This window comes from Halorubrum aethiopicum, assembly GCF_001542905.1.
Classification (GTDB): Archaea; Halobacteriota; Halobacteria; order Halobacteriales; family Haloferacaceae; genus Halorubrum; species Halorubrum aethiopicum.
Window position 1 is genome coordinate 1 of record NZ_LOAJ01000002.1, and the last position, 56,931, is coordinate 56,931.

The window sequence follows — 56,931 nt, forward strand, 5'->3', positions numbered from 1 at the left end:
CCAGCTACTATAGACAGAGATACATCGTTCAGTTATCCAACTCTGGACTTGTGTGTATTTTGCTTTGTTGAATCCGATGATGGCGTGGGGTCACTGTTTGAGAGCCTGTTCGAGGTAGGGACCCCCGAAGACGTAGCCCAACGCTAACGAGACCACGACAGCGGCCGCAGAAAGTCCAAGCATTCCTGTCCCGACGAGTGACCATATTTCACCGTGATAAACAACCAGTAACAGAACGATCAAACTGACGAATGAAATGTCCGACAGTCGTTGAATCGGCGTGTGGAGACGGTTACCTATCGACGTGTACACGTACGATAGTGCCAATCCCGCTAGGAGTGGGACGAGCTGGATACGAAGCACCATCCGCCCGATTGCGACGGCGTCGACGATCACGCCACCGGAAACGAGCGCGACCAGCGAGACGTGGATTGTAACGACCGATAGTAGACAGAGGATCACCATCAGACTGCTCGTGAACGCGATATCGCTGTCTGAAATCTCGGCGAACTTCGGACCGAACGGGGCACCGGGAGAGACAGCAAGCAACAAGAACCCGGTCGCATACGCCGGTCCGACTGGAACCGTTCGAATAAGGAGATACGCGACCAACGGCACGGCCACGAGATTCACTACTAAAGATTTCGTCAGGAGTTGTCGGTCTCGAAGTACACTGACAAGCTCGGTGACAGAAAGTTTCAGTCCCATCGAGAACATCGTCGAAAGGACGAAGACTGCCGTCACAGTCTCGACAATCGTATCACCTGATATCGCCTCTATCTTGAAGATATACGGGTGTTGGAATTCAGCGCATTTGTCTGCTGTTATATTGGAATAAGAACGCTGCTGAAGGGTACGATTTCAACAGAGGTGAAGAGATCTATTGCGTGGAGAAGGCCGGTACCTGGCTACGGCCACAGCCCTCGCGTTTCGTGTGCTTCGGCGATGCGAGACAGAGCAACGATATAGGCTGCCTCACGCCAAGTGACATCGCGTTGTTCGAATTCTGATCGAACCGCATCCCAAGCAGCCTCCATCTCGGTTTCAAGCTCATCATTTACCCGTTCGAGTGACCACTTTCGCCGATTGATGTCCTGGAGCCACTCGAAGTAGCTTACAGTGACTCCACCAGCGTTGGCGAGAATATCGGGGATCACTGCGATATCTCGTTCTACAAGAATAGAATCGCCTGTCGAGGTGATTGGGCCGTTCGCACCTTCGACAACGAAATCTGCTGTAATTGTCTTGGCATTTTCCTTGGTGATCACGTTCCCCAATGCTGCTGGAATGAGCACATCGACATCGAGCGTGAGCAGTTTGTCGTTCGAAATGACTGTATCAGCGTATTTAGTAACGGCTTCCGGCTCTTCGTCATGTGACGGGACTGAGCTTGTATCGATCCCTTCTGGTTCGTACATCGCCCCATTCACGTCGCTGATCGCGACGATTGTGGCACCCCAGTCGTCAAGAAGTCGGGCAGCATTTGCTCCGACGCTCCCATATCCTTGAACAGCAACCGTTGTCTCCTTGAGATCGCGGTCGTAGTATTCACAGACCAATTGCGTGACAATCGCAACGCTGCGTCCGGGAGCTTCTTCACGGCCTTCACTTCCACCAACTACGGGTGGTTTTCCGGTGACGACGCCCGGCGTAGTCTCACCTTCCTGCATCGAGTACGCATCCATCAACCACGCCATCGTCTGGGGATCAGTACCCATATCAGGAGCTGGGATATCCTGGTTCGGGCCGATAACGTCGCGGATCTCTTGTGCGAACCGTCGGGTTAGTCGTTCCTTCTCAGCTGAACTCAGTTCCTTCGGATTGACCGCAATTCCACCCTTGGCCCCGCCAAACGGGAGGTCCATGACGGCGCACTTCCAGGTCATCCACATGCCAAGTCCGACACACTCGTCTCTACTCACCGCGGGGTGGAATCGAAGTCCTCCTTTAAACGGGCCTCTGACACTGTCGTGTTGGGCCCGGTAGCCAGTGAACACCTCAACCGTGCCGTCGTCTCGTTCGATCGGGACCGTTACTTCGTGGACCTTCTTTGGATGTTTGAGCCGTTCAACGATACTGGAATCGAGATCCAAGTGACTAGCAGCATGGTACAGCTGGCGACGAGCGGTTTCAAGTGCCGATTCAGATTCCGTTGATTCTGCCGCCTCATCGCCCGGTTCGTTGTGGGTACTCTTGGATTTCGATGCCATGATTATTCGAGTGACATGCGTCGGTTTCGCATCGAGCCGCTACAATCGGGGCACTGACCGGGGCTGTTTTCTGCGATAATGATGGTTCCACACTCGAAGCACTCGTATGGAGTTTCTTCGTCGGATTCAGGGTCGATATCTATCATAGTGTGTTCACGAGTGCCTGCCTGGAATCCACGGCACTCTATGTGGGTGTAATAAGTGTATTAGGGAATATCAAGTCGTTAACCACCAAACATTCATAGAAATTTAAGGTTAGTTATTGAACCCCAGAAATCCCCGGAATTGAGAAGTCATTCTCCTCGAAGAGCGTCTCAAACAGTTTGCGCTGGACTGTCCGAGAGTGCTTATAAAACGCAGGCGGGGAAATTCCGAGTGTCTCCGCAACATCTTCGCCCGTGCTCTCGCGTGGTGACTCGAAAAACCCACTGTAGTATGCCGTCTGGATCACCTCCAGTTGCCGTTCAGTCAGCTTTTCGAGGAATTTTGAATATAAGTCGGGTTCCATGGACTGATCCAGTGTCTGCTTCGAACGGAGGTCGACAGCAGAGAATGTCTCTCGAACGAGTTGGGTTATTGTCCGGACATCGATACTGTCTGGGATGTCTATGACGAGAGTTGTAGATGTTGGGTCAGCAATTGCCTCACGGAAGACGGCACCGTGATCTGCCAGTTCTAAGGCGAGAAACGGCTGTGTGAGCCGAAGACGAAGAATACCACCCTCCCCATCGACGCTAATTTGTTGGATATCGTCAATTCCAACCAACTGTGAGGCAGCGTCTACAACGTCAGGTACTGCTCCGTCGTCGACAGTCACAAACACGTAGCTACCCTCTGTGGATTGCTGAACACCCCCCTGATACGAGAGCGTACATGCTGCGTCTTGAGCGAGTCGCGAAAGAATGAACGTCGAATCATCGATGACAAATTCTACACGTGTCATCGATGTCGTGAGCAGTGCATTCTTTCGCTCGATAGCACTAAGAGCAGACGCGATGGTCTCACCAAGTTCAGCGAGGACAGCTTTCGTTGTGTCATCAAACGCGCCTTGATTCGGTGCGTAGACTGTCAGCACCCCGTGTGTGAGGTCATTGTAGACGAGAGGGATACTCAATACAGAAAGATAGTCACGAGCGAGTGCAGCCTTCCGCCACGGATCTTTACGGAGTCTAGCCGCGACGTTTGTCACCATCGTCACATCGCCAGTAGCGGCAGTCTGGCCGGCTGGCTCTACATCTGCCGCGTCGATAGCGAACGATTGGCTATCCAGATACCCCTGCTCCCTACCTGCCCAAGCCCGTGGCTCGATGGTGTCGGCTGTCCGGTCAATCGCACCGATCCAAGCGAACCGGAATCGGTCCTCGCTGGTTAACAGCTCACAGACAGTATGATCGATTTCCTCTCTCGTTTCCGCTTGAACGAGGGCCTGATCGATTTCCCTGATCGTCTCGTTGATACGATTCAACGCCGTGAGTTGTTCGTTTTGCTCTTGGAGTGTGCGGTCTTGCTTTCGAAGTTGTGACTCTCGTGTGACGCGGTCAAGCGCTGCCTCAGCGGTTGCGGCGAGAAGATCAGTCAGTTCCCGGCTTACGTCATCGAAGAAGCTGATTCGGTCCGAGCCAGCGACGAACACGCCGTGGTTACCGAGTGGAATGTACGCTACACTGCGAAGATCAGTTGCTCGGTTTTCGAGTCGATCCGCCTCGTGAACGTCATCGAAGAATAGCGCTTCGTCCTCAACGAAACTATAACTCGGTAACGTTTCACCATCGGCGTGTATGGTGGGGAGTGGACCATTGAGTTCTTTCATTATCGCCGAGTGGGCCGCAGGTCGAAGTTCGTTACCATCAACATCGAAGAGATAGACCGCACTTGCATCCAAATTAAGGACACTGGGAGTGTCGTCGACGACATGCTGGGCAATTTCCTGATGCGTTTCGGCGTATAGGAAATCGCGGGCAGTCTCTTGGAGGGTCGCCAGCGCTTCCTCGCGCTGCTTGCGTTTCGTGATATCCCGACAGCTAAAGAGGAACGTTCCGTCCTGAATCGAGACTTCACGGATATTGACTAAGAGCGTGTGCTTGCGGCCTGCCTTATCCGTCGCAGTCGTTTCGATATTCTTGAGCACGCCGTCCTCTGCGAGCTCCTCACGGTCGAAAAGATCCGTGCCGAGGAGATCGTCGATTGTCCCTTGCTCGTGAATTTCGTCGGCCGTGTAGCCGAAGATGAAGTGGACGTTGGGACAGACATAGGTGTACTCACCAGCTTCGTTCGTGATGAGTACCGTATCAGTCATATTATTGAGCGTGACGCGGTGGAGTTCTTCTGATTGTCGGAGATCGCGTTCGAGATCGACGCGCTCGGTAATGTCGACGCCCTCAACGACGATTGAAACGAGGTCCCCGCGCTCGTTCTCGACTGGGCGCACAGAGAGATCGATGACCTGTGGGTTCTCGATGTGTGACGGCTGTTGGACGACCGCGTTACTGAATTTCCCATCGAGCGCGTTCTCCACGATCTGTTGTATGTCCGCGTTCTTCGTATCAGTCTCTGCCCACCACGGGAGCATCCAGAACGGTTCACCGACAATCGTTTCAACATCCACATCGACCATTTCCCGTGCTGTCTCGTTCACCCGAGCAAGTGAGCCATCCGGATTAAGCACCCATGTTGCGGTCCGTGAATCGTTGAATATAGCGTCGAATTGTCTCGCGCGATCCCGTTCTGTGGCCGACCGTCGTGCGGATCTGACGGCACGCTCGGTTCGTTCGATGAGTTCGTCAGTCATCCCTTCTATCGGCTCCGTGAGCGTGATGTAATCCATGACCCCGGCCTCGATGGCGTTGCTGGCGATGGCTTCACTCCCATCGGCGGTACAGAACACGACTGGAAGCGTCGTGGTTTCGGTGCGGATCTCCCTGATGAATTCCAGCCCTGTTGTCCCTTCGAGCGTGTCTCCGCTAATGAGACAGTCGGTGGTACGCTTCTGGACGACATCACTCGCTTCCGCTTTGGTTACAACTGTATGTACAGTCGCGTCAGTCTGTGTCTCAAGCGTTGTAGCGAATTGCGTGAGCCAGTCATTTGTTCCGGCGAGCAGTATCGTCGATGAATTGAGGACGGATTGAGAAGTGGCCATTATTCGATCACGTGAACGAGAGACGGCTCCTCTGGATAGCCATTCGAGTTTGTCTACGATTCTGCTGCTGGCCTGGGCTGGAATACACGCACATAGACAGTTAACTATCAAACCAGTAGAGAACAAAAGAATTTGCTATCTAACCCTCAGAAGTATCCGGAGCGATACGTAATATGGAAGCACCATCACCGGAACTCGTTACAGGCACCTGTCGATTTCCGATTTCCGTGGTTCGGCGTCCGTTCACATTATCGAGTAATGACTACCCAACCTTCCGATCATCACAAAGAGACCACTAGCACCGAAGCGCGACAGATACATCAGTCGACATGGGGTATCGTCGCTGGAGCAAGCCTTATTTCGACTGGATTAGCTGCCTACGAGATCGTTCCTGCGAGCGTCACCCCGCTCATCCGTGACTCTCTGGGTATCGGTCCAACAATCGCAGGCTTCCTTGTCGGAATCATGTTCGGTACTGCAGTGATCGCAAGCCTCCCAGCTGGTGCGGTGCTCGATCGAACAGATTCTAGAAACGTGATGGCACTCGCCGTTCTCACACTACTTATCGCTGGAGCGTGGGGATGGATCGCTGGATGGCAAGAGGACTACAGATCAGTAATCGCCTCCCGAGCACTTGGAGGGATCGCCTACGTTGTCGTCTGGAATGCTGGTATCGATATCGTGAGTCGAGCAACGACCAGCAAGAACCGGGCAACGGCTGTCGGCATTTTCACCGCAAGTGGACCGATCGGGTTTGCTCTTGGACAGGGGACTGGGCCACTGATTGCACGTGAATTCGGATGGCCTACGATCTTTATTGCGTTCACGGCACTCACAGTCGTCGGTCTTGGCGTTTTCTGGCCAGCCAGTCGGGGGATCGGGACGAGCGAGGGGGAGGCTCCCTCGGTTCAGGAGTTCGGAGCGGTTCTCCGGAACCGAAAAGTCTGGTCAGTTGGATTGCTCGGCTTCCTCGGCTATTCAGTATACCTATTCGTGAATAGCTGGGGTGCATCGTACCTTACGGCCGAACTTGGACTGTCACTTACAGTGAGTGGGCTCTTGGTGGCAGTCTTTCCCGCAATCGGTGTTATCTCCAGAATCAGTAGCGGACTCCTGTCTGACCGAGTCTTCGAGGGTCGCCGCCAACCCATCGTTTTCGGATCCTTCGCAACTGCGGCTCCACTCATACTGGTGTTCACGCAAGTCCAGTCACTTCCACTGCTCATTACGCTCCTACTGCTCACTGGATTTGCGGTTCAGCTTACACTGGGTCTGTCCTTCACGTATGTTCGGGAAGTCGTCGATTCGCGAGTCGCTGCGACAGCTGTCGCGTTCCAGACGAGTGTTGGGCTAGCGGGGGCGTTTCTTGCACCGATCGTAGGCGGTGTTGTGATCGATCTGGCAGGATTCGATATGGCATTTCTACTCGTTGGTTTTCTCTCCATCTGCGGAATCGCGGTCGCATGGCGAGCACCAGAGCCTAGCTACCCATAACTACAGGCTCAAATTTTTGGAAGCAGATAGGATAGTTGTATTGAAGACACTCTCTATTCAGGCGCTGTTAAAATTCTTAGAGCCTGACAGGATCAGCGTGCGAGATACAGAGGATACAGTCAGCACAAGAGCCTCGTTATTTCGTCATACAGCTTGAATTAGCCGATAGATATGCCTACCAGCTTATTAGGAAAAGGTAACGTTTCTAAATTCAAATCTCGCACCACCGTCCTTCCCTTCCGCAACATTCAGTGTCCAGTTGTGGTTCTCAGCGATCTCGTTCACAATACTGAGACCGAAACCAGTCCCGTTCCTTTTTGTTGAAAATCCGAATTGAAGAAGAGAGTCACGGGCGTCCTCGGAAATACCTCGACCATCATCCTCGACGTAGAATCCATCACTTAGCGCATTTATCGTGATTCTCACGTCATTCCCTCCGTGTTCAATCGCATTATGAAATAGGTTTTCAAGTACCTGCTTGAATTGACTATCATCTGCGAGGATCGTTCGCGCTGTCTCAACATTGAGGGTCGCCCCCTCCGTCTCAATATTCTGCCAGCATTTCTCACTTAGTTCCTGAATGTTCACAGCGTCTAATTCTGGATCTGTTTCCCCTTCTCGTGCTAATGTCAAGAGATCATCGATTAGCTCATTCACTCTATCGATGGATCCTTCCATCGCATCAAGATGCTCGCTTTTACACTCCTCTTTGGCGAGTTCTAAACGTCCTTGTATCACAGTCAGCGGATTGCGGAGGTCATGAGAGATGACGCTGGCAAATCGGTCAAGCCGATCTCGTTCTTGCTTCAGTTGCTGTTCGTACTTCTTGCGGGCAGAAATGTCACGCGAAGAAACCACATACCCATCAAGCGCAGTGGTCGTTTGATTACTCCCGCGAGTCTCAAGCCAGATCCACGATCCGTCCTTGTGTTGGAATCGCAATTCGACAGCCGCAGTGGTGTGGTCCACGTCTGCCTCAATAACCTCATAAAACGCTTCAAGAGCCTGCTGTCGGTCGTCCGGATGAATATACTCGAATACATTTTTGCCCTCAAGCTCGTCGGGTTCGTAACCGAGAACACGCTCGATTGACGGGCTTTCATACCGGATGGTCCCATCTTCATCCAGTACTGTTAGTGTATCGACAGTATGTATAATGAGTTCTTCAAAAGCCTCTACCGTCAGATCCGTAACCATTACCAAAAAATCGTCAGGGGCGCTATTTAACAATAACTGTTGGATAATCAATTAACATGATCTCGGATCAGCACGGTTATAGCCCAGTATTTGCTGTATAGACCGATCCAATCTGATCGTATCTGTAACTGATCCATACAAGATACGTGACCTCTATTCAGCACGGCCCCGACGAACTATCAGCAGGTGAGGATTTCGATAGAGCTGATTCATTCTAACGCTTCGGCAGATACCACTTCCACTTTCACTCCACGTCCATGGCTCACCCCTTTTACGAGCCTGTCCATCGTGGCTACCATGTCCACCCGTTCCCGACGACCGACCGCGGATCTTCCGGATCTCACGCCAGGCGTCACCCTCGTCGATGTCGACGACGATCTCGGCGTCACCCCCGTCCAGGCGCTCCTCCTCGATCGAGTGCTCGCCGGCGACGGCCGAGCCTTCTGGGTCGATGGCGCAAACAGGGCGAACACGACACGCCTCCGCGACCTCGCGCCGGCCGACCGCGTGCTCAACCGGATCGAGGTGGCCCGCGGGTTCACCGCACATCAGCACACGTCGCTGCTCGACCGACTCGCGGGCCGGCTCACCGCCCGAGAATCGCCGTCAGTCGTCGTCGCGACCGGCCTCGACGGGATGTACCGCACAGCCGACATCAGCGCCGAGCTCGCAGAACAGCTGTTCATTCGCGCGATCGCGTCGGTCGCCCGTATCGCTCGTGTCCATGACGTGCCGGTGCTCGTGACGCGGTGTCGCAAGGATGACTTCTCGCGGCCGCTGCGCCGCGCTGCGGCGACGCACCTCCAGTGCCGGGCGACGCCGTTCGGACCACGCTTCAAGGACACAGCAGGCGGCGAGGAGACGCTCGTGTATCACACGGGAGACGGCTGGATGCAAACGACACTCGCATACTGGCAGGAAGTGCTCGAACACCGCGCCCGGATACACGAAGCGTCGACGCTCGAACTCGCCGCCGGACCCGTGGGTGTCCAGTAATGGGTCGGACGAATCCGACGTATCGAGACCAGTTGAGCGCGATCGAAGACGAGTGGGACGACTACCGCCGCGCACTCCGGCGACGGGACCAACCCCGATTCGACCGGCTGTTCGTGTACGCTCGCGATCACGCCGACGCTGCGGGGAATCTCAACCATCCGGACCCGCTTGCGCCCGTGTGGATGGCGATCGCGCTCGAACAGGAGCGACGAATACGGGAGTTAGAAGAAACAATTCAAGGATTAGAACAAGGAGATGAACGAAGAGAAGGGTGACAATCTGGTACACGCACTGAGACAAACTCCTCTGTATCCGGAGACCATAGAGTGGTCAATTATTTCGTTCTTCAATTACGAGCTCTCGGGCCTCAGAAACGAGACCTTGACTCTCGGCAAATGCTTCTGCGTCTAAAGCGACAGCTGCCCCGACACCATCTTCTAGTACGAAGTTCATCTCGATCACGTTCTTGAAGCACTGGACGAGACACGTCAACTCGCCGTGATCCTCAGAAAACGTATTCTTGTAAATCGGAGCGGTAAGCGAGTCCATCCGTGAATCATCAATTACATTCGTGATTTCGTCTTCGGTGTACTGGGCCGCCACATCATCTCGCAAATAGACGATGTCGTGACTTACATGATCGTACTTCACGATGCTTCGAAGGTTGTCATCTGTCCTGTGCTTGAAAAAATCCTCCAACCGCGAGGCCATTTTAACAGCCATAAGTTTCGCTATCGCCGTATCGATAAATAACCAAAGGTTGATTCATTCCGCAGTAGAATGAATGAATGATCGAATGCCGGATTATCCGTTTAGAGTTACTCAGCGGGTCGCTCTCTGGCACTTTATCCGGAGTCTGACGGCAGTGAGTTCAATCGCTACAGTGATCTTTTTGATGGGGTTCTATCCGAATGGCGAAGCAGTACTCCCCGAAGGTGATTATTTTATCGTATACCTCCTCATCGGCTTCGCAATTATCACAGGATATCGGCCTCTATTTTTGTCATATAAAATTCAACGACAGCGTTGGTGAGGCATTCTACATGTTCTCCGTCAACGTCCGACGCTCAGCGGAGAGCTAGCCGTGATTGATATCCAACTCTACTCCTGCCGTACACACATGGCTCAATCCTTTTACTGGATCATTTTCGTGCCGAGTATACACGCTGTACGTCCCACGATTATCTTAACACCATTCTGAGGTGGTAGAAATTTTATCGTTCAATACGCAGTCTTCAGTGATCGGCTGTTTCAGGCGAGAATATAACTGGAGAATAGGATCCAACAAAGCCGATAGTGTTCTCAATTCTGTTTATAGTTCAGTTCCACTTCCACTATACACCCATGGCTGACTGCTTTTACACTGGGTTCGAATTCTAATTGAAATGGTCTTCACGCTGGACTATCTCGGAGGCGGTCGCGTTGCCGCGTGGACGCTCACACCGAACGGAGTGGCTCGCGAGGTCCACGAGGACCACCGGCCGACGCTGTTCGTCGGTGACGCGCCGAGCGACCTCTACGGACGGACCGGTGGTTCCAACCCAACACCGCCGGCTCGGGACGGACTCTCGGAACCGCTGGCCGACCTCCGTTCGTTCCTCGATGGACAGGCAGCCGTCGCCGACCTCAGCGTCGAATCCCACCGACAGACGTTCCGGACGGACGCCCGGCCACTCCTCCGCGTCGACGCCACATCGATCGACGCCGTCCGGGCGATCGCAAAGCGTGTCCGGCAGTTCGACCAGCCGGATACGTACACCTGCTACAACGTCGATTTCACGCGGCAACTGCGCTTCTGTCTCGAAACAGACACGCCGGCCAGTCCCGATCGGTCGGTGCGTAACCTTCGGACGCTTCATCTAGGGTTTCCGAGTCACGAATCCGGCATCGATTCACTCCCCCAACTCGCCGTCGAGGGCGACCGGATAGGGGCGACACCACCGGCGGTGGTCGCCGGCGTCCAGGCGATCCTCGACGAGCGCGACCCCGACGTGCTGGTCGTCTCGACTGCCGACCTCGTCCCGCTGCTGTTCGAGGCGGCCGACGCGTACGGGGTTGCCCTCGAACTCGGTCGGCTGCCGGGGTACACGAAGCTCGCCGGCGAGTCGACGTACACTTCCTACGGGAACGTGGGCCACTCCCCGGCTCGGTATGCGGTTCCCGGTCGCGCCATCATCGACGAATCCAACTCGTTCTTCTATCACGAGTCGGGGCTAGAGGGCTGTCTCGATCTCGTTGACCGGTCCGGGTTGCCGCTACAAGAACTCGGGTGGGCATCCATCGGGCGGGTCTTGACGGCGATGCAAATTCGAGAGGCCCGGAGTCGTGACGTGCTCGTCCCGTGGCGGGCGTGGCGGCCGGAACTGTTCAAGACGGCCTCGACGCTCGATGACGCCGACCGCGGTGGGACGACCTTTGCCCCCGATGTCGGTGTCCACGAGGATGTTCACGAACTCGATTTCGCGTCGCTCTATCCGAACATCATCCGGACGCGCAACATCTCGCCCGAGACCGTCCGGTGCGGCTGTTGTGAGACCGACGACGTGCCGGGGCTTGACTACTCCATCTGCGAGCGCGACGGCTACCTGCCTGACGTGCTCGGCCCGCTCATCGACGCCCGGAGCGAGATTAAATCAGAGATTCCCGATGCCGACGGCGACGAGCGCGAGCGGCTAGAGGCTGCCTCCTCAGCGATCAAGTGGATCCTCGTGTCCTGCTTCGGGTATCAGGGCTTCTCGAACGCGAAGTTCGGGCGCATCGAGTGTCACGAAGCGATCAACGCCTTTGCTCGTGAGCTCCTTCTCGATGCGAAGACGGCGCTGGAAGAAGCGGGGTGGCGTGTCGTTCACGGCATCGTCGACTCGATCTGGGTGACGCCCGCTGACGGTCGCGAGCAGCGTCCGTTAGCAGAGGTCGCAAGGGAAGTAAGCGAGGAGGCCGGCATCGAGTTGGAGTACGAGTGTGCGTTCGACTGGGTGGCATTCTGTCCGATGCGGAACTCGGAGTCGGGTGCGCTAACTCGGTATTTCGGGAAACGACGCGGTGAGGAGTACCCCGATGTGGGGCTCGGCGACGCGATCAAGACCCGCGGTATCGAGGGGCGACAGCGATCGACGCCGGCGTGGGTCGAAGACGTCCAGCGCGAGGCACTTCGCGTGTTCGACGAGACGCGATCGCCAGAGGCGGTCTGTGACGTGCTCCGGCGTCGCCTCCGAAAGCTACGGGATGGTGAGGTGGATGCCGCCGGGCTCGTCGTCGACAATCGTGTGTCGAAGGACGTGGACGACTACTCGATGGAGACGCTCACCGTGGCGGCGTTGAAGCGAGCGCGGATCGAGGGGACCGGGTTGTCACCGGGGCAAGCGATCCGGTACGTCGTCGTCGACACGGACGCACGCGGCGCTGCGCGGGTTCGGTTGGAGTTCGAGGACCTGGGGCGGTATGACACCGAATGGTACGAGGAGGCCGCCGTACGCGCCGTCGAGAGCGTGCTGGCTCCAGTCGGGTGGCGTGAGGGGGAGATTAAGCAGTACCTCAGCGGGACGAGCGACGAGACGCTAGCGAGCTACTGAGAACGTATCGGATGTATCGGTGGATCAATAGTCGCGTGTGTATTCGAACAATCTGTAGGGCACTTCGGTTTGCCATCCGGTATGGATATCAATCGTCTCGGTGGCTTCGAAGCCAACGTCTTCATACAGGCTAATTGCTGCTTCCAGTTCGTCGACGGTCCAGAGAAACACGCGTTCATATGCGTGCTCGTGACAGAACTCCATCGCTCGGTTGAGTAATTCGCGTCCCAACCCCTGCCCCTGGAATTCCGGATCGAGAATGAAGTATCGAAGTTGTGCGCCCTCGGTCTGAATGTCCCGACTATCGATGATGATCCCACCTCGAACCTGATCTGTGTCGTCAAGAACGAGCCAGAGCCCATCCTTCGACGGGTCATATCGATCGACGAATTCGGCGATTCCTTCGGCGATTTCAGCCTCGAATGCTGTATCGAGCTCCCAGAGATCGCCATAATACGTCGCGTGAAGTGCCGTGAGTCGTCCGACAGCACCAGGCGCATAGCCGTCGTGAATTGTCGCGCTGTCCATCGGACTTCGATAGGATGTGCGCTCACATAGTTGTCCGTATCTGGAAGAAGGCGTCGCGGTGAAAGCCCGACGACGCCGTTGCCGGCGTTCGTGCGGATAGGACCGGGCGTAGCGGGCAGTCGCGGTCGTGCGGTCGAATCGGATGTTTCAGAACCAGCGAGGACGACGTAGACAGCACTTCAGCGGGACGAGCGACGAGACGTTAGCGGGATTCGTGGACGGGTGAGGTAGAGTCACGAATCCGGCGTGATTCTATTGAACGTCTCGGAGGCACAGGAGACGGATATTGAATACAAAAGGTGGCCATCCAATTCGGCGTATTTTTGCCCTCATGGATGGAACGAGGACCTATGACAGAGAGTATCTCACTCGATGGTCGGACGCTTGCTGGCGTTACAAACAGCGATACTGGAGAAGTGAGTGAGGATACTCGCTTCGAGTTTGAGCAAGAGGGTGACCGGATTTACGCACACTATACAGGTGGGGACATCGTCGATGGACATCTCGTTGGAACGTTCGATGGTCGTGAATTGGATATCAGGTATTCACAGATCAATTCAGAGAATGAAACGGCGAGTGGCCACTCCGTGGGCACCGTCGAACTGCTTGACGACGGTCGCGTGCGTATCGAAGACGAGTGGGAATGGGAATCACAGGATGGCAGTGGCGAGTCAGTGCTCGAAGAGATCGCCTGATACGAGTCTCGACTCTGACCGAAACGCACCCCGTGTTGCGCAATCTTCCATTCTGCGACCATCAACTGGGGATTCAACAGAGCGACACAGCAGTCGATCTGAGTTGTCACTGACCCCCTTTACATGAGTTCCAGAGTTCGGTTGAGACGCGCCCGCAGTAGGCCAGCACGACCAACACGACCCGCAATCAGCCAGCAGTTCGGTGCGTCCGTCGGTCACCCGAGATCGCGGGGGAGGTACCGAAGACGACTCGCTCAGTAGTCCCGAAATCCTGTCGTCGCAACGAGACGCCGCGTTTTGGACACGCGGTCGTCGGTGACCGCGACCGGGGCGACCGGAACAACGTCGAGGGAAAACCTGCGGTCGACGGTGGCGGCGTGAGGCCCGGAACGCTGTCACGAGTGGCGGTCCACGATCTACAGCGAGCCCCTCTTACCCGGCAGAAAGCGTCGCGGTGAAAGCCCGACGACGCCGTTGCCGGCGTTCGTGCGGATAGGATCGGACATGGCGGGCAGTCGCAGTCGTGCGGTCGATCCGGGTGTTTCAGAACCAGCGAGGACGACGTAGGCCGTATCGAGCGTGTCGTCGACGGAGGCTGCCTGATAGTCGTAGGTTGGGACGCTCCGTTCCTCGCAAGAAGGGCTACAGGAGTATCCGAAAAGCACCCACTCCGGTCACTACAAGACAAGAATACTCACCTAGGCAACCCTGTTGAAATCCTCCTCTTCAGACAAACTCTCGATTGAAACAGTCAATTAATGAGAGGTGTGTATTGAACATCACTCTGTTTCCTGTTCATGGTAGCGCGGGTGAGAGTCGCCGACAAGTCGCTTGAAGATGAGGATCACGATGTTGTGGAACAGAACTAGAATAGTGACGCTCCCAACGATGATGCCAACACGAAGAGGCGTTGAAAGCAATCCAAGTGAGACGATAAGTGTAGTCGCACAGGCCGGTGGATGAATGGTATCGGTGGTAATCATCGCCCAACTCGTCAGTATAATAGAGACGGTCGCGCTTGCGGCCAGTCGAAAGCCATCACCTGAAAATGGCAGTGGTGTCGCCGTAATCGAAACGCCAGACGCTACAACAGTCCATGCGAACAGGCCAGCGAGACCGCCGATGAGATGACTCCCAATAATGAGGCGAGTCTGTGTTCGGTCGCTTTGGCGATCAAATGCGAGAACAAACGCCGTCGGCCCGAGACTTGGAAAAATAAACGGTTGCCCACTTCCCCACGCAGTTACGCCGAGGACAGTAAACAAGAGGCCGGCATATAGGCTTGTACCGACGCGCCGTCGCATAGCGGGTGGTTCAGGCCTGCGATATAAACCAACCCCGTTCTCTATTGATTGTGGTGGCTGCTACGTCTCTCCCCTGGTCTGACCACAAGTCGTCCTAGTGTATCAGCTACCGAGAGATCAACAGAGCCACTTGGCCTAATTGGACCCAATGAAATCCGCCTATCTCTCCGTCATCTATTTGTGGGCAGTGAAATGTGGAGATAGTATCACATGAGCCAAGCCACACTCGGCAGTGGCCCCTATCGAAACTCCAACCTCTTTTCCGGGTACTACCTCGACGAGCGCGTCGACGACCTCGACGACTGGGAGTCCGACGACGAGGCCGAAGCCGTGTTCGAGGATCTTCGCGAGTTGTGGGAACTGGAGGGCGATCTCGTCAGCTCCTACGGCGAGGACGAATTGCTTGACCAGTGGATAAGCAAGGTCCTCGGTTCTCTCGGTTTTGACACGATCTCCGAGGGAACGCTTCCCGATGGTGGCGGGTACGTCGACCGACTCCTCTACGAGTCCAGTGAAGCGAGACGCGGTGCGGCAGAGCGGAAGCTCCAGCACGATCAAGAGGGGATGTTCTCACGGGCGTCCGCACTGCTCGAAGCTAAACAGTGGGGGCACGATTTCGAGAAGCGATTCAGCGAGGAACGCTCCTACCGCGACGCCTCCCATCAGGTGAAGTACTACCTCGAACGGACGCCGGGCGATCTCCAGTGGGGGATCCTCACCGACGGGCGAAAGTGGCGGCTCTACGGCACCAAAGACTACGAGACGCAGACCTACTACGAGGTCGACTTGCCAGAGCTATTGGAATCCGGCGACCTCCAGCAGTTCAAGTACTTCTACTGTTTCTTCCGGCCGGAGGCGTTCGTCGAGGTGGCTGGCACGTCCTTCCTCGAAACCGTATGGTCGGAGTCCGAGACCGCCGCACAGGAACTCGGTGAGGATCTCCAAGACAACGTGTTCACCGCGCTGCGGGTGCTCGGCAAGGGATTCGTCGAGAGCAACGACCTCAACATCGATCCCGAAGACGAGACCGAGCGCGAGGAACTGAAAGAGCAGTCGCTCGTGCTGCTCTACCGGCTGATGTTCGTCCTGTACGCGGAATCGCGCGGGCTCATCGATCCCGAAGCCCCGAGCGCGAACGTAGAGTACCACGAGAATTTCAGCCTCGAAGAGGTCCGAGGCGACATTATCGACGCGGTCGAGGGCGGTGATGTCGAGTCGGGGGCGGCGTTCCACGAGGAGTACAGTGAGTTCTCGACGACGATTTGGAACCGGCTCTCGCGGCTGTTCGAGTTGATCGACGAGGGAGAGGAGGCGCTCGACATCCCGCCGTACAACGGGGGGCTGTTCGATCACGATGACCACGAGTTCCTGGCCGAGAACGAGGTGTCGGACCCGGCGATCGCGGAGGTGATCTTCCGGCTATCAACGACGCAGAATGAGGCAGGGGAGTACGTTCCGGCGGACTACGCCGACCTCGACACGCGGCACCTCGGGTCAATCTATGAGGGCCTGCTCGAACACGAGTTCCGGATCGCCCCGGAAGAGGGCATGGCCGCGGTCGCGGAGGACGGCGGACAGGTGTGGAAGCCGGCGAGCGAGGTGTCGGTCGCGGACGCGGTCGAGACGGTCGAAAGCGGCGGGCTATATGTCGTGAACGACGAGGGCGAGCGTAAGGCCACGGGGGCGTACTACACGCCGGATTACGTGGTGACATACATCGTCGAGGAGACGGTCGATCCGCTGGTCGACGAGATCCACGCGGACCTGGAGGCAGACGGGCTCTCCCGCAGCGACGGGGAGTACTTCCGGCGTTTCTACGACCGGGTGACGGACCTAACGATCCTCGACCCGGCGATGGGGTCGGGTCACTTCCTTACGAAGGCGACGGGGTATCTCACCGAGCAGGTGATGGAGGTCGTTCGTGAACAGGAGATCCAGTCGTACGACGAGCAGGACATCCGCCGCGAAATCTCCAAAGAGGCGATCTACGGGGTCGACCTGAACGGGATGGCGGTCGAACTCGCGAAGCTGTCGATGTGGCTCGAAACACTCGCGGCTGACCAGCCACTCGCGTTCTTAGATCACCACCTGAAAGCGGGGAACTCGCTCGTCGGGAGCGACATCACGGAGGTCCTAAGCGAAGACGGCCCGGACGGTGACGACGGACAGATCACGCTGACACAGGCGTTCGCAAGGGTTCGCCAGGACACGCTCGAACACGTGATGGAGTTGATGGCGGATTTGCTGGCGTACGACAACGAGACGCTAGAGGACGTGAAATCGATGGAGGAGCTGTACGACGAGATCCGCGAGGACCCGCTGTACACGCGGCTGTTCGAACTCGCGAACGTCCACACTGCCGAGGAGTTCGGTGTCGACGTGCCCGAGGGTTCCTATGAGCAGATGGCAGGCGCGATCGACGACGAAGACGACTGGGCGGAGGTTCGTGGAGAGGATTGGTTCACGGCGGCACAGGCGACCGCCGAAGAGCAGGATTTCTTCCACTGGGAACTGGAGTTCCCCGAGGTGTTCTTCAATGCAGAGGGCAAAATGAAGACGGAAGCCGGCTTCGATGCAGTTGTCGGGAACCCACCGTATCTCCTTCTTCAAGGAACCAAGCAGCAGGAGATAATGAGATCATTTTATCCGCAAATATTCACAGGCACTAATGACATACTACACTTTTTCATTAAACGTGCCTCTGAAGTCGTTTCTGACAACAGGAGTATAGGATATGTCACCTCAAGATACTGGTTAGAATCAGAGCATAGTGACTCTCTTAGGGATTATGTTGCTGACAGTATGCCACCTGCCAAAATCCTAGACTTCGGTAATCTTCAGATTTGGCCAGAAGTTAGTATATTATGTGTCGTTTCAATCTTCCACACATCAGATCGAACTGATACGGAGGTTTTTATTGACTCTGAGGAGCAGTACGACGGTACAGAGCAGTTTCTCTCAGACATCTCAAATGGGTCAAAGGAACCGCTCAAAATGCCCACAAAACACCTCGGAGCTAGCCCGTGGAATCTTCGCGCACTGAGTGCGGGGGAACTCTGGGAGTCAATGAGAGAAGACACGGTAGCACTGAAAGAGGTTTCAGAAATCACTCAAGGAATCAAATCGGGAAATAACGAGGCATTTACTGTGACACAGGAGACGATAGATGAGTATTCTCTAGAAGTAGCCGATTTGCTTCCGTTATCACGTGCAAAGGATATCAGGCCGTATGATATTAAATCAGATAGGTACGTGATTTACGCAGATAATGAATTTGATCCTGGGGAATACCCGAATATAATATCTTATCTAGAATCGCATAAGTCGGATCTAGAGAATCGTACCGAAGCTGAACGTGGAAAATATCCTTGGTGGAGACTCCAGCGCCCACATGAACGAAGGCTAATTGAAGCATCTGAGAAGGTTTTGGTTCCTCATTATGCCAAAATAAACAGATTTGCCTATACAAATGACGGGACAGTGGGAATGACAGATACATTTCTTATTGTCCCAAATGGAGAATACAATATTAAATCCCTAACCGCAATTCTCAACAGTTCGCTTCTGAACCTGTATATGCGCGTATTTGGTAAACAAAAGCGTGCGGGCTATCTCTCTTATGCCGGGAATAGGCTTGAGTCAATTCCGATTCCTGATATCAATCAAGATTCGTTCCAGTTTGATCAAGGTCTATTTGATTACTTCTCAGAGAAATTAGTTGATATTCATTCAATCGAATCAAAGTCTGTGTTGGATTCAGAGATGGTGTTGTTATCAAAGGCGTCTGAAAAGAGAACTCAAATAACAAATCAGAGAACGAGGCTAAACACATCTGTTTTAGATTATCTATCAACTGATGTTGAGATCCAGCTTTCCGAGGTTGGATTATATCAACCGACTCAGGGGACGCATGACACCATATTGAGCAAAACAGCCTCGGAGAGAGCATCTCTTCGGGTCGGTTCAGCAGATGTGGCGAGAAAATCTCCGAACACGGTCCTGATCGAGGCCACCGCTCGCTACAAGCCCGACGAAGAGGACGCACACGAGACGGACCAGTGGGGCTACACGGAGACGGAGTACCTGCCGGCGTTCCGGATCACGGATCTCACCGAAACGGAAGCAGACCTGATCGAACACTTCGTGCCGGTCGCCGTCGACGAGGCGGGCGGGTTCGCGAACTTCCGAGAGACCGCGACGAAGACGAACTCGCTTATCGATCGGCTGAAAGCGATCGAGTTGCCCGACATCGACGACGTAGCCGGCGACCTGGAGAACTACCTCCGGACGAAGGAGCGCGCCGAGGAGCTTGACGAGAAGATCGAAAAGACGGACGAGCTGATAGACGAGATCGTCTACGAACTGTACGGGCTGACCGATGAAGAGATCGAGATCGTTGAGGAGGCCGTCAAAGAATAACAGTTCGAGACCGAACGAAGAGACAAGACTAACCCCTCGGCTGGCGACCCTCCTGTATGTCTCGGAGACGACTTCTCTCACTCTTGGCGGTCGTCACTCTCGTCGTACTCGCAGGCTGTGCGACAATCCCCAGTGACGGTGGTCAGCAGGGGCCAACGATCGAAACGAACGGCGACATCGGAAGCGAGAACAACGAGACGATCCCGGACGGTGAAAGCACCGTCACGACACCCGAAGGAAACCTCACGGTCCACATGCTGAACGTCGGGCAAGGCTCAAGCACGCTTATCATCGGGCCGACCGGCGAGACGATACTGATCGACTCGGGTGATTGGCGGGACGACGGCGCAGACGTGATCGACTATCTCGAAGCGCGGGGAATCACGCGGATCGATCACCTGGTGACCTCTCACGCCGACGCTGATCACATCGGGGGACACGCCGGAGTCATCGACCATTTTGAAACGGACGGCGACGGCGTCGGAGCGGTCTACGATCCCGGAATTGCCGCCGGCTCGGCCACTTACGAGTCGTATCTCGATGCGATTGAGGAGCATGACGTGACGCTGTATCAGACGCAGGCGGGCGATTCGATCGCTATCGAAGACGTCGAGGCACAAGTTCTCGCGCCACCCGACGACTACCTCGCGAACGACGATCGCAACGAGAATAGCCTCGTCATCCACCTCCAGTTCGGATCCTCCAGTTTCCTGCTTCCCGGTGACGGCGAGACCGAGAGCGAGGAATACCTCGTTGAAACGTATGGGAGTGAGCTCAATTCGACCGTGCTCGCGGTCGGACATCACGGGAGTCAATCCAGCACGAGTGACGTGTTCCTCGATACCGTCTCGCCACGAGTCGCGCTCATATCGAGTGCGTACGACTCCCAGTACGGCCACCCGCACGAGGAAGTGCTTTCCCGACTCGATCAGCGGTCGATCCCGACGTACTGGACGGGGACGCATGGACACGTTCGACTGACGAGCAACGGCTCGGCCGTCACCGTCGCGACACAGCAGGACGCACCCAGTAGAGCGTCGGCGCTTCGAGATGGCGAGCCGGTTTCAGACGACGCTGACGGCGGCTTCACAGACCGGTTGGTCGTCCCGGCGACCGGATCGGCTGCGCCCTCGACGCCCGACGACTCCACCTCCGAAGACGACACGTCGGATTCAGCCGAATCCACGGAGGACACGAATACGACGCTCGCGATCGTCGAGATTCACGCCGACGCCGACGGAAACGATAACGAGAATCTCAACGACGAGTACGTCGTGCTCGAAAACACGGGCGAGACGACGCTCGATCTCTCGGGGTGGACGGTCGCGGATAGTGCCGATCACACCTATACGGTTCCGGATGGCTTCAAGCTCGGTGCTGGTGAGCGCGTGACCATCCATTCGGGAAGCGGCACCGACACCGAGACCGACCTGTACTGGGGACGGTCGACAGCCGTGTGGAATAACGGCGGGGACACAGTTATCGTCACGGATGCGTCAGGAACAGTCGTGATCGAGGAGTCGTACTAACATGGCTACGGAACAGTTCATCGGCGTCGTCGACCGCTTCGAGGACGATCTCGCCGTGGTCCTCCTCGAACAGGACGGTGAGGTCGTCGACGAACTCGTCATCGACCGAGACGCCCTCCCAGATGCGGCGAATCACGTCGATGCCGTCCTCCAGATCACACGAGGTGACGACGGGTCGGTTCGTGAGATGTCGTACGACGCAGAAACGACGACAGAGCGCAAAGAACGAGCGCAGTCGCGGTTTGACCGGCTGTCCAAGCGACCACCGAAAGACGACGACGCTTGAATCGAGAGAAAGTTCGATCGGAATGGTCGATGAGAAGATTTTGTTAAAATATCCTAGGAGTCATCGACTTCCTGATGTTCCAGCAATAAGGAAATGAATGGGGTTTCAATATCGCTGCCTAGTAAGGACTAACCACGTAGGCCAATGGCAGAGGATAATTCGGCGAGGGATATCTTCCGACTGTTATCCGATCAGACTCGCCTTGAGATCCTTCGCGCTGTTGCTATTGCCCAACATGAATTCGGAGATGTCGGATCCGGAGCTGCTGAACTTGCGTTTTCTGAAATTTATGAGTATGTAGAGGTAGAAAACACGTCGAAGCTATCGTACCATTTAGGAGAGCTTACTGGGACGTACCTGCGAAAAACCGACGACGGGTACTCGCTTACACACGCTGGTGAACGCATCGTTCGATTCATTTTATCGGGAAATTATGAACAGCCGGATTCATTCGGTCCGAAACCAGTCGATGGAATATGTATCTTCTGTGGGGAAGAGGCACTTGAGGCATCACTCTCCCACCAGTTTTTCAGTATCGAGTGTTCGGTGTGTGAACAACCAGTTACAGGACACCCGATAACCCCTGCTCAGGTTAAGACCCATGACGATGACGCGCTGATCCAAAGCGTCAAGCGACAAAGTGCGGATGTTTCCAAGCAAATTCGAAGCGGAATGTGTCCGGAATGTGGGGCGCAGCTCTCTACGGATATAATCGAGGTGTCAGAGAATTCGCTACCCGTCGCTGACTCGTTCTTGGTAACAAGTACTTGTGAGGAGTGTCTGCGGGAGTACAATAGTCCACTAACCTACAGCGTTGTCTACCATCCAGCATCGATAGCGTTTCACTGGGATCGCGGGTTCGATGTGACCACACGAGGAATCTGGGAGTTCAACGAATACCTCTATGATGGGCACTGGACTTCCGAACAAATCACGACGGATCCCGATGAGTACGAGGTTGTGCTGCGTCACGAAGACGACGCAATTCGATTGGTTCTTGATGCGACTGCGACAGTGATCCGGTCTGAGCGCGTGCGACGAAATACGGGCAAAAATTAGCGTTTCTAACAGTAATCTTACGGGATTAGTGTTGAGTAGATAGCGATATCGATAGAGAGATCGCCATATTGCCTCCATAAGTCGTGAAATCCCCCGTATTTTGCTCAATCTGAGTTTTGAAGCCGGATTGATAAATAGTCATATTTCCGATATATTTATTGGTGTTGTTGATCCGACTCGAATTCGAGATCAACGGAGGCACTCAGTATGGAGTCAAGAAATTCCCACGACCCGACAGACCAGCCCAATCAAGTATACGAAACGACAGAGGACCGAAACCAATCAGGAGAAAGACCTCTGAAATCGGCAGAGGAGATCGCCGATGCGTATGCCAGTGTAGCTGACAAACTTGCCCGGTGGCAGTGGCTCGACCAGTTCTTCGCGGGTTCATATCGTCGTCGTCAATTCGAGAACACGGACGGCCGAGTTCTTGATGTGGCCTGTGGCACTGGGAAGAACTTCCGCTATCTCTCGTCAGCAAGCGAGATCGTCGGAATCGACATTAGCGAGGAGATGCTCTCACACGCTCGAACCGAACTCAACAGCCTCGATCTGGATGGGACCGTCTACCAGATGAACGCTCAACAACTGGAGTTCCCCGATGATAGCTTTGAGACGGTCATTTCGTCGTTTTCGACGTGTACGTTCCCCGATCCAATTGCCGCATTACACGAAATCGAACGAGTCTGTGCTCCCGGTGGCGAGATCCTCCTGCTCGAACATCGACGCAGCGATACAGCACCTCTTGCTTGGCTCCAAGACTGGCGTGCCGAGGCTCAATACGAAAAGAACGGCTGTCGGCTGAATCACGAACCGGTGAAGACAGTCAAACAGGCCGGCTTAACACTCGAAAACGTATCAACCGAATTCTTCGGTCTCATCACGGCTATCGAGGCTATTCCGAGGTGATCATTCGATGCCGTTGTTACATGAGATCGATGACGAATTCACTCCCTCAGTGACCAGTAACGTGACCGCCCTACTCACGGCCGTTTCAACTAGTAATATCACAAAACACCATCATGATAGACGATAGAACGACGCGTCGATCGGTTCTGACCGCTCTCGGTGGTCTTGGATTCAGTGGTACTGGAACCATGGTCGGCCGTACAAGCGCCGCGACAGACTCCAGAGGCAACGACCTACAGCGAAGTGACCCCTCTGTACATCCCGACGAACTCGAAGCATTCGTCGACGACGTGTTGGCCGAACGGATCGGGACGACGACTCCCGGAGCTGTTGTAGCCGTCGTTAGCGGTGACACACCCCTCCTGACCAAAGGATATGGCGTTGCTGATGTCGATTCCGGTGAGCAAGTTCGAGCCGATGAAACAATGTTCCGAGTCGGATCTGTCGGGAAGCTCGTAACGTACACTGCCGTCATGAAGGGAGTCGAACGAGGTGTACTTGATCTCGATGTTGACGTAAACACATATCTCGACGACTCCGAAGTTGCGGTTCCAGACACGTATGAGGCCCCCGTGACACTCAGACATCTCGGAACACACACCGCAGGATTTGAATCCACGCTCGATCCCGGCATTATCTCCGATCCGGCCGCTCTTGATTCACTGGAGAAGGTTCTCACCGATCAACAACCCTCACGTATCCGGCCACCCGGTGAACTCGTTGGATACTCCAACTACGGTGCGGCTCTCGCGGGTCACGTTGTTGCTGAGTCGCATGACACCGCGTTTGAGGAGTTCCTCCAATCAGAGATATTCGGTCCACTGGGGATGTCCTTCAGTTCGTTCGCTCAGCCGATTTCGAATTCCCACCCAGGCGAACTCGCCGCACCGCACGTCCGTGGTGATGGGTCGTTCATAGTAGCCGACGACGTGTACATCAATATGCGTCCGGCGGGCTCGTTGAGTTCGACAGCAACGGATATGGCGACATTCATGAGGGCGCACCTAGGTGGCGGTGCGATCGGTGACCAGCGAGTGCTCGATCCGGAGACTATAGACACGATGCACAGTCGCCACCACCTGCGTCACCCAGCAGTCACCAACTGGCGGTATGGCTTCCATGAATACGGGAGCTCAGACGCGAATCTCATCGCTCACTCAGGTGCGACAGTCAACTTCACGAGTTACATGCTGCTCGCTCCCGATCAGAATGTCGGGATCTTCGTCGCTTTCAACAGTAATCCGAGTGAGGGTCCGAAAGCGGTCGTTGATGAGATCGTTACCGAGTTGGATCTCCAGCACGCACCGAGTACCCCGATACCGACTTCGAGACCGGGCAGTCAGAAGCGCGCCGAAACCGTTGCTGGCGAGTACAGCCTCACGTATCTCCCGCAGAGTGGACCACTCCAGGTCGTCGATCTGCTCGAACACCTGACTGTTGAGCCCGCAGCTAACGGCCACCTACAGACAACGACTCTCGAAGGAGACGCTCGACAGTGGGTCGAGACGGAACCGTACGTGTACGAGGAAGTTGGCGGTCACGATGTCCTTGCCTTCGAGGTCACAGATGGCGAGGTCGACTTACTGAAAATGAGCAGCGAACCTACTGGTGTCTACCAGCCCATACCGTTTCACGAACGCCAACTCGTCACCGGTGGTGTTCTCGGGACTGTACTATCGGGATTTGGTCTTTCGCTCGCCGGATGGGGCGGACGCAGTACTTGGCGGCAGTTGAAGCAGTATCGGACCGACAACGGATCCGGTGTGGAGGGCTCCGAATGACGGACCAACAAGTCTCTCAACACCGAACCGAACAGCAGCACGAGTACAACAACCGAAACGGGTTCAAGCACCGCGTGAGACGCCGATTAAAGAGCCCACAGTGGCTCTCCCGTGCCGCAGGTGTCGGCCTGAGTAGCGTCTCGATTGGATTCGTCATACTCTTCATGTTCGTCTTGGAGACCGGCGGCGACCTCACGCTCTTCACACGACCGCTGCCAATGCAAGTCGCACTCACGCTCCCGTATCTCATCGGTATCCTGACGTTGGGGACGACTGTCGGCACATTGATGGCGTGGCGGTACCGCTTCTGGTCGGTTACTACACGCATCCACCAGACGGTACTAGCACTATTGGGGCTCGTGTTCAGCTGGCAACTCTCAACACTGGGAATGCTACCATTGTGAGTGCTAACTGAGCGTGTCAAAGATTTGCGAGCCGAGTATTTTTGATTGGCATATAAAGAATCGAAATGTTAGCCGAGTCGAACCAACGCAACACACCGTATCCAGTTCGAGCCTCTCGGATTCGGGACCTCGATACTCGCGGTGTACGTTCCTACACCAAGGGGTACTTGCTCGTTGATAGACTCGACCACTTCTTCGAACGTCCAAGAATGTGTTTCACCGGCAGCAATCACAAGACTGCCGTTCCCAGAACTGCGTTTCTCTACAGGCATCCAGCCTGACGACTCTTGTTGCATTACCGTCCACTGGAACGGATTGAATTCGAGGTCCGATGAAGAGTTGTTATACAGCGTCAGTGTCGGCGTCTCGGATCGCGTCGTCGGGTCCGTGAGGAGGTAGATATCGGCCGAATCCGTATCTACGGTGTAGGAACACACGACTGGCTCCTCACTAGAGCCGTGTGGTGGACAGTCGTATTCGGACAGCGGTACGGTCGCGTCTTCTGGTGGAGCGGTGTCATTCGGCTGTGTATCTGAAGTGCTACAGCCGCTGAGGCCTGCGACGGCTGTAGAGGTGGCGACGAGTAGATCCCGGCGTTTCATAGATCGGATTATTTCTGTGTTGGTGAAAAACTCGGTATAGCTAATAGGCCGATTTGAGCATTGTCGAGCCCTTATAGGCTAGTTGCGAAGGAATACATCGACTTCCGCTGCGATCCGTTCCGGTGCTTCACCTGGACCGCTGTGGCTAACACCATCGAATTCGACGAGACGGCTGTGCGGAAGCACTTCATGAACGTCACGAGCGCTCTCGCGAAGGAATTCCGGCCCATCCGTTCCGGTCATCACGAGAACGTCCGCTTTGACATCCAGCGTACCGGGTAACTGGTACTGTTCGACAGCACGATTCATCCGGACAACCTCCTCGGCGAGTTCGACACAATCCGGCCAGACCGGCCACTCAGCCAACCACGCATCGAGGTCGTCGATTCCGTCGGGGTGGAGGACCTGCTCGATGTAACGTTTCACGGCCTCCTGGCGTTCACCTTCATCGATGAGTGTAGCCATCCGGCCAGCGAGATCAGCCTCTTTTCGGTAGCCATCAGGGAGGACTGCTGGTTCGTACGCGAGGACCGCTTCAATCGCTACATCGGTCGCAGCTTCGACTGCCGTCAGTGCGCCGTATGAGTGACCGAACAGAATCGGATCGCCGTCGACGGTATCGGCGAGTGTCTGGACGTACCGCACCTCACGGTCCAGTACCTCGTCGGCGCGGGTCTCTGCTGGATCCGCAAGACACGTGCCAAATCCCGGTCGCTGCGGGATCACAATCCCGTACTCTTCGAAGTACGGTAGGACTGGATGCCAGTATTCTCGGGGAGCCATTCCACCGTGGAGAAGGATCAGTGGTTGACCGTCGCCATGTCGTTCGTACACTACTTCAGTACCATCAGCGGACTGGGTCGTCACCATACAACGCTGTGTTCGATGACGACGGGGCTAAGCCATTCTCTCAGTCATTGGGCTATTTATAAGCAGAGACGTATTCTTCTCACAATCGAGTCTTCAACACCCCCATTAACAATGGCATCAACTATCGCGTATGAGGCTTGTCGCTGAATTCGAGATCTACTGCGACGCGCTTCCGCTCGTTGAGGTAGCAGCGACAGTACCCGAGGCGACGCTGATCCTCGAACTACAGTTTAACCATGGGGAACGCCCCCTGTTTCTAGTCACCATAACAAACGGTTCTGACCAAGCGGTTACAAACGCGCTTTCTGACGCCTACGATGTCGGTGAATGGACGCTTGTCGGAGAGGCCGGTGACACGCGTCGCTACCAAGTAATGCCAGCACTCAGCTTCGAAGAACAACTCGGCGGTCACATAGACGATCTCGCGGGTCTTGAGGCGCTCGCTACGGCGGATGCAATCATCGAGCGGATCGAGGTATTACCGGACGGCTGGCGACAGACCGGATGGTTCGCCGACCGAGAAGCGTTCAATAAATTCTCGACGTTCTGGCAACAGAACGCCGATTTCAGATTGTTTCGTCTCACCCGTAATCGGGAGTCTAAACCACCTGGAGATGGGCTAACCAATCATCAGCAGGAGGCGCTTCGGACGGCGTACGAAATGGGTCATTTCGACATCCCGCGGCGGGCATCACTGGAAGACGTCGCTACGGAATTGGATATCTCTGCGTCATCGCTCTCTGAGCGGTTGCGTCGCGCGGAGACGCAGCTCATCGAAGAGACGGTAGCGACAACGTGGCCGCCCCTCCCCGATTGAATCACTACGCACGGAACAGGTCCACACTTAAATGGCCGAATGATTGAGAGATGGAGGTTCCCCAATCCCACTCGAACGAAGAAACGCACAATGCAGACGGTCACGTCAGCCGATGGCACCAGTATCGCGTTCGAACGACATGGAGAAGGACCACCACTAATCCTTCTTCATGGTGGCTCCTCACCCCAGTATTGGAAGCCGGTGATTCCTCGATTCGCCGACGACTACACCGTCATCATTCCCCATCGACGTGGAGTTGGGGAAAGCGACGACTCCGAGGAGTATAGCCTCGATCGAGGAGTCGAAGATATCTGTGCGATTATCGATGCGGTAGACGGAACCCCGGTTCTATTCGGGCACTCATTCGGCGGTCTGTTGGCGATTGAAACCGCCCGTACCGCAGCAGTCGAGAAACTCATCGCGTACGAACCGGCTGTCCTCGTTGGTGAGTACAGACAACAGGCCGACCTCGCCTCACAGATGCAGACGCGAATCGACAACGGAGAACGCCGACAGGCAATGAAGTTCTACATCCGCGAGGTCATGCACGGTGGCGATATTGATGATCTCGACGGGTGGCTCGCCGAGTGGCCGCCTTGGCCGGACATCGTCGCGTTGACTGAAAACATCGCGCGGATCAACCGTGCCATCGAACAGTACCAACTCCCCGACTCGCTATCCATCGACGCGCCAACGCTCCTGTTGACCGGAACCGAAGGTCCACCTCACCTCAGGGACGGCATCCGTGCGGTTGACGAAGCTCTCACTGACAGCACGTTCGTCGAGTTCGAGGGTATCGGTCACGGCGGGCCGACAGAGGCACCAGATCGCGTCACTTCCGAGGTTCGCGGGTTCATCGAAGGGAAGAAGACACCCACTCCAAAAAGTAGCGACTAAGTGATAGCATCGCCCTCAGGGCCAGATCCTGAGGTACTCGCCTTGTTTCCTCTGTAGACGGTCGTCAATTCATCCGGATTCAAGTCCTCTTCGAGAACGAGCTCGCCGAGTTCTTCGCGAGTCCCGCCCGGATAGGCGGCGATCAGATCGAGGAGCGCGTCGTATTCATCCATCGTACTCGGTATCGATCGCCTGCGTCCGTCTTGTCTCTAAGAGTTCACGCTTCCCGACCGACGCGTCGAGTGGAGCCATGACGAGCATACCGGGAGCGGCGTGACATGGGACGCGGTCGCCGGCGTAAAAGCCCGTACTCGTCGTCGGAACTTGGACACGATACCCGTTCCCGGAGTGCTGGATCCGAGTGTCGATCCCACGGTGAATCGAGTCAGTCGTCTGCGTCGCGAGCGCGACGAGTTCGGCTCGGTCGGCCATCGGCACGCGGTCGGGATCGCGATCGATCACGAGCATGAGGTCGTCGAAACCGTACGCGACGACCTCCGAACGGTGGATCGTGTCGCCGTCGGCGGTCTCCTCGACGAGCCCGGCACTGCGGGCAGGCTTCGTTACCTGGAGCGCGAGGCCGTCGCCCGTTTTGGTCAGTTGGTTCGCCATCTACTCGATCACCTCCTGAATCGTCGCGATCGTCCCGATAACCGGATACTCCCATCTGAGGAACTCGCCGTCCTCAACGTGTTCAACCGTGGCGTGAAGCATCGGCGTTCCCCATCCATCCTCCGTCTCGACGACACCAATCTCACCGAGCTTCGTCAATTCCTGTTCATCGCCAAGATCAACTGCCGGCGGCTCGGAAAACTCGACCGTGAATTGGAGAAAGCCCTCGCCGTATTCGTCGACCGATTCGTACTCGAAGTCGTCCGTCGTGACCTCGAACGCTCGTTCGTCATCGAGTGTGATGCGGAAGGTCTGTCGCTCCGTCTTGGTCTCGAAGAGTGCTTCGGCCACGTCGTCACGTTCGACGCCGCGCGTTTCGACGCGATACACGTAGCCGGTATCCGGTGATCCATGAACGTCCTCGATGGCGTCCCACCACTGCTTCGGCGTCCCAAATCCCGACTGTACCGCCCACTCGTATCGAAGGCTATCAGCGTCAGGATCCTCGATCGACGCGACCTGTTCGACCGTCACGTCGACGAGCTTCTCGCCCGTCCGGGTCGCCCGCGCCCAGGTGTCGCCCGTGGTCCGGTCGCTCGTCCGGAAGGTGTACACCTCGCCCTCGTCGAGAAGCTGTGCGCGGGCTGTCGGATTCCCGAAGATGATCGGGCCGACGTGGTTACTCGACATCGGTTCCTCCGTGTTCGCGTGTCTCATCCATATATGGTCACCTGCGCGCCGTGGGTCTCCCCGCAACGCTCGTCTGTTACTATAGTATAGTAACCTAAAAGCATACCGGCGGACCTCAGGTTGCCGACCGCCCGTTTTTCCAACTCCCGGACAAATCAGCGAATATGAGCGACTACACGCCGGCGTCGGAGCGATCATTCCCGGAGGTCGTCGTCAGGATCGTCGAGCACAACCGAGGCGTTCCGGAATCGGGTATCCGAATTAATCTCACTCACCGGAATCGAGCGACGAAAGGATTGGATGACACGCTCGATCAGCTCGTCGACGAGGGGCGGCTGGTCGAACGCAACGGGAAGTACTGGACGCCGGAAGATGCGCCCGACGACGTGTAAGTGATTACAACGTGTCGAACGACTGTTCGCTCCCCAGTCGATCAGGCGTGAACGAGACACCACGGTCGGCGTAGTAGAGCGCAAGGTTCGCTTCGAGGTCTGTGATCAGGTAGTGGTCGAGTACGTCGCGAAGCCCGGCGACGGCAACGCTATCGCCGGCAGAGACGGATCGAAGCCACTCTGGCCCAAGTTCCTCACCGAAGCGCGTGTTGTCTACAGGTGCGCCGTTCCAGATTGTCTTCGGGACCGGGTAGTCGTAGGCGTCAAGACAGTCCTCCAGCGAGGGCCACTTATCGTTCGGGCCACACGCCGCTTTTCGGTCGGCGAAGAGGTCGACGTGCGGGCCACGGGTGTGAATCTCCGGCGTCGACACCTCAACATCGAAGTTCGCACTTCGCTTGTACAGAAAGTCCATATCGAACCCGATGCCGTTGTAGCTCACGAGCGCATCCGGATCGATCGCGTCGATCGCCTCGAACGCCTTCTTGACGAGCTCGTCTTCATCGTCGTCGCTCTCACGGACGAACGTCTGATACTCGGCGTCACTCGCCGGGTTTCCGTAGGGATGGCTCCCGACGCCGATGGCGACCGTCTCGCCCTTCGTCGGATCGAAGTGGGTTGTCTCAATGTCGAACGTCGCGAGTCGGTCGCACGGATCGGATTCTGCGTCGTATTTCATACGTCCGCACGATAGCCCGACTCTATATGAATGTTTGGTGAGACAAGCCCGCTTTTTAAGCTATGTGTTATACACAGATCGGGCGTCTCGGTGACTGTATGAACATGTACAGACACACACGACGAGTACAGTAGTGTATATCGAATTTCAGACTGTTTTCAATTCTCGTGCGCGAATTGCTGGCGTTGTGATCCATCGATATTTCGGCCATCAAATTCTGGATAACTTGTTCAAGTTGATCGGTGTTTCCGATAGTTTGGACTGTCGTGTAGCAGGTAATGGTGACTTTGGGTTCTGTGGCTCTGTTGAAATCCTCAGAAGCTGACATATTCACTCCTTCAATCGATAGTACAGTGTGTGAACCTTGTAGATTCGCTACCTATATTTTGCCGACGTAGATCCGTCTCCTTTGTTCTCTACGTATTGAATACAGGGTCTTTTTGACGCCGTTCTTTTATGCCTGATATATGCCCTCCATGAATCGGCGCGCAGTTCTTACAGCAGTTAGCACGGCGTCTCTCGGAAGCATCGCAGGATGCTCACTCGATCAGTCTGATGAGCCACCGACTGGTAGCCTCAGGTTCGTCAACAACGACGAGACTGTCCCGCACTCATTCACAATGCGTGTCACGGATGTCGGCACTGCGCCGGGCGAGGAAACGTATGGGGTTTCTGGTCAGACGACAGTCTCACCGGCACAGCAGAACCTCACAGCCTCGGCAACGCTTGAACCTGGCAGCAGTGAGACGTACGACTCTGTTTTCACCGAACCCGCGTGGTACGCCATTGAGTTCACGGTGGACGATCAGCCACCAGCTGACGAAGGCGGCCACGTGGTCTACTCACCCGTACCGGATGACGAACCGATCGGACGCATGTTAACCGGGAAAGTGGGAAGTAATGGTGGCTTCTGGTGGACGATCAGCGCAACCGAAAACGCGGGTACATTCGACTTCTAGCACGTACTGTATTTGTAGGCGGAAACAGTCACCATCATCAACTAGACTGTTTGTATTGACGAATCTTTTTGGCCACCTTGAGGAGACCTCATACAAGATACGCACTCTTGAGCAACCATATATTCAGTCGATGATATATCCGAAGAATAGGATTTCAACAGAGCCTGACTTAGGTGTCTCTAGAGGCCGCACCACCGACAACGAGCGTCGGAATGTCAGTCATTCTGACGACTCGCTCTGTAGTACTTCCGGCGGTCGCGATACGTGAGAATCCAGTTCGACCCTGCGTCCCCATGACGATCAAATCAATCCCGTAATCGGTGGCAGCGTCGATGATCTCCTCGCTGGGTATTCCACGCCGGAGATGGGGTTTGACCTGGATGTTGCGGTCTGACCCTCGGGCAACCACCGCATCTAATGCCTCCTCACCGATGGCCTCCTGTTTTTCGACCGCAAAATCCCAGTGACCGCTCGGCCCTGCCTCTTCGACGACGAACAGTGCGTGAACCATCGCATTGAATTGGACTGCGAGATCCATCGCGTGGTCAACAGCCAGGTCACTGTGATCGCTCCCATCGGTTGGAACGAGAATCCGGTCGTACATACAGGCCTCAGCGGGCGGCATGAGAATAAGATTTCAGCTAATCGGCTCTGTTGAGACCCTCACTCTGCGAGATGTCCTTGAGGCCGTGTCGAATCCAGAGCGTATAATCAGAACAAGATATTATCCGGGTGAGCGAGTATTAACAAAAATAGTTTATGTGAATAGCAATAAATGAGCGGCTGTGAAATGGAAGCAAGTTGAGGAAGTCGGCCTATTTCACAACGACGCTAACGAGAACGGGGAAACTCTAGTTCTCCATGTCGATGACGATCCCCAGTTCGGAAATATGGTGTCACTCTATCTCGAAAAAATCCGAGACAATCTCACTGTAGTCACTGAAACTGATGCCGGAAGTGGTCTTGATCGAGTCGAAAACGATCCAATTGACTGTATCATTAGTGATTACCAAATGCCCAAGATGGACGGGCTTGAATTTCTGGAGGCTGTCCGTGACGAATATCCCAATCTTCCGTTTATCCTGTTTACAGGTGAAGGTAGCGAGAGAATCGCATCCGAGGCAACCACCCATAATGTAACTTCTTATCTCCAAAAATCTGGAACTGAAACATACGAACTCCTCGCACAACAAGTTGAAAACGCAGTTAATCACCACCGCTCGAAACGATTGGCGAAAGTAACCGAAGACCGCTTATTCGGACTCTATGAGCAGGCAGACGGTTTCTATATGCTCGATGAAAACTGGACGATTACTTACTGGAATCCTCGAATTTCAGAGCGGACTGGGCGTGATCCTGAAGATGTTCTCGGACGGTCATATTGGAACGTATTTCCAGAGGCAAAAGAACTGAAGACGGAACCTCATTTTCGGGAGGCGATGGAGACACGCAATCCTGTCAAATTCGAAGTGTGGTATGAGCCTTGTGAGTACTGGGCTGACGTTCGCGCATACCCGATTGATCGGGGACTGTTCGTCCACTCTCGAAACATATCCGACATCAAAGAGCAAGAACGCGAAATTGAGCGACGTAACCATATCCTCGAATCGTTTGCGAATACAGTTTCACATGATCTCCGGAATCCGCTTCAGGTCGCTGAGGGACGGTTACAGTTAGCAGAGAAAACTGGTGATTTCGAGCATCTGAATGAAGTCAAACAAGCACATAATCGGATGCGAAATTTGATTGATAACTTACTCAGTATCGCTCGTGGTGAGGATCTAGATATTTCTGAGATTTCACTTCAGGAGAGTGCTTCAGAAGCTTGGTCAACAGTTACCTCGAAAGAGACGAAACTGGAGATCGACGATAGTGCCCGCTTCGAGGCACAGCCCAGTCAACTCCGCCGCTTGTTTGAGAACCTATTCTGGAACGCCCTGGAACACGGTGACGCGGATGTCGTGAGAGTTGGTGTGATGGACGATGACGGAATTTATATCGAAGACGATGGCCAGGGTATTCCGACGAGTGAACGAGACAGAATCTTCGACACTGGCTATTCAACGACTGAGGATGGGCCAGGTTACGGACTTCACATCGTCGAAAGTATCGCGGACCTTCACGACTGGACCATTCGTGTTACAGAGGGCGACACGGGAGGAGCTCGATTCGAGATACGCGGAATCACTTTCGTGGATCAGTAACCCGTCTTGTCCTGTGATGGTATCCTGTATCGGAAATACACTGAGTAGCTGATCCGATAGAGAGTGTTCGAAAGAACCACCTCAATCCCGGTATTCAGCAACCAGTATCTACGAATCTGGCTCTATTGAAATTTAAGAACCGATAGGATCGGCGTGAGAGGTACAGAGTGTGTATTCAGCACCCTGTCCGTATTCGTCTTACACCACCATCGGTCACATCACTCCTCACGAAGGTACGCGGACGCCTCACGACCACCTGCGCCTAGTAGGAGGACGCCGAGAGCGACGAACCAGACGATCTGGGTCAGCCCGAAGACGCCACCGCCGATCTCACCGAGTGCTGGAATCGCCGAGAGGATGCCTGCGGTCCCGACCACGAACCCGAAGTAGTTCACCAGTCGGTGGAGCGCGCGCGTCCGTAGCGCCACCACACTCACGAGCAGTGTCCAGAGACCACCGATGACCTCGTTACCGCCGCCCAACCCGTCGATGACCGGGCTTACTGCCAGCCAGACCGTGGTCGCTTGCGCCGAGTCGGTACTGTAGAGGTCGATGACTACGCCCGTCGCAAGGGTGGCAATCATCCCGCTAGCGATGACCAGACCGGCCCAGATGAGGCCGAATGTAGTCGTCGCACGCATCAACATTGGTGCGTCGGCTTTGAGGTGTTCGTGGAGCGCTAGAACGAGCCCCACCAGCACGATACCGAAGACCACGTAGATGAGCAGGTACATCGCGTACAGACTCGTCTCGTTCGCGACGAACAGTTCGACCTGTTCGAGCGCCCCGGTGACGCCCGCGAAATCGAGGATGACGAGGAAGTACGCGATACCGGCCACGTAAATGGCCGCTTCGGTGATCGCGGCCAGACCTCCTACGCGAAGGTAATTCCACCGACTCACACCGGTCGGCCGCTCAATACTTTCGACTGCTTGGTTAGTAGACGATGCCACTTTTATCACCGATGTTACAATAGCCGTCTGAGAAGATATCCGTGTCGAAGGTTTCTCATCCGCTAGTCAGACTGTCTTCATCCGTTCGGACGGTACAGGATACGCTCGTCACCGCACTCGACGGTCAGACAAAGACTGTGTCACTACCAGTCGGCCACGACAGTACAGCGGATTACGTGAGTGGATTTCGACCGAGCATCGTTACAATGCCGGCGAGCGCACTCAAGAGCGGTCGCTGAACAAACCACGGGATGCCAGCGAGACGCACGTCCGCACGGTAGTGAGAGAGGACTGCCACTATCACGAATAGATCCGGTTGGCCCCCTGCCCCGGCCTCGTAGAGCGCCCGAATTGCGGCTTCGAACTCGCCGGGCGGGCGGAGTGTCGTCCGAACGACGAGGGTATCGTCGCCGCGGTTTCGGATGCTATGGGCCTCTCCGGGTGCGATTGGCAGCGATTCTCCGGGGAGCAGGACGTAGGAGTCACTGCGAACCGTCACGTCGGCCCGACCCGCTATCACCTGCGAGCGTGCCTCCGATCGTGGGTGTAGACGGGCGGGCCCGCTGTCGGTTCCCGGCGGAAGAACGCCGTCCATGATCAAGTACGTCCCCTGTTCATCAACACCGCGTTCGAGGAACGTGATGGACGCCCCTGTTGACAGGTCTTCGATGGTGTTCGGATAGGCACCAGTGTCGATTTCTGGGGAACGCTCCGATTCTGACAACAGCTGCTCGTCTGGCAGTGAATTCATCCGTTCTATTACGACTCTAATGGTACTAACCATTCCGCAGGCTCCGTCAGATAACGAGGCAGGGGCCTTCTTCCCACCTTCTGTGTTCGGTACGGCGGCGTATCCGGCTGGTCACAGTCTGGTAGGTAGCATCCCAACCACATTCCTACGTGAGAAGTACAGCCGAGATTGGTGAACGGATTGTGTCGATCGAGACACGTCCGCTATACAACGTCGGCTGAACAAGTCCCTGTCGTGCTGTCGGGCGGTGGTTTCGAGAGCCAGTTGGTTACGCATCATTCCGTCCTCGTTCGTATTCTACGCGTTCGTTCGCCGTCCACACCACTCGTGACGAGTGTTCCCTTTTGAGCATCTGATGTGCTTGAAGGTCTGATGTGAGTAGGTTATGCTGGTTGGGCACCTCTAGAGACGAATGGCTGGAACATCTGTTACTCCAGATCAGGAGCGGAGCATAGAGTATCATCGACCGTCCACGACGGAGACGTCCGTCGGGCGAGCGAGCGTAATCGCCGGGCTCGCACTCTTGTTGATGACTGTCCTCGCTGTGTTCGCTAACTTCGTCGTGTTAGACGGACTCGTCACACCGGGGGATGCGACCGCAACAGCGACTGCCGTCGCGGAGGCCGAAGCCACGTTCCGACTCGGCGTCGCGAGCCTCTTCGCGGTCGCCGTACTCGATTTAATCGTTGCGTGGGCGTTGTACACCGTGTTCAAGCCGGTACACGCTGGTATCGCGCTCCTCTCTGCGTGGTTTAGAGCCGTCTTCGCTGGCATCTTCATCGTCGCGATCAGTCAGCTCATGAGCGTCCCGCAGCTACTAGGTGCGATCGGGTCTGGATTCACCACCGAGCAACAGTACACCCAGGCACTGCTGAGCATCGAGGCGTTTTACAACATATGGGATGGCGCACTGATTCTGGTCGGCCTCCATCTGGTGATGGTCGGCTATCTGCTGTACAAGTCTAACGCTGTTCGGTCGTACACTTCGGGCCACGTGCCGAAGGTATTGGGACTTCTCCTCGTTCTCGCTGGAGTTGGCTACGTGGTAGATAGTTTCGGGCGGGTACTCTTTGCTGGCTACACCTTCGAGGTAGCTGTGTTCACCTTCGTGGGTGAGGTGTTGCTGATTCTCTGGCTGTTCGTCTACGGGCGTCGAATCAGCCAGGAGGAGGAAAACATGGACGATGCGTCGGCGTCCATGATGACCTGAGACTGGAACTGACCGTTGGAGAAGTGATACGAGACCGGAACGTCACGTGGGTCTTGTTCACCGTGGTCGACTCGTGTGTGCGTACAGTACGAAAGAAGCCGTCCGTTCGCGATCGGCCGAGATATACACCTACTACTGTGTGACTCCGATTCTATCGCCTCCACTGACCGACACGCGCGCTGTATTCAGTCAAAGACCATATTATCAATTGAGAATTTCAACAGAACCACGAATATCTAAAGAATTCAACAAATCCGATTTCAGCAAATTTGAAGATCGAATCTCATGCCGATTTACACGCTTCCATGACGAGTTCGGGTGCGTCAACGAGTTGATTCACCGTATGCGCGCCTTTTCCCTTTCCGCGACCCTTTCGGTCCTGCTCGATCAACGAGAGGAACGCGAGTTCGGAAAGTAGGTCGCGGACGCGCCGAATTTTCAGCGGGTCAGTTCCCTCACGTTCACAGACTACTTCATAGGCGGAATACACCTGCTTCGAGGGGATCATCGCGTCATCGTCAGTCGATTGTTGCATCTGGAGGGCGAGCCCTTGGAGGAGATACTTCGAGTGCTCAGGTTGCTTCCCAATGAGTTCGGCTAGTCGAGCCTCTTCCTCGCGTTCGTGAGCTTCATCGACGTACTCAACGCGAACGTGGTCGTCGCCGTGTTCGTCGGCGATCTCGCCGGAATATCTGAGAATGTCGATCGCCTTCCGGGCGTCGCCGTGTTCTTTCGCCGCGAGTGCTGCGACCTTCGGGATCACGTCGTCGTCAAGGACATCTTCCCGGAATGCGTCGGCCCGGGAGTTGAGGATATCGCGTAATTGATTCGCGTCGTACGGTGGGAATACGAAGTCTCGCTCGGAGAGACTGGATTTGACACGCTCGTTGAGCGACTCCTTGTACCGAATCTTGTTGCTGATCCCGATGATTCCGAGTGTACTGTCTTGGACCTTTCCGGCTTCCGCCGCTCGCGAGAGCTGCATGAGAACGTTGTCGTCTTCGAGTTTGTCGATCTCGTCGAGAATGATGATACCCACGTCAAGAAGAGCATCGAGAATTTTCCAGAGACGGCGGTAGTAATCGGACGTAGAGACGCCCGACGCCGGAACGCTCACGCCCGTTTCGTCCTGGTTGTTGAACGATTCAGCGATAGTCCGGACGGTTTGTGTTTCTGTCGAGTCTTGAAAACAGTCGATGTAGGCGACGGCGACGTCGACGCCATTCTCGGCAGCGGCCTCGGTGAGATCCTGCGTAATGTACTTCGAGCAGAGGCTTTTGCCGGTGCCCGTCTTGCCATAGATCAACACGTTGTTCGGCGTCCCCCCTCGCTGGGCGTCCTTGATCGCGTTCGCGAGGTTCGCGAGTTCTTCTTCGCGACCAATGATCCGATCACCTTCGGGAAGGTGGCTCACACGAAGGAGCTCCTTATCAGCAAAGATGGGGTCGGGATCCCCGAAGAATGACTCCGTATCGCTCATGCGAAGTCGCACTCACCCGACCCATATCAATCTTCGCCACCGTCTTGCCGCTGTAAACACGAGTCCGTACTAGACGCTCCGGTGATGTATGGTTGAACCCCGTGGTTTCCCACGGTTTGAGGACCACGGTCTCATAGCGGACCCCTCGTTGCCGCTGTAAACGCCGTATCGGGGTCGGTCCCACACCCCGGATTGCCGCTGTAAACACGGATGGTGTCTGACCTCCAGATGAAACCACGGATGAAGCGGCAAATGTCGCCAGAGAAACGGTCAGCTACTCGATCTAGGAGAGAACACGACGGTAGCACGACGAGCGGTTCACGTCTTCGACGCCAAAACGTCGTGGCGTCTCAGTATGCCAAAAGCGTGGTACGGTAGCAAACAACACGCTTTGTCATAAAGCTACTGGTTGAAGACGAGTTGATGGCGAGGTCATGTGAGGAGGTTCTTTGGGATTTCACGTGAATGAACCGCTCTCTCGCCGTCTTACAGCGGCAACGAGGGGTCCGTCTCATCCGTCACGCCATACTGTCGTTCTGGGAGAGGGTTACAGCGGCAACGTGGGGTGTGTCTATTCGAACATCGTCTCCGTGTTTCGAGACGACTCTTTACAGCGGCACTCCGGGGTGCCGTCTACACGTCTCATCAAACCGCGATCGCCGGAGGTGTTTACAGCGGCAACGAGGGGTGTTTCATCGTGTCGCCTCGCTATCCCGATAGCGTCACCGAGTTTACTTTCACTTCCACTACGCCTTTGGCTCTCTCTTAACCGTCTGGCACCAGTAGGTAGAGTCGCGGCTCGGCCGGTCGCTATCGGCGCAACCCCCTACACGTCTCCCAGGTCATCGGCGCTTTTCTCGTCGATGGCCTATTCCCCCTCAGTACGTGCCTGAAAATCGTGGATCCGTGGAATGTAATTTCGAGTATTCGTCGAGACAATCGCTGTTGCTTCGTGAAAATGCCTTCACAGTAAGGGGGTGTGCCGAGGAGCGACAAACACCGGTGTTGCCGCATTGATACGCTATTTTGCCCTACATAATAAACACTTTGGACAACGTATCACGAATGGTAACACAACTCTATTTCGGCATGAAACTTGTCAGGGACCACTTTTACCATTTCATGTAACGGCGGATCAATCATGACGAATAAGTCTCGTGACACACTCGATTCAGTTCGATTTGCTGATCTCATCGATTCTGGTGACGACATCCCTGCGCTCGCGGATCGACTCAAATCGATCGCCGCCGCCGAACGCGACCAGGGACTAGAAACGACTGTCGACGAGCTGCTCGCACAGAGTCGCCGGAATGATGCCGCGTATCTGATGCCATCGGACATCGAGAAGGCCGAGTGGGTCGCCGATCTGTACGAGCGTGAAGACCGACCCGACGAGCACGCTCGCGACTTTCACTATCGGCTCGTCAGTGGGGAGTACGAGCGGCGCAACGGCGAGCCGTACGTGAATAGTGATACGTGCTGGAAAGAACTGAATGAGGCGTTGAAGTGGGCAAGGATCCTCCGGTATATCGAGCCCGGCGAGATGGAGAACACGCGGAATCACACCGTCACGCCGACTGCCTTTGACGATGTCGAGCGACCTCTTCCGGAGTCGGGGCCGAGTCTCGATGACGCGAGTACTGACGTCGACGTGGACGATGGGTTCCGATCACCGCGCATCCCACAGGAAGTAACACTCGCGCGGGCGTTGTTCGAAGACGCCGACGAGTTCATCGCGACGGCCGCGAAGATGATCGCCGATCAGACCTTCCGTCGGGTGTACTTCTCCGAAAGCGCCGAACAGCGGTACTACATCGAGATATGGTGTGAGAAATCCGGCGTCGTTCCCGAGGATCTGGCCGGCGAGTACGGGGCGACGATCCGCGAGTCCGGGCAGGGTGAGTTCTCACTCGGGATGGTCGAGGAAGCGATCACGATCGCGTCAAAACGCGATCAGGATCTGGCCGTGATCGTCGTGAGTGACTACGACGCCGCAGGAAACGACATGCCGCTTTCGGCTTCGCGAAAGCTAGAGGTCCTCGGCGCGCTCGATGACGTGGAAGTCGAAGTGACGCAGGGCGCGATCACGAAAGACCAGGTCGAAGAGTACGGCATCCCCGGCAACCCGTCGGCCTCGAAGGTACCGAAGGGACTGGAGGAGGGCGTCCGCGGGGCGAAAGGCTACGAGACGCAAAAAGAGCTGTTCCGCGAGTATGCCGGCCAATTTCCAGTGGAACTCCAGGGGTTCACGTCGACAGAGCCCGAGGCGTTCGAGGACGAACTGGAGTCGTCGCTCGCGACGTTTTACGATGCCGAGCTCGGCGACCGGATCAAATCGGAGGTTCGTGAGGCTCGCGAGCGAGCGCAACGCCGACTCGTCGACGCGTTCGGGCAGCACCGCGAGGAGATACAGACCGCGCTCGACAAATTACACCAGGGCCTCGATCGCTACGATGACGAAATGACCCCACATGTGAACGCCACGATCGACGGGCTTGAACGGCTCGCGGCTCGGGAGCAACAGGTGCGCGACGAGTGTGAGATTCGCGAGCGACGCGATCGCGTTGAGGACGTGGTCGACCGCGTGGATCACCGCGCCGTCGTCGCAGAGGTGGCCGTGCCGGTCCCCAACCCCGAGACGCCGGGGATTGATGATCCGATCCTCGACACTCGCCGGTCGTTTCTGGAACAGTTGAACGCGTACAAGCGACACAACATGCGCTCTGAAAGCGACGACGACAGCGGAGGTGGCGACACCCGAGAATAGGTCGACCTCGACGACAGCAAAAGCGGGATTGTTACTATTCCATAGTAACGATGGTTGTACGTGATAACCAGCAAAGGTCGGATTGACCCTTCGATACACACCGAAGAACTGTTTACCTCTTCTTGAGCAGGTTACGAGAGAATGGCCGACCGAGTGGATCTTAATCGTCTCAAATCACCTGGGTCTCTTCTCGTACTTGGGACGGTGGGGTTTATCCTACTCATTCTCACCTTCATCATCGAGGTCCGGATCATATTCGAGAATCCTGCGTTTGGTGATATCACGGATGTTTTTCGTGTATTTTGGAGTCTTATTCTCGCAGTGGCGACTCTTGGTTCGTTTGCTCTTGCTGTACACAGCTACCGACGCGACGATGATCCGAGTGGCCCCCCGACGCAATTCAGTGTCAGGGGCAGAAACCACGATATCGACTTCCATGTACACATTGGTGAATCCGATGACTCGGGTGAGTCAGAACAGCCTCAAGAAGAACATGAGGAAGCTGAAGAAGATAGCGAGGAACTGCGTCCAGATCCAGTCCCTGAGTCCGAAAAAGCAGAGGATTCAGACGAGCGTTAAAGGTCGATTTGTCGGGTTAGCCACTCTCGTGCGGCCGCCGAAAGCATGGCTTCCCACGAACTGAATCCCGTGTGCTTGTCAACGTATCTGTCAAATTCAGCCTCGTCGATCTTCTCAAAGTCCTCTTCTGATTCGACGGTCCAACGGCTTTCCTCGAAGAACTCAGAAATCGAATCGAAGTCCGTATTCGTGGCCATGAACCCGTCGGTGAACAGCTCCTCCATCGGGATGTCCTGCTCGACATCGAGGGAAGTGGATAGCTCGTCGAACTGATCAGCGAGTTCTTCGAACCCTTCGATCTGGACGCTCATACTCGGATAATAGCCGAGGAATGTATTAAAATACAGGGCTGTGGGTTTCCTACTCTCATTCCTACAGCGTTCCTCTGGGGTTGGTGTGAGCCACATCATGCTCTCTGGGAACGAGGATAACGATAATGGCGACGCTGTCGACGGCGTGTGACGCTTGTTACTATCTGATAGTAACGTGTGAATGTCGGAACGGTATCCGTTCCGGTACCGCTACCGGTATCGATATCGGTACTGTTGACGGTAGCGCAAGCGGTACCATGAGCGGTATCGATATCGGTATCATATACGGTACCGTAATCGGTATCGTCTATAGATGTGCTTGTGAGTTACTCTTAGACTGTATTAGATGGTGATTGTTGGCGGCCTGAAATCGAGTAAAGTCGTCGCGCGGTGATCGTGGGTGTCTGTGTGTCCCTTCGGAAGCAACAGAAACAAACGAACACCGTGGTGTCACCTGGGAATATTCTGAGGAACGGCCGCGCGAAGGATACTGCGTACGCGGGTCGTCCGGTCGCGCGCCTGAGATGCGAAACTGCCCTTCGTCTAGACACGGAATGGATGAAATTCGATGGTAGTGAGGCGTGCTCCAGTTGAAACCCCGGTTTCGTGTCGAGCGCGAAATGACGATCGCGCTCACCAATTCTGAGTAGTCATATTCCGCGAGGATTCCGATCGACCACAGTCGCGAAGGCGACGTTCTCCTGTGTCCGATCAATCTCTACAGTGACGTAATCACCGACTCTCGTGTCGGGGACGATCACGACGTACCCACGTTCGATTTTCGCGATCCCGTCACCTTGTTCGCCGATGGCCTCGATTTCGACCTCACAGCGATCGCCCTCCTCAACTGGCGGCCCTGCTGATTGTTGCGATCCTGCCGATGGAGATGTTGGCTGATCTGTGGATTCAGTCGATGTCTCCGCCGTCGACGACGACGAGATTACCGCGACTCGGTATGTCTCTCCAATTTCAAGAGAGCCGCTCTCGATTTCTCGTGCCGGAACCGTGATTTGATACTCACCATCTCGTTGCTCAATTGTCTCAGAATACAGTGTACGAAGCGACTCGGAGAGTTCCATTGTAGCGTTCGACAATCTATGCGTACCATCTTGATTCTACGGTACGAAATTCAGCCGATCAGGCGATCAAGTTTCTCCCAGTTGATTTGAATCGCCCGGTGGCCGACCTTCGTGAGCTTCCACGCGTTGTCGTGGCGTTCCATACAGGCGGCAAAGTCGTGTCGCTCCGACCGCCATCGACCGATCGTCCCCTTTGGGATCCCACACTGGTCAGCAACGTCATCGAGCGTTCGGAGGTCCTCCGGATCGGCCAATTGGACGCCCTCAAGCGTCTGAATCATATTCGAGCGCATTGATTTCATGTTCTTGCCGATCCACATCTCCAGCGGCTTCGGGACGTTGTTCTCGTCGAGGACACGCCGCTTCTCTTCGTCCATCTTGTCGTCCATGTTCTGAAAGGAGAGACTCCGCTCGCTGGCTTCGCGATCGCGAGTGAGCGAGAGGTCGCTCCGGATCGTGGCGTCGCGACGACCCTCGATGGCAGTTTCGATGAGCTCGGTCGGAATCGGGCCGGGGGGCTCGACGTCCTCGGCCGTCATCGTCACGGGAACGTTTTGTCGAATGTCCTCCCACAAGAGGTGCCACTCGCCGTTCTCGGGAAGGTTGTCGTTCTCGACATCGATCGGCTTCACGTAGCCCGATCGCGTGTTGATGTACACGTCCTTGTCTCGGTGAGCAGTGATCCACCCGGTGCCCCGACCTTCGTATACACGAGCGCCCCATGCCTTCGCGTAGCGGTCGCGCCAGTGTTCATCACCGAGTCCGAGCCCGCACCGTGCTCCGCGCCAGTTTATCGGCCAGTGTTCGTCGCCGTCGTTGATCAGCATCCCCCAGCCGACGTTGAACGACGCGAGTTGCTCCTTCTGTCGCGGCGAGAAGTTGTACGACCGGTCGAGCGTCATGATCTCCTCTTCGCCCAACTGGAGGAGGATCTTGATCGGCATGTTCGTCCGAACGGGCTTGTACACGTCGTTGAGTTTCTGTGTCGAGCCGAGCATCATCACGCGCCGACTCCCGCCTCGCGTGGCGATTTCGTAGATCGTCGTTTGGAGCGCCTTCACCTCGGTCTTGTACTTCGCGTTCCCGATGACCGACGGAGCGATGTCTTTGAGCTCCCGGATTTCGAGTAGCGCCCGCGGCAGCCGGGAGTTCTCGTCACGCTTCCGGAAGATGAGCCGGAGCCACAGATTGAGAACGATGTACTTGAGCGCCTCATTCCGCGGTTTCAGGAAGTTACAGTTGAGAACGGCGACGCGGTCCTGGTCACGGAACACCTCGCCGATGTCGAGGTTCGTGGTGGCGTCGGGGCCGGCGATCAGGCCCTCGCCGGCGAGCATCAACAGCGACTCAGCGGCGTCGTTGAGCGCCTTGTCGGCGTCCATCTCGTAGGTGACTTCACGCACCGTCGGATCGGCCTCGACGGCCTTGGCGTCCGTTACTTCCCCGCGGTCGGTGTCGTCCGCGAACTCGTCCTGTTCGAGATCGGTGACGGTGATCGTCGCTTCGAGTTCCTCGCTGTACTCTTGGAGCCGTTCGACGAGATGTTCGACACCCTGCCCGGAATCGAGAGTCTCCGAGAGCGCCTGTCCGATCCGTCGCATCGTGTTACTGTCTGCGGATTTGAGTCCGGCGAGCCGGATAATGAGCCGTGGCGTGAGGTCGTCGATCCCGATTGTGAATCGCGTGAAGTTGCTCGGGAGTACCTCGGGGACGCCCGCGGTGTCGGGGACGAACACCTCGCTGTCGTACGCCTTCGGTTCCTGTCCAAACTCTGCGAGGTTCTCTTTGATCGGGGCTTCGTCGTTCGGGATGGCCGTCATGGGCGTCTCGTTGCGGCCGTCATCGAGACAGGAGAACCACTTGTAGCCGTGTTCGTCCTTGAGATTTCCGCAGATACTCGTGATCGTCGAGTCTTTCCCCTTCCTCGGGAGGGCGATCACGAGCGCGTGCTCGCAGTCCTCGTGACTGATCGTGATCTCTTCGCTCAACTCGTCGAGCGTCTCGTCTTTGCCGACGCGCCGGCGACCGATCGGCGTCGGGTCGCCCTCGACGGGCGAGGTCGCACCGGGGATGTCGAGTAGTTCCATCCGCACCGGAAGGTATCGCGTCTTATTCGCATATGAGTAGATGTACCGGAGGGCCTTCGCGATCTGGACCTGGGTCTGAAACTCCTGTTTTGGAGGGGGCGTCTGTCCGGCCGCTCGGGTGTCCCGGTGGTCCTCGAACCGGATCTTCGTCGCCGTATCAAGCGTGTCGTCGTACGGGGAGAGTAAGTCGTCGATCCGGTCGTCGTGGATCAGGAAGTAATGGATCGTCTCCAGAACCTCGCCGGCGTCGTGTTTACTGTCGCCGGCGAGCGCGTTCTCGGCCTCGGCGATCAGGTTACGAACGACCGCCTCGATGGAGCGATTGTCGCGCTCGACGCGTTCGAGCAGGCTATCCGTGATTCGCTGGTCGATCGCTTCGGCGACGCTGATGGTATCCTCGGGTTGGACGCTACTCGCGTTACTGGGGTCGTGGTCGGTCGGTTCGGAATCGCTGGTATTGGAACTCATGAATGTGAATGGGTGGGATGAATAGCGGTGGGTCGCCCCGAGACGTGTCGGTCAGTCCGACAGCGACGCCTCAGGGGCGTGAAGGTCGACCGCCGGCAGGTCGAAGTCGGGTTCGTACTCCGGCTGATACAGCGACGAGAACTGCGCGTCCGTCGCGATCGCTTCGGGTGTCACGCGTTCGGTTCGGAGTCGGACGACCGACAGCGGCTTTGCGCCCTCGGTCGGCGTTTCGACCTCGACGTCTTCCTCGACGAGCGCGTACGGGACGACCGCGGCGTACGCCTCGGCGACGAGTCGAGGGTCGTACCCGACGCCACCGATCCGCTGAAGATCGCGGTCGATGACACGGTCGGCGAGACGGTTCTTCGGTAGGCGGGCCGATGACGACTCGGCCACCTCCTGAATCAGTCGGTCGCGAATCTCGGGCTTCTCGACGGCCTCCTCGTAGCCTTCTAGGTTCGGGAGGTACTGCTGGAGGTTCCGCGCGAACTTCTGTTGGATCGTCGGCGGGACGGGCTCGCCTTCGATGTGAGCGTGGGCGACCTCGGAGAGCGTCCACGCGAGTCGGAGCTCGTTGTAGTCGGCGTAGACGGTGCCGCCGACCCAGCCGTAGTAGGCGGTCACGTCTTCGGTCTCGACTTTCTTCGCGAGGACGGCAATATCGTCGTAGCTCGCTCGCTGGCTGGGGTTCCGAACGGCCTTCGCACGGCGGCGTCGCCAGTAGTGACTCCCGATGTACCACGCCGAGCCGGCGACGACTGCGCCGAGTGCGATCAGGCCATAGACCCACAGGGCGGCCCAAAACTGGACGAGAATGAGCCCGGCGAGCGCCGTAATGCCGGCCGGGATGGCGGCCGACCAGAAGAGATCGCGGAAGTCGATCGTACTCGCGATCTCAAGTCGGGTGAGGCGGGCGTGCTCACTGGGGTCGGCGTTAGCGCGATCGTGAAGCACGAGGTCGGTCTCGTCGGCAGCCTCGGCACTCGCGGCAGCGGCGTCAACGATGTCGTCATCGAGAACGTGCGTAGAATCCCATTCGATATCGAGCGCGCTGTAGGGCGTCTCGAAAGCCGAGAGGATGCGCTCACACGCGGAGTCGACGCTGTCCGCCGGCGACACCACGATGGTCGAACAACCGTCGGCCGTCCGGGCCTCGGCGGCGAGTCGGTGACACGTCTGTTCGGCGAATCCCGTTCGGGCGGCAGCCTTTGAGGCGGCTCGCGAGCGTTGCGTCACCCGGAGAACGGCGAACAGCAGGAGCAGGACGAGCGCGTAACTCCACACGCTCGTCGCGGCCCCGACCAACTGCGCCATGAACCACGAGGAATCTCCGCCGGCGTCGACGCCCGAGGAGAGTGCGAGAAAGCCAGCCGCCGCGAGGACGGCCGTCGCGAGCAGCATGACGAGCGCGCCGACGCGCGTCCCGATCGTATCCGACGGGCCGAGGACGAACAGGATCGCGCGTTCTTTCGCTCGCTTCGGGAGCGTCCGCGAGTTGGCTGCCTGATCGCGAAGCCACGGGATGACGTGCGTCCGAGTGAGGACGACCATCGTCTCGACGTACGAGCGCACGGCCGCCGAGGCGGTCCGTGCGGTCGCCTGTGCGCGTTCGGCCGCTACGGTGGCCCACGAGACGAACACGTCCTTTCGCGTCCGTGTGTCGTCGTCTATGGGTCCGACCGGGAGACCGGTCGAGCCGTCCGGATTCTGGTCAGCGGCTTCGGAGTCGTCAGCAGGACCGTCGGGGTCGACGTCTTCCGGTGAGTCGGGTTCATCCGGCGTCTCTTGGTCCGAACTCGTGTCGAAGGGTGTGAGCCCGTCATCGGATTCGGTATCGTCGTCGGGCGTGTTGCCGAACAGGTCGGGTTCGTCGTTGCGATCGTCGTCGCCGAACAGGCTCGGCTCGTCGTTGCGATCGTCGTTGCCGAACAGGTCGGGTTCGTCGTTGCGATCGTCATCGCCGAACAGGTCGGATTCGTCGTCGTGGTCACCCACGTCGTGAGGATCATCGTCGGCCATCAGTACGACGCCTCCTTCTCGCGGACCTGTTCGAGCAACGTCTCGACAGCGTCACGGGTTTCGGTGTACTCGTGGCCGAGCCCGTACTTCGCTTCCATCCGGACGCACGCCGCCCGGATACACGTCAACGCCTCCTGTGCGTCAGCGAGTCGATTCGTCGAGAAGGCTTTGGCGAGCCACGAGTTCTGGATCTCGTCGGGGTCGATAGTCGCGATCGCTGGCCGGGTCTCCCCGCCGTCCGTCACGGTCTCGCCCGACGGATCGTGTGGGCCGCGCTTTGCGAGTTCGGCGAGTTGCCGGACGGAGTACACGTCGAAGCTATCCCGCCAATACTGCGCCTGCTGATCGTTCACTTCGTCCATCTTCCCGATGTACTCCTCGTTCGACGCTTGGACGTGTTCGGCGAAGGCCGACCGGAGTTGCTTGTCCTTGCGAGCGGTCTCGCCGGCGTCGTTTTCGATCCGGTCGAGCATCCACCCGTGCTGCTGTTCGCGCTTGAACGCCGCGAGCGCGAGGGCCATGAGCGCGAGTACCCACGCGAGCGGGTTCTGGACCGCGAGGACGATGACGCCGAACAACTGTTCCGCGCGCTCGACGAGGAACGACTCGATGATCTCGACGCGATCTTGTTGCCACGAGTGGTACTCGATCAGGCCCTCGGGGGTTGCCTCGAAGCCGCGCTCCGTGGCGGGCTCTTCCATCTCCTCGATGAGCGGTTGGTACTTGGCGTAGTCCGAGGCGGCGACGCTCACCCCGGTCTGTGAGGCGGTGAGGCCGATCGTCTTGGTCGACCCATCGGCGAAGAACAACTCGATCTCGTAGTAGCTCTCGCCGTCGACTGGCGCGGCGTCATCCTCGAAATCGACGCGAAGCGTTTGCTCGCCTTCAAGCAGTTGGGCGTCCGCAGCCGACTGCGGAACGCGTGCGCTCTCGGCGGGGGCGGACAGCGAGAACACAGCGAACGGACCGGTGGTCGCGTACTCGGCATCCGAGTCCGTGGTCTCGACGCCCATCCACTCTTCGCCGAAGTCGACCGGCGTGATACGAAGGCCGGCGGCGGCACCGGGTGTGCCGTCATCGGCGTACTCGGCCGGCTGGTCGTCGTTGAAGTCGGGGTTCTCTCCGTCGCTCTCACCGGAGGACGTTTCGTTTGTCTCGGTCTCGTCGCCGGCTTGATCGTCCGTCTGATACACCACGCCGTCGGGAGTGTCCGCCGTCGGCTGTGCGGCGACCGCCCCGACGGGGAGCGTCGCCGTCACCACCAACAGGGCGGCCAGTAGCACTCGGTAGTTCATGTGGATCCTCCGTCGGTCGCCGCGGCCTGCCCGCTGCCGTTCCGATCCGTCTCGTTCAGATTCACGTGCGTCGACCGCTGCTCGGACGGCCGCTCCGTCTCTGAGGACGCTTGACTGATGATCTCGCTTACGTGCTCGATCTTGCCGAGCACCTCCTGTTCCTCCTTATACTGCCCGCTCTTGAGGCGGCGTTCGAGCTTTTCGAGTTCCTTTTCGAGGACGGCGACCGTCGACTCCAACGACGTGAGTTGGATGTCCTTGCGCCGGTTCGCCTCCTTCATGTCGACGAACTTGTCGTAGGAGAGTTCGATCGGCGACGAATAGACGTAGTCCGCTTCTACGTCGGGACTCTGCGTCGGCGTCTGTTCGGCCGTCCGCGTGACCCACTCGTTGTCGTCGATCGCGACCGCGTGCTGGGGAATCTGGTGTTTGATGGGCTTGCCCGGTGCGCGGTGCGTCCCGTCGAGCGTGGCGTCCTCGGCGACGTGTTTCGTCCGCCGGAACAGCCCGAGGACGCGCGTCCGGGCGTACTCGGTCACGACGGTGTTGCCCTCGGTGTCGGCTTCCATCCCGCTCACGTCGACGGGGACGGATTCGGTTTGGACGTCGCCGCTTTCGGTCTCGAACACGACGTGATGCCAGCCGACGGATTTCTGCGCCATGTTGACGCCGATGATCCCGACGACGACGCCCACCCCGACCTGCCCGGCGGTGATGAACTGGTCGGCGAACATCACTTCGGCGGGGGACCCGGTCCGGATGGTTTGGAAGGCGAAGACGGCAACGACGATGAAGATGCCCGCGATCGCCGTGAAGAGTACTTTTGCCGTCATCGAGAGCCCGCTCGCGCGAGCCCGGATGGGGATCGATGAACTCCCCTTGACGTGTGTCGCGTCGGGATCGCCGCTCTCGATGTGTTCGGTCGCTTCATCGAAGTCCTCGCGCACCTGTCGGCGAAGATACCACAGCGCAGCGAGGATGACCAGGACGGCGACCGTGACGGCTGCGATCGTCTCGATCATCAGTACCCGCCCCCGTCGTCGTCATCCTCGGAGAGATCGACTTTGACCTCCGCGCCGGGGCTGTCCATCATCCCCACGTCGATCTCGATGCTCAGGTAGATGTCCCACCCTTCCTCGACGAGTCCCTCGTACCGCGTCTCCCACTCCGAGATCCACGTCGGGATGCGGTGACAGTCGTGAAGGGTCGCGAGCCCGCGGATCTCCCGTTTGAACGCCGCGCCGTCGGCCGTCGATTCGGCGATCCGATCCAGCTCTTCTTGTGGCGATCGCCACGTAGTGATCGGACACCCCCCGCCGTAGTGGGGACACCCCTCACAGGAGTCAGGGAAGGCGTCGGTCGGGTCGTCGACGCCGTCGTGGTTGTACATCCGATATTCGGCTTCCATGCCGGAGAGTTGGTGGTCGATGTAATCCGAAACGGTGCTCGCCGGAACTTGGAGCGACCGCTGGATCCACCGGACTGCGCGGTGTTTCAGATCGTCGTCCTGAATGTGTTTGACTCGGCGTTGGAGCGTCTCGCGGAGCCATTCGAGGTTGGCTTCGAGACCGGGGCTGTTCATCTCGCTCATGTCGTCGATGTCGGGTGGTTCTGTGCTCATGATCTGGTTAGTCATCGGAGGGGGTCGGGATCGAGGCGCGTACGTCGGCCTCGATCGCGGGGAGATCCAGCGTCTCGCGGTCACACGTCGGTGGCGTGATCACGACGGCGTCGTCGACGACGCGGACGACGTACGGGTCGTGCGGGTCGAACGGGAACGCCGAGTCACAGGCCGTCGCGACGGAGACGTAGAACTGGATCGCACGGTTGACGGGCGTCACACGACCGGCGTCTTGAAGCATAGTCGGTGGCCCGCGGGTGGTCGGTGGCGATACGACTCGCTGGGTGGGTGTGTTCTGGTCATGTCGTGAGGAACAGGCCGCTACGGCGGTTGTAAGACGATTACAAATCTCCGGCGTTTAAAGAGAGACACGGCGTTACGGCGTGGATTAGGAGTTGCCATTTGCGAGGATCGCCCGCAGGCCGCCCTCCTTCTGGAAGCGTCGGTAGTTTCCCCGGGTGAGAAACCACGCGATCGCGATGATCAGGCCGCCGATTATCTGGAGCCCGCCGACGATCATGAACACGCCGACGAGCGTCCAGAAGACGCCCGTTACGGTGCCGTAGCCGGCAGTCGCGGCGACCGCCCCTGCGCCTCGCTGACGGAACAGGAGGTGACCCACGGCGAACGCGACGCCGATGGGAACGAGGATCATCAACAGCGAATTGAGCGTGGTCATCGATCCCTCTCGTCGTCGTTTCGTCGCATGGTGTCGCGGATCTTTCGTTGAGCCTTGGCCTGCCCGACGCCCGTCTGTCTCGTGCGAATGTAATCGCCGATGAACGGGAGGCCGTACCGCCCGCCAAGCAGGAGAAACGCGATCGCTGCGCCGATGATGAACCCGCCGGGGTTCGCAAATGAGATGAGGACGGCGAGCCCTGCGAGCGACCAGAGGAGCCAATCGGCCGTACTCGTCATGGATTCCACCCCCCACCGAACGGCCCCCAATCGAAGCCGTCGAACACGCTCGATCGGTAGCTCGTCACTTCGTAGCCGAGTTTCTCGGTGGCCGTCGGTTCGACCGTGAGGGTGACAGTCGCGGCCTCGTTGAAGGTGACCTGAATGGCCTCGACGTCGCCCTCATCGTTCTCGATCGGCCGGTAGAACACCGGCTCGCCCGTCCCCTCCGCGAGCGGCGTCGGGCGAGCGTCGGGTTTATCGCTGAGAGCGTAGGTAGCGTGCCATTCCTCGACGCGCTCGCCCGTCTCGGGATTCTGGAGGTCGACGGTGACGATCTCACCCTCGCTGCCGGTCACGTCGTATTCTCGCTGTTCGAGACGATTCTCTTCCCATAGTTGCGTGACGCGCTCACGGATCGTCTCGGCCGAGCGTTCTGCTTCGCCGGTCCACGAAAGGGATTTGACGCGGAGTTGACTCGGCGTGAAGAGCACGTCCGTCTCCGCGGGGACGACGACCGTCACCTGCGTATGTGTCTCCTCGGCCTCGAAGTCGTGATTGGCTTCCCAGTTGGCCGTCACGGTATCATTATCGACGGCCCGGACCGTTCCGAGCGTCGCCGGCTTGACGATCGCCTTGTCGAGTTGGACCTCGAAGGCGACGGCGTAGGAGTTCGGGTTTTCGAGCCCAAGTCGGACGAACGCGTCGTCGTCTTCGACGGTCGCCCGCGTGTTCTGTTTGGTTATCTGTGTGCTGCCGGTCGTGTTGGCGTTCTCAACGACGGCCTCGTCAGTTCGGAACTCGTCGAAGACGACCTCCATTTCCGGATTCAGGGTGTCGTCCTGTGCGAGCGTCCCGCCGGCCGCGAGGCCGACGAGACAGACGACGAGGACTGCCGTGAGAATCGCTCGAAACGTGTTTTGTGTCATGGTTCTGTGGTCGTTACTATCAGATAGTGACCTGAGTGGAGGGTGGTCATCGAGAGAATCGTCGCCGGAGTGTGCTGTACTGGTCGAGAAGCCACTCGTAACTCCGGATTCCGGCGTCGCCGGTGAGGAGGTTCGAGACGAACGCGTCGATGCGTTCGGCCGGGAGCGCGGCCCTCAACATGAAGAAGAGGACGAACGTCGCGAGCGCTGCGACGACGACCGATCCGGCCGTGAACGCCGCGAACACGGTGAGCCCGAGCAGGACGACGAACGCTGTGATCGACGCGAGTCGAGCTCCGGTTCGACCGCCGCTCCGAAGCCACCCCCGGATGTCGACTGATGGGATAGAATCGCGCCAAGTCATACGGGCCGGTCACCTCGGGAGTTCGTGAGCGGCCACGCCCGGTCGACCGGCGGTATCAGACGGGCTGCGCCGATCAGGAACGGAAAGAGGAAGATCGGCGCGACCCACGTCAGAAATCCGATCGAGACGATGACGAGCATGACCGCGAGGACGATACTGGCCGTCATTTGCTCGTAGGGCGTCGCCCGGTAGCCGAGAGCGCGCGGGAACTGGATCTTGACCCACGCCCACGTACTCGTCAGTTGCTCCCAGATCCACGGTGGGATCAGGTCCTCCGGGGTGGCCTGTCCGAGTACGTCCCGGAGATTCGCAAGTGTCTCGGCGGCGAGTCGGAACGGGTAGGCGACGATGGCCCACACCGTCGCGAACAGCGAGGCCATTACGAACTCGCCTCGTCCTCGAACCCGTCGAAGCCGTCATTGAGGAGTGTCGATTCGGCGTCCGAGCCGAACGGACCAGCGTACCGCGAGAGCACGCCCGCGTTGTACGCCCGGTCGCTCGCGATCGGCTTGTCCTCGGCGACGTACTCGGAGACGAACCGCTCCGTCTCGTCCGCGGTGTTCGTCGCGAGGAAGCCCGAGAATCGGTGCTCGTAGTCGACTGCGCCGTCGTAGCTCTCGCGTGCCGTGAGGCTCGTCCATTCGCCGGCGTCCTTGTCGTACTCGAACACGAGGAAGATGGACTCCGAGAGCGCGTGGTCTTCGTCGACGAGTCGGAGCTCGTGAACGGTCGTCGTGTCGACCGTCGCGTTCTCCGCGTCCGTCTGATTGTTGAGGTACGCGACGATCTGCGTCGAGTTGTTGTTGAGTGTCTCGCGGGTCGTGGTGGCCTCTGCGCTCAGATTCGGCGGGTCGGCCCACGGCGTCGACTGTGACGCCTCATAGGAGACGCGGTCGGCGAGCCCGCCGCCGACGCCTACACCCCACGAGCGGGCCATGTCGAGCGTCTCTTCGAGTCGGTCGGTCAGCGTGCGATTCTCGTCGGTGTCGTCGTCATCGGACCAGAGGTCTCCGAACGGGCTGTCCGTGGCCGCCGCGGGCGCGACCGCGACGGTGGACAGCATGAGGACCGCGAGTCCGACTGCGACGACTCGGGTATGAAGTCGTGTCATGGATTGAGGAGTTGGTGAGCGACGATCGCCCCGCCCGCACAGAGCCCGAGAGCGGCGAACAACGCGGTCGCGCCGGGCGTCGCGAGCGTCGGCGGCGACGCGTAAAGGACGACGAGTCCCGACCCGAGCGCGGTGAGCGTGCCCGGGAAGGCCACGAACGCCACGAGGGCGATCGCGGCCAGTTGCCGGGGCGATCGGTTGTCGTCGCCGGCGTGTTCGTGTGACATCGTCGAGGAAGGCGAATCGTCGGTATCTGTGTGTGTTACCACGGTTTGATCCAGTGGTACAGATCGTAGCACCGCCAGTAGACGCGTCTCACGACGGTCCCGAGGCGGCTCTCGTGTGCTTGATGGCCCGAATCCGACCGGATCCGGGATTTGAACCGGCCGCGGTCGTCTCGGTCTGGTCGATTCGGCATGGGTAGGTGGTCACCTCCACACCCGCCCGCGGCGTCGCACCGCGGCGTCGGCGTGGGTACCGAAGCGGGTCGCCGGTGGACGTTACTATCAGATAGTAACGATCAGCCGGCCGGGTAGGGGATTTTGACTGTTGGCGTGCGATACACTGCGTGTCGGCTCAGATCAGGGCGTCCAGCCCATCCAGCCTGGCCAGTCCTCGACGCCGAAGATCCAGAGGATCAGATCGTAGTTCCACACGAGCGTGGACCGCGCCCACGGTTTGAGGAACTCCATCCGGCGATTCACGGTCAGCTTGAGCGTGATGTCGCCAAGGAAGTACACCGCGCCGATCACGAACGCGATCGTCGCCGGGATCCACCCGAGGATGATGTACAGCACGGCCATCCCGAGGCGTGCGAGCGCCCACGCTCGATTCGAGCCGATGCTATTCTCAAGATTACCAAAGGTGCTCATTTCACACCCCGGCCTGTCCGAGAACGAAGGCGTTGTCCTCGTCGCTGTCGTCGTCACCGAACGGCCCCCAACTTAACGAAGGAATCTCCCACGAGAACGGCGAGTCCGCCACGCGGAAGGCGTCGAACCACCCGAGGTCCGAACTCAGCGACCGAATGCCGAGTTCCGAGCCCTCGTACGCGCTCGCGACGCTGGAGACCTCGACGTCTTCGAGGTCGGTCGCCGGCGTCGTCGCGAACGTCACGTCAACGCTGTCAGCGTTCTCGTACTCGTCGCCCGTCGTGAACTCGATCTGGTCAGTCGAGGAATCGTACACGGCGTAGGAGTCGCCATCTGAGAGGTGGTCGGCACGTTCGTTGTAGCTGATCAGCGCGACGCCCTCATCGTGGGCAAGCGCGAGGCCGTGGATGATGTCACCATCCTCGGCGTCCTCGGTGGCGGCGTCGATCTCCTCGGAGACGCCGTCATCGCTCGCAAAGACGGTCACTGTCGAGTTCGCGCCGTTGATTCCGCGGGTCGCGGACACCTCGTAGCTCGTCTCGTTCTCAACGTCGCGGTACTCCGCGAGCCACGGCTCGTCCGTCTCCGTGGTCACGTCGAGCACGTTCGGCGAGTCGATCTCAGCCGCCGAGATGTGGATCTGCGAGCGGTCGGCCTGATTGTCCAGCGTCACCGTGAACATGTTGGCCGGCGCGTCAGTCGCGTCGAGGTTCTCCACCGCGAACGTGACGTTCGCCGTGTCGTTGTAGTCCACGCCGACGCCCGAGTAAGCACCCTGCGTGACGTTGAACTCGTAGGTGCCGGGCGTGGAGTCACCTGCCGCAGTCACTACGGTGAAGGCGTCGCTGTTCGAGTCGTACGTTTCGAGCGTCGCGCCATCGTGGCGGACTTGGAGTTCGAGGTTGTCCGTATTCGCCTCCAGTTCGAGCACGTCGCCCATCGAATCGTCGGCTTCGTATGTGACCGTCGCGTCCTCCGAGAGCGTAGAAGCGGACGTGACCGACGCCGTATCACCCTGCGTCACCGTGAACGTCCCTGAGGCCGGTCCGAGGTCGGTGCTCGTCGAGGTGTCCGTGAGCGTCACATCGACCGAGTAATCGCCCGTGTTCTTGGGGTTGATGACGCCATCGAGCTCAACGTCGGCCGTCTCGGAGGTCGCCCCATCGAGTGTGTACGCCGTATCGAGGGTGAGGGTGAGCGTCGTGTCGTCGACGACCTCGACGTTCGAGACCGTCTGAGCCGTTCCACCCCACGTCACCGTGGCGTCAGCGGCCGACACGTCGGTCACGTCGGTCGCTTCGTAGTCGATCGTCACTTCATCGATATCCCCAGTATCCGTGTCGTCGCTGAAAGACACGGTATGGGTGGTCGTTGCGCCTGTGCCGCTGTCGGTCGCCGAAACTGTCACCGTGCTCACGGCCGCGGCCGGGGCGGCGAACGCGCCCAGCAGCATGACCGTTGCGAGTGCGACAGCGACGGCTATCGTCGTGGATTTCGTATTCGTGTTGAACATCGTCTTCAAAACCGGGTGGTGAGCGAGCGATACTGGTGATCGTTAGAAGGGGGTGGAACGGGCGGCGGCGGTCGGTCCCACGCTCCGTAGGTTCGGTTGATCATGGTGTGTGTCGGTGACTCAGCGGTTTATCTCCCCCGAGCCCGCGATATCGATGTACTGCCCGAGTCGGAGGTATAGTTGCGCGACCTGGTAGTCGGTCGTCGATTCGTCCCACCACGACCCGCGGTCCTGTACGGTGCGAGGAGACCACACCGCCTCATCGGCCGTCGGGTCGAACACGCCGCGCGTCTCCCACGTCCGGAGGTGTGAGGCATCGGCGTCGCCCTCGACATCGAGGAACGTCACCGGCTGGTTCGGCGTCCCCTCGACGACGGCGTA

At 57.4% G+C, this 56,931-nt stretch carries 57 protein-coding genes (1 of these 57 only partly in view); 21 read left to right on the forward strand and 36 right to left on the reverse strand.

What is annotated here, in order from left to right:
- Positions 1 to 90 precede the first annotated feature (90 nt).
- The 4 genes from AXA68_RS14605 to AXA68_RS14615 form a co-directional block, all read right to left on the reverse strand.
- Positions 91 to 744: a bile acid:sodium symporter family protein gene (locus tag AXA68_RS14605; RefSeq protein ID WP_066418691.1), complete on the reverse strand. Its 654-nt coding sequence runs from the start codon at positions 742 to 744 to the stop codon at positions 91 to 93.
- A 164-nt stretch (positions 745 to 908) separates the two neighbouring features.
- Complete coding sequence (gene gdhB, locus AXA68_RS16145) at positions 909 to 2,210, reverse strand: glutamate dehydrogenase GdhB (RefSeq protein ID WP_080505308.1); 1,302 nt, start codon at positions 2,208 to 2,210, stop codon at positions 909 to 911.
- Between the two features lie 2 nt (positions 2,211 to 2,212).
- Positions 2,213 to 2,356: a rubrerythrin-like domain-containing protein gene (locus AXA68_RS16550; protein WP_106388673.1), complete on the reverse strand. Its 144-nt coding sequence runs from the start codon at positions 2,354 to 2,356 to the stop codon at positions 2,213 to 2,215.
- Between the two features lie 113 nt (positions 2,357 to 2,469).
- The gene (locus tag AXA68_RS14615) at positions 2,470 to 5,349 is read right to left on the reverse strand and encodes a bacterio-opsin activator domain-containing protein (protein WP_066418700.1); all 2,880 of its coding nucleotides are present in this window, start codon (positions 5,347 to 5,349) and stop codon (positions 2,470 to 2,472) included.
- Positions 5,350 to 5,607: 258 nt separating this feature from the next.
- On the opposite strand from AXA68_RS14615, the gene AXA68_RS16150 reads away from it, so the two are divergent.
- Positions 5,608 to 6,843 (forward strand): MFS transporter, encoded by a 1,236-nt coding sequence (locus tag AXA68_RS16150; protein WP_106388674.1) that lies wholly within the window; start codon positions 5,608 to 5,610, stop codon positions 6,841 to 6,843.
- Between the two features lie 186 nt (positions 6,844 to 7,029).
- On the opposite strand, the gene AXA68_RS16155 is transcribed toward AXA68_RS16150, so the two are convergent.
- Entirely contained in the window at positions 7,030 to 8,040 is a 1,011-nt protein-coding gene (locus AXA68_RS16155) for a sensor histidine kinase (protein ID WP_080505309.1), read from the reverse strand.
- 297 nt (positions 8,041 to 8,337) lie between these two features.
- Here AXA68_RS16155 and AXA68_RS14625 point away from each other — a divergent pair, with 297 nt between their 5' ends.
- A complete protein-coding gene (locus tag AXA68_RS14625) occupies positions 8,338 to 9,036 on the forward strand; it encodes a hypothetical protein (RefSeq protein WP_066418706.1) in 699 nt (232 codons plus the stop codon).
- Positions 9,036 to 9,311 (forward strand): hypothetical protein, encoded by a 276-nt coding sequence (locus AXA68_RS17380; RefSeq protein ID WP_080505310.1) that lies wholly within the window; start codon positions 9,036 to 9,038, stop codon positions 9,309 to 9,311. The genes AXA68_RS14625 and AXA68_RS17380 overlap by 1 nt, the downstream gene beginning before the upstream one ends.
- A gap of 55 nt (positions 9,312 to 9,366) precedes the next feature.
- Here the strand turns inward: AXA68_RS17380 and AXA68_RS14630 are convergent, their stop codons facing one another.
- On the reverse strand, positions 9,367 to 9,759 hold the full coding sequence (locus tag AXA68_RS14630) for a hypothetical protein (RefSeq protein WP_066418707.1): 393 nt from the start codon (positions 9,757 to 9,759) through the stop codon (positions 9,367 to 9,369).
- A gap of 662 nt (positions 9,760 to 10,421) precedes the next feature.
- On the opposite strand from AXA68_RS14630, the gene AXA68_RS14635 reads away from it, so the two are divergent.
- A complete protein-coding gene (locus tag AXA68_RS14635; protein ID WP_066418711.1) occupies positions 10,422 to 12,608 on the forward strand; it encodes a type B DNA-directed DNA polymerase in 2,187 nt (728 codons plus the stop codon).
- Positions 12,609 to 12,632: 24 nt separating this feature from the next.
- Here the strand turns inward: AXA68_RS14635 and AXA68_RS14640 are convergent, their stop codons facing one another.
- Positions 12,633 to 13,136, reverse strand: coding sequence for a GNAT family N-acetyltransferase (locus AXA68_RS14640; RefSeq protein ID WP_066418712.1), 504 nt, complete (start codon positions 13,134 to 13,136; stop codon positions 12,633 to 12,635).
- A 350-nt stretch (positions 13,137 to 13,486) separates the two neighbouring features.
- Here AXA68_RS14640 and AXA68_RS14645 point away from each other — a divergent pair, with 350 nt between their 5' ends.
- Entirely contained in the window at positions 13,487 to 13,831 is a 345-nt protein-coding gene (locus AXA68_RS14645) for a hypothetical protein (protein WP_066418713.1), read from the forward strand.
- Between the two features lie 779 nt (positions 13,832 to 14,610).
- Here the strand turns inward: AXA68_RS14645 and AXA68_RS16165 are convergent.
- Positions 14,611 to 15,135, reverse strand: coding sequence for an HPP family protein (locus AXA68_RS16165; RefSeq protein WP_080505311.1), 525 nt, complete (start codon positions 15,133 to 15,135; stop codon positions 14,611 to 14,613).
- 210 nt (positions 15,136 to 15,345) lie between these two features.
- Between AXA68_RS16165 and AXA68_RS14650 the strand changes: the two genes are divergently transcribed.
- From AXA68_RS14650 to AXA68_RS14670, 7 genes are all read left to right on the forward strand, one after another.
- A complete protein-coding gene (locus tag AXA68_RS14650; RefSeq protein WP_066418716.1) occupies positions 15,346 to 19,554 on the forward strand; it encodes an Eco57I restriction-modification methylase domain-containing protein in 4,209 nt (1,402 codons plus the stop codon).
- A gap of 56 nt (positions 19,555 to 19,610) precedes the next feature.
- Positions 19,611 to 21,083: a lamin tail domain-containing protein gene (locus AXA68_RS14655; RefSeq protein WP_066418719.1), complete on the forward strand. Its 1,473-nt coding sequence runs from the start codon at positions 19,611 to 19,613 to the stop codon at positions 21,081 to 21,083.
- 1 nt (position 21,084) lies between these two features.
- Positions 21,085 to 21,369 (forward strand): DUF3006 domain-containing protein, encoded by a 285-nt coding sequence (locus AXA68_RS14660; RefSeq protein ID WP_066418721.1) that lies wholly within the window; start codon positions 21,085 to 21,087, stop codon positions 21,367 to 21,369.
- A 144-nt stretch (positions 21,370 to 21,513) separates the two neighbouring features.
- A complete protein-coding gene (locus AXA68_RS16170; protein ID WP_080505312.1) occupies positions 21,514 to 22,428 on the forward strand; it encodes a DUF7351 domain-containing protein in 915 nt (304 codons plus the stop codon).
- A gap of 207 nt (positions 22,429 to 22,635) precedes the next feature.
- The gene (locus AXA68_RS16175) at positions 22,636 to 23,337 is read left to right on the forward strand and encodes a class I SAM-dependent methyltransferase (RefSeq protein WP_080505313.1); all 702 of its coding nucleotides are present in this window, start codon (positions 22,636 to 22,638) and stop codon (positions 23,335 to 23,337) included.
- Positions 23,338 to 23,450: 113 nt separating this feature from the next.
- The gene (locus AXA68_RS14665; protein WP_066418724.1) at positions 23,451 to 25,118 is read left to right on the forward strand and encodes a serine hydrolase domain-containing protein; all 1,668 of its coding nucleotides are present in this window, start codon (positions 23,451 to 23,453) and stop codon (positions 25,116 to 25,118) included.
- On the forward strand, positions 25,115 to 25,522 hold the full coding sequence (locus tag AXA68_RS14670; RefSeq protein ID WP_066418726.1) for a hypothetical protein: 408 nt from the start codon (positions 25,115 to 25,117) through the stop codon (positions 25,520 to 25,522). The genes AXA68_RS14665 and AXA68_RS14670 overlap by 4 nt, the downstream gene beginning before the upstream one ends.
- Before the next feature lie 680 nt (positions 25,523 to 26,202).
- Here the strand turns inward: AXA68_RS14670 and AXA68_RS16180 are convergent.
- Entirely contained in the window at positions 26,203 to 26,994 is a 792-nt protein-coding gene (locus tag AXA68_RS16180) for an alpha/beta fold hydrolase (RefSeq protein WP_080505314.1), read from the reverse strand.
- A 130-nt stretch (positions 26,995 to 27,124) separates the two neighbouring features.
- On the opposite strand from AXA68_RS16180, the gene AXA68_RS14685 reads away from it, so the two are divergent.
- Together AXA68_RS14685 and AXA68_RS14690 are read left to right on the forward strand one after the other, a co-directional pair.
- A complete protein-coding gene (locus tag AXA68_RS14685) occupies positions 27,125 to 27,811 on the forward strand; it encodes a helix-turn-helix domain-containing protein (protein ID WP_066418739.1) in 687 nt (228 codons plus the stop codon).
- A 90-nt stretch (positions 27,812 to 27,901) separates the two neighbouring features.
- Complete coding sequence (locus AXA68_RS14690; protein WP_066419052.1) at positions 27,902 to 28,708, forward strand: alpha/beta fold hydrolase; 807 nt, start codon at positions 27,902 to 27,904, stop codon at positions 28,706 to 28,708.
- On the opposite strand, the gene AXA68_RS16855 is transcribed toward AXA68_RS14690, so the two are convergent.
- Genes AXA68_RS16855 through AXA68_RS17170 form a run of 3 tightly spaced genes read right to left on the reverse strand, consistent with a single transcriptional unit; the run spans position 28,705 to position 29,935 of the window.
- Positions 28,705 to 28,881 (reverse strand): hypothetical protein, encoded by a 177-nt coding sequence (locus tag AXA68_RS16855; RefSeq protein ID WP_157884846.1) that lies wholly within the window; start codon positions 28,879 to 28,881, stop codon positions 28,705 to 28,707. The genes AXA68_RS14690 and AXA68_RS16855 overlap by 4 nt on opposite strands.
- Complete coding sequence (locus tag AXA68_RS14695) at positions 28,874 to 29,320, reverse strand: hypothetical protein (RefSeq protein ID WP_066418741.1); 447 nt, start codon at positions 29,318 to 29,320, stop codon at positions 28,874 to 28,876. Before AXA68_RS14695 ends, AXA68_RS16855 begins: the two co-directional genes overlap by 8 nt.
- On the reverse strand, positions 29,321 to 29,935 hold the full coding sequence (locus AXA68_RS17170) for a hypothetical protein (protein WP_198530089.1): 615 nt from the start codon (positions 29,933 to 29,935) through the stop codon (positions 29,321 to 29,323). It lies immediately after the preceding gene.
- A 239-nt stretch (positions 29,936 to 30,174) separates the two neighbouring features.
- Here AXA68_RS17170 and AXA68_RS17175 point away from each other — a divergent pair, with 239 nt between their 5' ends.
- Positions 30,175 to 30,402, forward strand: a complete 228-nt coding sequence (locus tag AXA68_RS17175; RefSeq protein ID WP_066418742.1) for a hypothetical protein — start codon at positions 30,175 to 30,177, stop codon at positions 30,400 to 30,402.
- A gap of 4 nt (positions 30,403 to 30,406) precedes the next feature.
- Here the strand turns inward: AXA68_RS17175 and AXA68_RS14710 are convergent, their stop codons facing one another.
- Positions 30,407 to 31,081 carry a ribonuclease H-like domain-containing protein gene (locus AXA68_RS14710; protein ID WP_066418744.1) on the reverse strand — a complete coding sequence of 225 codons (675 nt, stop codon included), beginning with the start codon at positions 31,079 to 31,081 and terminating at the stop codon, positions 30,407 to 30,409.
- A 467-nt stretch (positions 31,082 to 31,548) separates the two neighbouring features.
- Between AXA68_RS14710 and AXA68_RS16860 the strand changes: the two genes are divergently transcribed.
- On the forward strand, positions 31,549 to 32,040 hold the full coding sequence (locus tag AXA68_RS16860) for a hypothetical protein (protein WP_157884847.1): 492 nt from the start codon (positions 31,549 to 31,551) through the stop codon (positions 32,038 to 32,040).
- 169 nt (positions 32,041 to 32,209) lie between these two features.
- On the opposite strand, the gene AXA68_RS14715 is transcribed toward AXA68_RS16860, so the two are convergent.
- Entirely contained in the window at positions 32,210 to 32,644 is a 435-nt protein-coding gene (locus AXA68_RS14715; RefSeq protein WP_066418746.1) for a universal stress protein, read from the reverse strand.
- 181 nt (positions 32,645 to 32,825) lie between these two features.
- Between AXA68_RS14715 and AXA68_RS16185 the strand changes: the two genes are divergently transcribed.
- A complete protein-coding gene (locus AXA68_RS16185; RefSeq protein WP_080505315.1) occupies positions 32,826 to 34,244 on the forward strand; it encodes a hybrid sensor histidine kinase/response regulator in 1,419 nt (472 codons plus the stop codon).
- A gap of 218 nt (positions 34,245 to 34,462) precedes the next feature.
- On the opposite strand, the gene AXA68_RS14725 is transcribed toward AXA68_RS16185, so the two are convergent.
- Positions 34,463 to 35,206 (reverse strand): hypothetical protein, encoded by a 744-nt coding sequence (locus AXA68_RS14725; RefSeq protein WP_232745140.1) that lies wholly within the window; start codon positions 35,204 to 35,206, stop codon positions 34,463 to 34,465.
- 163 nt (positions 35,207 to 35,369) lie between these two features.
- Positions 35,370 to 35,948, reverse strand: coding sequence for a cupin domain-containing protein (locus AXA68_RS14730; RefSeq protein ID WP_157884848.1), 579 nt, complete (start codon positions 35,946 to 35,948; stop codon positions 35,370 to 35,372).
- A gap of 412 nt (positions 35,949 to 36,360) precedes the next feature.
- On the opposite strand from AXA68_RS14730, the gene AXA68_RS14735 reads away from it, so the two are divergent.
- A complete protein-coding gene (locus AXA68_RS14735) occupies positions 36,361 to 37,158 on the forward strand; it encodes a DUF4386 domain-containing protein (protein WP_066418751.1) in 798 nt (265 codons plus the stop codon).
- Between the two features lie 283 nt (positions 37,159 to 37,441).
- On the opposite strand, the gene AXA68_RS14740 is transcribed toward AXA68_RS14735, so the two are convergent.
- Positions 37,442 to 38,638, reverse strand: a complete 1,197-nt coding sequence (locus AXA68_RS14740; protein WP_066418754.1) for a Cdc6/Cdc18 family protein — start codon at positions 38,636 to 38,638, stop codon at positions 37,442 to 37,444.
- A gap of 1,462 nt (positions 38,639 to 40,100) precedes the next feature.
- Between AXA68_RS14740 and AXA68_RS14745 the strand changes: the two genes are divergently transcribed.
- Both AXA68_RS14745 and AXA68_RS16865 read left to right on the forward strand, forming a co-directional pair.
- Complete coding sequence (locus AXA68_RS14745) at positions 40,101 to 41,405, forward strand: hypothetical protein (RefSeq protein ID WP_157884849.1); 1,305 nt, start codon at positions 40,101 to 40,103, stop codon at positions 41,403 to 41,405.
- Positions 41,406 to 41,546: 141 nt separating this feature from the next.
- The gene (locus AXA68_RS16865) at positions 41,547 to 41,984 is read left to right on the forward strand and encodes a hypothetical protein (protein WP_157884850.1); all 438 of its coding nucleotides are present in this window, start codon (positions 41,547 to 41,549) and stop codon (positions 41,982 to 41,984) included.
- On the opposite strand, the gene AXA68_RS14750 is transcribed toward AXA68_RS16865, so the two are convergent.
- The 18 genes from AXA68_RS14750 to AXA68_RS14825 form a co-directional block, all read right to left on the reverse strand.
- On the reverse strand, positions 41,981 to 42,295 hold the full coding sequence (locus tag AXA68_RS14750; RefSeq protein ID WP_066418762.1) for a hypothetical protein: 315 nt from the start codon (positions 42,293 to 42,295) through the stop codon (positions 41,981 to 41,983). The genes AXA68_RS16865 and AXA68_RS14750 overlap by 4 nt on opposite strands.
- 650 nt (positions 42,296 to 42,945) lie before the next feature.
- Entirely contained in the window at positions 42,946 to 43,374 is a 429-nt protein-coding gene (locus AXA68_RS16190; RefSeq protein WP_080505316.1) for a TRAM domain-containing protein, read from the reverse strand.
- A 50-nt stretch (positions 43,375 to 43,424) separates the two neighbouring features.
- On the reverse strand, positions 43,425 to 45,929 hold the full coding sequence (locus AXA68_RS14755; RefSeq protein WP_066418763.1) for a hypothetical protein: 2,505 nt from the start codon (positions 45,927 to 45,929) through the stop codon (positions 43,425 to 43,427).
- Between the two features lie 51 nt (positions 45,930 to 45,980).
- Complete coding sequence (locus AXA68_RS14760) at positions 45,981 to 47,948, reverse strand: hypothetical protein (RefSeq protein ID WP_066418771.1); 1,968 nt, start codon at positions 47,946 to 47,948, stop codon at positions 45,981 to 45,983.
- Entirely contained in the window at positions 47,948 to 49,243 is a 1,296-nt protein-coding gene (locus AXA68_RS14765) for a hypothetical protein (RefSeq protein ID WP_157884851.1), read from the reverse strand. The genes AXA68_RS14760 and AXA68_RS14765 overlap by 1 nt, the downstream gene beginning before the upstream one ends.
- Positions 49,240 to 50,265 (reverse strand): hypothetical protein, encoded by a 1,026-nt coding sequence (locus AXA68_RS14770; RefSeq protein WP_066418777.1) that lies wholly within the window; start codon positions 50,263 to 50,265, stop codon positions 49,240 to 49,242. The genes AXA68_RS14765 and AXA68_RS14770 overlap by 4 nt, the downstream gene beginning before the upstream one ends.
- Positions 50,265 to 50,864 carry a hypothetical protein gene (locus tag AXA68_RS14775; RefSeq protein ID WP_066418780.1) on the reverse strand — a complete coding sequence of 200 codons (600 nt, stop codon included), beginning with the start codon at positions 50,862 to 50,864 and terminating at the stop codon, positions 50,265 to 50,267. Before AXA68_RS14775 ends, AXA68_RS14770 begins: the two co-directional genes overlap by 1 nt.
- 7 nt (positions 50,865 to 50,871) lie before the next feature.
- Positions 50,872 to 51,105, reverse strand: a complete 234-nt coding sequence (locus AXA68_RS14780) for a hypothetical protein (protein WP_157884852.1) — start codon at positions 51,103 to 51,105, stop codon at positions 50,872 to 50,874.
- 147 nt (positions 51,106 to 51,252) lie between these two features.
- Positions 51,253 to 51,543, reverse strand: a complete 291-nt coding sequence (locus AXA68_RS14785; RefSeq protein WP_157884853.1) for a hypothetical protein — start codon at positions 51,541 to 51,543, stop codon at positions 51,253 to 51,255.
- Positions 51,540 to 51,782 carry a hypothetical protein gene (locus AXA68_RS14790; protein WP_066418788.1) on the reverse strand — a complete coding sequence of 81 codons (243 nt, stop codon included), beginning with the start codon at positions 51,780 to 51,782 and terminating at the stop codon, positions 51,540 to 51,542. Before AXA68_RS14790 ends, AXA68_RS14785 begins: the two co-directional genes overlap by 4 nt.
- Positions 51,779 to 52,690 (reverse strand): hypothetical protein, encoded by a 912-nt coding sequence (locus AXA68_RS14795; protein ID WP_066418790.1) that lies wholly within the window; start codon positions 52,688 to 52,690, stop codon positions 51,779 to 51,781. The genes AXA68_RS14790 and AXA68_RS14795 overlap by 4 nt, the downstream gene beginning before the upstream one ends.
- A gap of 46 nt (positions 52,691 to 52,736) precedes the next feature.
- Positions 52,737 to 53,054, reverse strand: a complete 318-nt coding sequence (locus AXA68_RS14800; protein WP_066418793.1) for a hypothetical protein — start codon at positions 53,052 to 53,054, stop codon at positions 52,737 to 52,739.
- Complete coding sequence (locus AXA68_RS14805) at positions 53,051 to 53,434, reverse strand: hypothetical protein (protein ID WP_066418795.1); 384 nt, start codon at positions 53,432 to 53,434, stop codon at positions 53,051 to 53,053. Before AXA68_RS14805 ends, AXA68_RS14800 begins: the two co-directional genes overlap by 4 nt.
- The gene (locus tag AXA68_RS14810) at positions 53,434 to 54,165 is read right to left on the reverse strand and encodes a hypothetical protein (RefSeq protein WP_157884854.1); all 732 of its coding nucleotides are present in this window, start codon (positions 54,163 to 54,165) and stop codon (positions 53,434 to 53,436) included. Before AXA68_RS14810 ends, AXA68_RS14805 begins: the two co-directional genes overlap by 1 nt.
- On the reverse strand, positions 54,162 to 54,392 hold the full coding sequence (locus AXA68_RS14815) for a hypothetical protein (RefSeq protein ID WP_066418803.1): 231 nt from the start codon (positions 54,390 to 54,392) through the stop codon (positions 54,162 to 54,164). The genes AXA68_RS14810 and AXA68_RS14815 overlap by 4 nt, the downstream gene beginning before the upstream one ends.
- 35 nt (positions 54,393 to 54,427) lie before the next feature.
- Complete coding sequence (locus AXA68_RS16870) at positions 54,428 to 54,583, reverse strand: hypothetical protein (RefSeq protein WP_157884855.1); 156 nt, start codon at positions 54,581 to 54,583, stop codon at positions 54,428 to 54,430.
- Between the two features lie 163 nt (positions 54,584 to 54,746).
- On the reverse strand, positions 54,747 to 55,037 hold the full coding sequence (locus AXA68_RS14820; protein WP_157884856.1) for a hypothetical protein: 291 nt from the start codon (positions 55,035 to 55,037) through the stop codon (positions 54,747 to 54,749).
- A 1-nt stretch (position 55,038) separates the two neighbouring features.
- Positions 55,039 to 56,352, reverse strand: a complete 1,314-nt coding sequence (locus AXA68_RS14825; RefSeq protein ID WP_066418807.1) for a hypothetical protein — start codon at positions 56,350 to 56,352, stop codon at positions 55,039 to 55,041.
- A gap of 64 nt (positions 56,353 to 56,416) precedes the next feature.
- On the opposite strand from AXA68_RS14825, the gene AXA68_RS14830 reads away from it, so the two are divergent.
- Complete coding sequence (locus AXA68_RS14830; protein ID WP_157884857.1) at positions 56,417 to 56,572, forward strand: hypothetical protein; 156 nt, start codon at positions 56,417 to 56,419, stop codon at positions 56,570 to 56,572.
- Between the two features lie 98 nt (positions 56,573 to 56,670).
- On the opposite strand, the gene AXA68_RS14835 is transcribed toward AXA68_RS14830, so the two are convergent.
- Positions 56,671 to 56,931, reverse strand: the 3' portion of a protein-coding gene (locus AXA68_RS14835) for a hypothetical protein (protein ID WP_066418812.1). Its footprint extends 540 nt past the window's final position; the window shows 261 of its 801 coding nt (coding positions 541-801); its start codon lies off the right edge, out of view — the gene reads right to left on this strand; it ends in the stop codon at positions 56,671 to 56,673.

Coding starts and splice junctions, on each gene's coding strand:
- AXA68_RS14640 (WP_066418712.1), bottom strand. CDS start 13,136: ATGGACAGCGCGACAATTCACGACGGCTATGCGCCTGGTGCTGTCGGA.
- AXA68_RS14655 (WP_066418719.1), top strand. CDS start 19,611: ATGTCTCGGAGACGACTTCTCTCACTCTTGGCGGTCGTCACTCTCGTC.
- AXA68_RS14755 (WP_066418763.1), bottom strand. CDS start 45,929: ATGAGTTCCAATACCAGCGATTCCGAACCGACCGACCACGACCCCAGT.
- AXA68_RS14630 (WP_066418707.1), bottom strand. CDS start 9,759: ATGGCTGTTAAAATGGCCTCGCGGTTGGAGGATTTTTTCAAGCACAGG.
- AXA68_RS14650 (WP_066418716.1), top strand. CDS start 15,346: ATGAGCCAAGCCACACTCGGCAGTGGCCCCTATCGAAACTCCAACCTC.
- AXA68_RS14805 (WP_066418795.1), bottom strand. CDS start 53,434: ATGGCCTCGCTGTTCGCGACGGTGTGGGCCATCGTCGCCTACCCGTTC.
- AXA68_RS14695 (WP_066418741.1), bottom strand. CDS start 29,320: ATGGCGAACCAACTGACCAAAACGGGCGACGGCCTCGCGCTCCAGGTA.
- AXA68_RS14730 (WP_157884848.1), bottom strand. CDS start 35,948: ATGAATTCACTGCCAGACGAGCAGCTGTTGTCAGAATCGGAGCGTTCC.
- AXA68_RS14665 (WP_066418724.1), top strand. CDS start 23,451: ATGATAGACGATAGAACGACGCGTCGATCGGTTCTGACCGCTCTCGGT.
- AXA68_RS14685 (WP_066418739.1), top strand. CDS start 27,125: ATGAGGCTTGTCGCTGAATTCGAGATCTACTGCGACGCGCTTCCGCTC.
- AXA68_RS14715 (WP_066418746.1), bottom strand. CDS start 32,644: ATGTACGACCGGATTCTCGTTCCAACCGATGGGAGCGATCACAGTGAC.
- AXA68_RS14760 (WP_066418771.1), bottom strand. CDS start 47,948: ATGGCCGACGATGATCCTCACGACGTGGGTGACCACGACGACGAATCC.
- AXA68_RS14795 (WP_066418790.1), bottom strand. CDS start 52,690: ATGACACAAAACACGTTTCGAGCGATTCTCACGGCAGTCCTCGTCGTC.
- AXA68_RS14780 (WP_157884852.1), bottom strand. CDS start 51,105: ATGCTTCAAGACGCCGGTCGTGTGACGCCCGTCAACCGTGCGATCCAG.
- AXA68_RS14820 (WP_157884856.1), bottom strand. CDS start 55,037: ATGAGCACCTTTGGTAATCTTGAGAATAGCATCGGCTCGAATCGAGCG.
- AXA68_RS16865 (WP_157884850.1), top strand. CDS start 41,547: ATGGCCGACCGAGTGGATCTTAATCGTCTCAAATCACCTGGGTCTCTT.
- AXA68_RS16150 (WP_106388674.1), top strand. CDS start 5,608: ATGACTACCCAACCTTCCGATCATCACAAAGAGACCACTAGCACCGAA.
- AXA68_RS14660 (WP_066418721.1), top strand. CDS start 21,085: ATGGCTACGGAACAGTTCATCGGCGTCGTCGACCGCTTCGAGGACGAT.
- AXA68_RS14740 (WP_066418754.1), bottom strand. CDS start 38,638: ATGAGCGATACGGAGTCATTCTTCGGGGATCCCGACCCCATCTTTGCT.
- AXA68_RS14690 (WP_066419052.1), top strand. CDS start 27,902: ATGCAGACGGTCACGTCAGCCGATGGCACCAGTATCGCGTTCGAACGA.
- AXA68_RS16550 (WP_106388673.1), bottom strand. CDS start 2,356: ATGATAGATATCGACCCTGAATCCGACGAAGAAACTCCATACGAGTGC.
- AXA68_RS16860 (WP_157884847.1), top strand. CDS start 31,549: ATGCCCTCCATGAATCGGCGCGCAGTTCTTACAGCAGTTAGCACGGCG.
- AXA68_RS16180 (WP_080505314.1), bottom strand. CDS start 26,994: ATGGTGACGACCCAGTCCGCTGATGGTACTGAAGTAGTGTACGAACGA.
- AXA68_RS14800 (WP_066418793.1), bottom strand. CDS start 53,054: ATGACTTGGCGCGATTCTATCCCATCAGTCGACATCCGGGGGTGGCTT.
- AXA68_RS14770 (WP_066418777.1), bottom strand. CDS start 50,265: ATGATCGAGACGATCGCAGCCGTCACGGTCGCCGTCCTGGTCATCCTC.
- AXA68_RS16155 (WP_080505309.1), bottom strand. CDS start 8,040: ATGGTTACGGATCTGACGGTAGAGGCTTTTGAAGAACTCATTATACAT.
- AXA68_RS14810 (WP_157884854.1), bottom strand. CDS start 54,165: ATGACACGACTTCATACCCGAGTCGTCGCAGTCGGACTCGCGGTCCTC.
- AXA68_RS14785 (WP_157884853.1), bottom strand. CDS start 51,543: ATGACCACGCTCAATTCGCTGTTGATGATCCTCGTTCCCATCGGCGTC.
- AXA68_RS14790 (WP_066418788.1), bottom strand. CDS start 51,782: ATGACGAGTACGGCCGATTGGCTCCTCTGGTCGCTCGCAGGGCTCGCC.
- AXA68_RS14645 (WP_066418713.1), top strand. CDS start 13,487: ATGACAGAGAGTATCTCACTCGATGGTCGGACGCTTGCTGGCGTTACA.
- AXA68_RS14615 (WP_066418700.1), bottom strand. CDS start 5,349: ATGGCCACTTCTCAATCCGTCCTCAATTCATCGACGATACTGCTCGCC.
- AXA68_RS16165 (WP_080505311.1), bottom strand. CDS start 15,135: ATGCGACGGCGCGTCGGTACAAGCCTATATGCCGGCCTCTTGTTTACT.
- AXA68_RS14625 (WP_066418706.1), top strand. CDS start 8,338: ATGTCCACCCGTTCCCGACGACCGACCGCGGATCTTCCGGATCTCACG.
- AXA68_RS16170 (WP_080505312.1), top strand. CDS start 21,514: ATGGCAGAGGATAATTCGGCGAGGGATATCTTCCGACTGTTATCCGAT.
- AXA68_RS14710 (WP_066418744.1), bottom strand. CDS start 31,081: ATGAAATACGACGCAGAATCCGATCCGTGCGACCGACTCGCGACGTTC.
- AXA68_RS16855 (WP_157884846.1), bottom strand. CDS start 28,881: ATGGATGAATACGACGCGCTCCTCGATCTGATCGCCGCCTATCCGGGC.
- AXA68_RS16190 (WP_080505316.1), bottom strand. CDS start 43,374: ATGGAACTCTCCGAGTCGCTTCGTACACTGTATTCTGAGACAATTGAG.
- AXA68_RS14815 (WP_066418803.1), bottom strand. CDS start 54,392: ATGTCACACGAACACGCCGGCGACGACAACCGATCGCCCCGGCAACTG.
- gdhB (WP_080505308.1), bottom strand. CDS start 2,210: ATGGCATCGAAATCCAAGAGTACCCACAACGAACCGGGCGATGAGGCG.
- AXA68_RS14635 (WP_066418711.1), top strand. CDS start 10,422: ATGGTCTTCACGCTGGACTATCTCGGAGGCGGTCGCGTTGCCGCGTGG.
- AXA68_RS14670 (WP_066418726.1), top strand. CDS start 25,115: ATGACGGACCAACAAGTCTCTCAACACCGAACCGAACAGCAGCACGAG.
- AXA68_RS14765 (WP_157884851.1), bottom strand. CDS start 49,243: ATGAACTACCGAGTGCTACTGGCCGCCCTGTTGGTGGTGACGGCGACG.
- AXA68_RS14750 (WP_066418762.1), bottom strand. CDS start 42,295: ATGAGCGTCCAGATCGAAGGGTTCGAAGAACTCGCTGATCAGTTCGAC.
- AXA68_RS17380 (WP_080505310.1), top strand. CDS start 9,036: ATGGGTCGGACGAATCCGACGTATCGAGACCAGTTGAGCGCGATCGAA.
- AXA68_RS17175 (WP_066418742.1), top strand. CDS start 30,175: ATGAGCGACTACACGCCGGCGTCGGAGCGATCATTCCCGGAGGTCGTC.
- AXA68_RS14775 (WP_066418780.1), bottom strand. CDS start 50,864: ATGAGCACAGAACCACCCGACATCGACGACATGAGCGAGATGAACAGC.
- AXA68_RS14735 (WP_066418751.1), top strand. CDS start 36,361: ATGGCTGGAACATCTGTTACTCCAGATCAGGAGCGGAGCATAGAGTAT.
- AXA68_RS16870 (WP_157884855.1), bottom strand. CDS start 54,583: ATGCCGAATCGACCAGACCGAGACGACCGCGGCCGGTTCAAATCCCGG.
- AXA68_RS16175 (WP_080505313.1), top strand. CDS start 22,636: ATGGAGTCAAGAAATTCCCACGACCCGACAGACCAGCCCAATCAAGTA.